The organism is Caulobacter sp. AP07, assembly GCF_000281955.1.
GTDB lineage: Bacteria > Pseudomonadota > Alphaproteobacteria > Caulobacterales > Caulobacteraceae > Caulobacter.
On the sequence record NZ_AKKF01000139.1, the window covers coordinates 1 to 41,584 of the forward strand.

At 68.1% G+C, this 41,584-nt stretch carries 38 protein-coding genes; 9 read left to right on the plus strand and 29 right to left on the minus strand.

What is annotated here, in order from left to right; all coding sequences use genetic code 11:
* The 4 genes from PMI01_RS10260 to dapF all read right to left on the minus strand — a co-directional run.
* Positions 1-744 (minus strand): radical SAM protein (locus PMI01_RS10260; protein ID WP_007667745.1); only part of this gene is annotated, 744 nt, incomplete at its 3' end.
* Complete coding sequence (gene lepB, locus PMI01_RS10265; protein WP_007667749.1) at positions 741-1,688, minus strand: signal peptidase I; 948 nt, start codon at positions 1,686-1,688, stop codon at positions 741-743. The genes lepB and PMI01_RS10260, both read right to left, overlap by 4 nt.
* Positions 1,685-2,599 (minus strand): SDR family NAD(P)-dependent oxidoreductase, encoded by a 915-nt coding sequence (locus tag PMI01_RS10270; RefSeq protein ID WP_162136388.1) that lies wholly within the window; start codon positions 2,597-2,599, stop codon positions 1,685-1,687. The genes lepB and PMI01_RS10270 overlap by 4 nt, the downstream gene beginning before the upstream one ends.
* Positions 2,512-3,366 (minus strand): diaminopimelate epimerase, encoded by an 855-nt coding sequence (gene dapF, locus PMI01_RS10275; RefSeq protein ID WP_007667755.1) that lies wholly within the window; start codon positions 3,364-3,366, stop codon positions 2,512-2,514. The genes PMI01_RS10270 and dapF overlap by 88 nt, the downstream gene beginning before the upstream one ends.
* A gap of 100 nt (positions 3,367-3,466) precedes the next feature.
* Here dapF and PMI01_RS10280 point away from each other — a divergent pair, with 100 nt between their 5' ends.
* The 3 genes from PMI01_RS10280 (at position 3,467) to PMI01_RS10290 (ending at position 7,675) form a co-directional block, all read left to right on the plus strand.
* Positions 3,467-4,261, plus strand: a complete 795-nt coding sequence (locus PMI01_RS10280; protein ID WP_007667759.1) for a potassium channel family protein — start codon at positions 3,467-3,469, stop codon at positions 4,259-4,261.
* Positions 4,262-4,367: 106 nt separating this feature from the next.
* Positions 4,368-6,533 (plus strand): prolyl oligopeptidase family serine peptidase, encoded by a 2,166-nt coding sequence (locus tag PMI01_RS10285; RefSeq protein ID WP_035035680.1) that lies wholly within the window; start codon positions 4,368-4,370, stop codon positions 6,531-6,533.
* Positions 6,534-6,889: 356 nt separating this feature from the next.
* Positions 6,890-7,675, plus strand: coding sequence for a Crp/Fnr family transcriptional regulator (locus PMI01_RS10290; protein WP_157223731.1), 786 nt, complete (start codon positions 6,890-6,892; stop codon positions 7,673-7,675).
* Positions 7,676-7,772: 97 nt separating this feature from the next.
* Here PMI01_RS10290 and PMI01_RS10295 read toward each other — a convergent pair whose 3' ends face one another.
* The 3 genes from PMI01_RS10295 to PMI01_RS10305 form a co-directional block, all read right to left on the minus strand.
* Entirely contained in the window at positions 7,773-8,330 is a 558-nt protein-coding gene (locus tag PMI01_RS10295; RefSeq protein ID WP_007667766.1) for a zf-HC2 domain-containing protein, read from the minus strand.
* A 203-nt stretch (positions 8,331-8,533) separates the two neighbouring features.
* Positions 8,534-9,514 carry a UDP-glucose 4-epimerase GalE gene (gene galE, locus PMI01_RS10300; RefSeq protein WP_007667769.1) on the minus strand — a complete coding sequence of 327 codons (981 nt, stop codon included), beginning with the start codon at positions 9,512-9,514 and terminating at the stop codon, positions 8,534-8,536.
* Positions 9,515-9,624: 110 nt separating this feature from the next.
* Positions 9,625-10,959 carry a putative O-glycosylation ligase, exosortase A system-associated gene (locus tag PMI01_RS10305; RefSeq protein ID WP_007667770.1) on the minus strand — a complete coding sequence of 445 codons (1,335 nt, stop codon included), beginning with the start codon at positions 10,957-10,959 and terminating at the stop codon, positions 9,625-9,627.
* A 192-nt stretch (positions 10,960-11,151) separates the two neighbouring features.
* Here PMI01_RS10305 and PMI01_RS10310 point away from each other — a divergent pair, with 192 nt between their 5' ends.
* A complete protein-coding gene (locus tag PMI01_RS10310) occupies positions 11,152-11,424 on the plus strand; it encodes a hypothetical protein (protein WP_007667772.1) in 273 nt (90 codons plus the stop codon).
* On the opposite strand, the gene PMI01_RS10315 is transcribed toward PMI01_RS10310, so the two are convergent.
* From PMI01_RS10315 to PMI01_RS10385, 15 genes are all read right to left on the minus strand, one after another.
* Positions 11,366-12,598 carry a glycosyltransferase gene (locus PMI01_RS10315; RefSeq protein WP_007667774.1) on the minus strand — a complete coding sequence of 411 codons (1,233 nt, stop codon included), beginning with the start codon at positions 12,596-12,598 and terminating at the stop codon, positions 11,366-11,368. The genes PMI01_RS10310 and PMI01_RS10315 overlap by 59 nt on opposite strands.
* A gap of 7 nt (positions 12,599-12,605) precedes the next feature.
* Entirely contained in the window at positions 12,606-14,618 is a 2,013-nt protein-coding gene (locus tag PMI01_RS10320; RefSeq protein WP_007667777.1) for a hypothetical protein, read from the minus strand.
* Positions 14,619-14,776: 158 nt separating this feature from the next.
* The gene (locus tag PMI01_RS26430; RefSeq protein WP_007667780.1) at positions 14,777-15,865 is read right to left on the minus strand and encodes a glycosyltransferase family 8 protein; all 1,089 of its coding nucleotides are present in this window, start codon (positions 15,863-15,865) and stop codon (positions 14,777-14,779) included.
* A complete protein-coding gene (locus tag PMI01_RS10330; RefSeq protein ID WP_007667782.1) occupies positions 15,820-16,815 on the minus strand; it encodes a glycosyltransferase family 2 protein in 996 nt (331 codons plus the stop codon). The genes PMI01_RS26430 and PMI01_RS10330 overlap by 46 nt, the downstream gene beginning before the upstream one ends.
* A complete protein-coding gene (locus tag PMI01_RS10335) occupies positions 16,812-18,101 on the minus strand; it encodes an ABC transporter ATP-binding protein (RefSeq protein WP_007667784.1) in 1,290 nt (429 codons plus the stop codon). Before PMI01_RS10335 ends, PMI01_RS10330 begins: the two co-directional genes overlap by 4 nt.
* Positions 18,085-18,933 carry an ABC transporter permease gene (locus PMI01_RS10340; RefSeq protein WP_007667785.1) on the minus strand — a complete coding sequence of 283 codons (849 nt, stop codon included), beginning with the start codon at positions 18,931-18,933 and terminating at the stop codon, positions 18,085-18,087. The genes PMI01_RS10335 and PMI01_RS10340 overlap by 17 nt, the downstream gene beginning before the upstream one ends.
* A gap of 36 nt (positions 18,934-18,969) precedes the next feature.
* Entirely contained in the window at positions 18,970-20,142 is a 1,173-nt protein-coding gene (locus PMI01_RS10345) for a DegT/DnrJ/EryC1/StrS family aminotransferase (protein ID WP_007667787.1), read from the minus strand.
* The gene (locus PMI01_RS10350; RefSeq protein WP_007667789.1) at positions 20,139-21,146 is read right to left on the minus strand and encodes an NAD-dependent epimerase/dehydratase family protein; all 1,008 of its coding nucleotides are present in this window, start codon (positions 21,144-21,146) and stop codon (positions 20,139-20,141) included. Before PMI01_RS10350 ends, PMI01_RS10345 begins: the two co-directional genes overlap by 4 nt.
* Complete coding sequence (locus tag PMI01_RS28190; protein WP_007667791.1) at positions 21,143-21,835, minus strand: acyltransferase; 693 nt, start codon at positions 21,833-21,835, stop codon at positions 21,143-21,145. The genes PMI01_RS10350 and PMI01_RS28190 overlap by 4 nt, the downstream gene beginning before the upstream one ends.
* Positions 21,835-22,959, minus strand: a complete 1,125-nt coding sequence (locus PMI01_RS10360; protein WP_007667793.1) for a DegT/DnrJ/EryC1/StrS family aminotransferase — start codon at positions 22,957-22,959, stop codon at positions 21,835-21,837. The genes PMI01_RS28190 and PMI01_RS10360 overlap by 1 nt, the downstream gene beginning before the upstream one ends.
* Positions 22,956-23,984, minus strand: a complete 1,029-nt coding sequence (locus tag PMI01_RS10365) for a Gfo/Idh/MocA family protein (protein ID WP_007667795.1) — start codon at positions 23,982-23,984, stop codon at positions 22,956-22,958. The genes PMI01_RS10360 and PMI01_RS10365 overlap by 4 nt, the downstream gene beginning before the upstream one ends.
* Positions 23,981-24,505 (minus strand): acyltransferase, encoded by a 525-nt coding sequence (locus tag PMI01_RS28130; protein WP_051989948.1) that lies wholly within the window; start codon positions 24,503-24,505, stop codon positions 23,981-23,983. Before PMI01_RS28130 ends, PMI01_RS10365 begins: the two co-directional genes overlap by 4 nt.
* Positions 24,506-24,574: 69 nt before the next feature.
* Positions 24,575-25,588 (minus strand): glycosyltransferase family 2 protein, encoded by a 1,014-nt coding sequence (locus tag PMI01_RS10375; protein ID WP_007667799.1) that lies wholly within the window; start codon positions 25,586-25,588, stop codon positions 24,575-24,577.
* Entirely contained in the window at positions 25,585-26,775 is a 1,191-nt protein-coding gene (locus PMI01_RS10380) for a glycosyltransferase family 4 protein (protein ID WP_007667801.1), read from the minus strand. The genes PMI01_RS10375 and PMI01_RS10380 overlap by 4 nt, the downstream gene beginning before the upstream one ends.
* Complete coding sequence (locus PMI01_RS10385; RefSeq protein ID WP_007667811.1) at positions 26,772-28,127, minus strand: TIGR03013 family XrtA/PEP-CTERM system glycosyltransferase; 1,356 nt, start codon at positions 28,125-28,127, stop codon at positions 26,772-26,774. Before PMI01_RS10385 ends, PMI01_RS10380 begins: the two co-directional genes overlap by 4 nt.
* Before the next feature lie 305 nt (positions 28,128-28,432).
* On the opposite strand from PMI01_RS10385, the gene PMI01_RS10390 reads away from it, so the two are divergent.
* Entirely contained in the window at positions 28,433-29,692 is a 1,260-nt protein-coding gene (locus tag PMI01_RS10390; protein ID WP_007667812.1) for a glycosyltransferase family 4 protein, read from the plus strand.
* Between the two features lie 25 nt (positions 29,693-29,717).
* Here the strand turns inward: PMI01_RS10390 and asnB are convergent, their stop codons facing one another.
* Entirely contained in the window at positions 29,718-31,700 is a 1,983-nt protein-coding gene (gene asnB / locus PMI01_RS10395) for an asparagine synthase (glutamine-hydrolyzing) (RefSeq protein ID WP_007667815.1), read from the minus strand.
* 87 nt (positions 31,701-31,787) lie between these two features.
* Here asnB and PMI01_RS10400 point away from each other — a divergent pair, with 87 nt between their 5' ends.
* On the plus strand, positions 31,788-33,005 hold the full coding sequence (locus PMI01_RS10400) for a TIGR03087 family PEP-CTERM/XrtA system glycosyltransferase (protein ID WP_007667816.1): 1,218 nt from the start codon (positions 31,788-31,790) through the stop codon (positions 33,003-33,005).
* On the opposite strand, the gene PMI01_RS10405 is transcribed toward PMI01_RS10400, so the two are convergent.
* The 6 genes from PMI01_RS10405 to PMI01_RS10430 all read right to left on the minus strand — a co-directional run bounded on the left by PMI01_RS10405 (position 32,985) and on the right by PMI01_RS10430 (position 39,364).
* On the minus strand, positions 32,985-33,998 hold the full coding sequence (locus tag PMI01_RS10405; protein ID WP_007667818.1) for a FemAB family XrtA/PEP-CTERM system-associated protein: 1,014 nt from the start codon (positions 33,996-33,998) through the stop codon (positions 32,985-32,987). The genes PMI01_RS10400 and PMI01_RS10405 overlap by 21 nt on opposite strands.
* The gene (locus tag PMI01_RS10410) at positions 33,998-34,876 is read right to left on the minus strand and encodes an XrtA system polysaccharide deacetylase (protein ID WP_007667827.1); all 879 of its coding nucleotides are present in this window, start codon (positions 34,874-34,876) and stop codon (positions 33,998-34,000) included. The genes PMI01_RS10405 and PMI01_RS10410 overlap by 1 nt, the downstream gene beginning before the upstream one ends.
* A complete protein-coding gene (locus tag PMI01_RS10415) occupies positions 34,873-36,363 on the minus strand; it encodes a TIGR03016 family PEP-CTERM system-associated outer membrane protein (protein WP_007667829.1) in 1,491 nt (496 codons plus the stop codon). The genes PMI01_RS10410 and PMI01_RS10415 overlap by 4 nt, the downstream gene beginning before the upstream one ends.
* A gap of 29 nt (positions 36,364-36,392) precedes the next feature.
* Complete coding sequence (locus tag PMI01_RS10420; protein ID WP_238537036.1) at positions 36,393-37,157, minus strand: chromosome partitioning protein; 765 nt, start codon at positions 37,155-37,157, stop codon at positions 36,393-36,395.
* Positions 37,158-37,207: 50 nt separating this feature from the next.
* Entirely contained in the window at positions 37,208-38,596 is a 1,389-nt protein-coding gene (locus tag PMI01_RS10425; protein WP_157223733.1) for a hypothetical protein, read from the minus strand.
* A 69-nt stretch (positions 38,597-38,665) separates the two neighbouring features.
* On the minus strand, positions 38,666-39,364 hold the full coding sequence (locus PMI01_RS10430) for an XrtA/PEP-CTERM system exopolysaccharide export protein (RefSeq protein ID WP_238537037.1): 699 nt from the start codon (positions 39,362-39,364) through the stop codon (positions 38,666-38,668).
* Positions 39,365-39,583: 219 nt separating this feature from the next.
* On the opposite strand from PMI01_RS10430, the gene PMI01_RS10435 reads away from it, so the two are divergent.
* From PMI01_RS10435 to PMI01_RS10445, 3 genes are all read left to right on the plus strand, one after another.
* A complete protein-coding gene (locus tag PMI01_RS10435) occupies positions 39,584-40,516 on the plus strand; it encodes a hypothetical protein (RefSeq protein ID WP_007667841.1) in 933 nt (310 codons plus the stop codon).
* 130 nt (positions 40,517-40,646) lie between these two features.
* On the plus strand, positions 40,647-40,844 hold the full coding sequence (locus PMI01_RS10440) for a hypothetical protein (protein WP_007667844.1): 198 nt from the start codon (positions 40,647-40,649) through the stop codon (positions 40,842-40,844).
* Positions 40,845-41,083: 239 nt separating this feature from the next.
* Positions 41,084-41,584: N,N-dimethylformamidase beta subunit family domain-containing protein (locus tag PMI01_RS10445; protein ID WP_007667846.1), on the plus strand; the 501-nt coding region annotated here is incomplete at its 3' end.

Below are 41,584 nucleotides of genomic sequence, written 5' to 3' on the forward strand. Positions count from 1 at the left end.
CGACCCCAGCCGCAGGCGCGGCAGGTCCGGGACCAGGCGCAGGATGCGGCCGACCAGCTGGCCCAGGGTCGGCTGGCCCGGCAGGTCGGCGCCCCACGAGGTCACGTCGACGCCGGTCAGCACCACCTCGCGATAGCCTTCGGCCGACAGGCGGCGGACCTGGTCGACCACCTCGCCGGCCGGGGCCGAGCGCGAGTTTCCCCGGCCATAGGGGATGATGCAGAAGGTGCAGCGGTGGTCGCAGCCGTTCTGGACCTCGACATAGGCCCGGGCGCGGTCCTTGAGGCCGGCGATCAGGTGACCGGCCGTCTCCTTGATCGACATGATGTCGTTGACCCGCACGCGGGTGGAGGTGTCGAGCAGGGCCCCCGGGGCGGCCTTCTCGGCGTTGCCCAGCACCAGGTCGACCTCGGGCATGGCGGCAAAGGCGGCCGGATCGATCTGGGCGGCGCAGCCGGTGACGATCAGCCGGGCGTCGGGCCGCTCGCGACGCGCCTTGCGGATCGCCTGGCGGGCCTGGCGCACGGCCTCGTTGGTCACCGCGCAGGTGTTGAACACCACCGCGTCGCTCAATCCGTCGGCGGCGGCCCGGGCCCGGATGGCCTCGGACTCATAGGCGTTCAGCCGGCAGCCGAAGGTGACGATGGCCACGTCGTCGGGACCGTTGGACACCGTCGCGGGTCCACCTTCCTCGCCGATCGCGGGGGCGGACCTGGGCTTCGAGGGAGCGACGACGAAGGTCATGGCTTCATCCCCACGCGGGCGGCGACGGTCGACTTGAGAACCTTGGTCACCACGCCACAGATATCTTTCTGGGCAACCGGGCCATTGGTGCGGGAGTCGAGACTGTTGTCGCGATTGTCGCCCAACGCGAACCAGGCGCCAGCGGGAACGCTAAACGGCCCGAAGTTATCAAGCTCGCCATTTGGCGCCAGATCGAGCGTTTCATAGCTGCGCCCGCCAGGCAGGGTTTCCCGATAGACCTGACCGCTGGAGGAATAGCCGTCGTCAGCGATCGGCAGGCTTCGACCTTCGGCGCGGCGGACGGCGACATGGCCGTCGACGGTCAACACACCGGCGCGCAGGACGACGACCTGACCAGCCCCCGCCACGATCCGCTTGACGTAACGCACGCGGCCAGTGCGATGGATGATCACGTCGCCCACGGCAGGCCTGATCGAACCGCAGAGTCCCCGCGCACCGTACACGCCCAGTACGTCGCCTTGAGTCAAGGACGGCTTCATCGACGCGGAGGGGATCGTGTAGGCGGAAAGCGGCAAGTACGCGCGCAATCCCAGTCCGATCAGCAGCGGCGTCATGGCGAAGAGCAGGTGAACCAGGAACTTCGGCCGCTTGACGGCCGCGCCAGTCGCGCGGGCGCGCCAGGCGATCCAGCCGGCATGGAATGCGGCCAGCACATTCAGTATCCAGATCGGACCGACGTTGGATGCGTCGTCCGCCCAGCGATAGATCCCGGGCGGCGATTCAAACGTCCAACCGATCGCCACCAACGCGGCGACGATCAACAGGACCAGAAACGCCAGCGCGAGGCGCACCCTGCCGACGAACACATAGCCCACGGGCGGGAGCAAGAGGTTCAGGACGAAGGCCCCGGCCACACCGCGACGCGATGGTCGCTTGGCCACGACTTCGGCCACGCCCGGAGACGAGAGGACGGCTTCCGTCACGGCGTGTCCACGAACGCCGCGAAGGCGTCCTTCCAGTCGGGATGCCAGCGCGACAGGGCCGGGCGGTTGTCGATGACGTCGCCCATGGCCCAGGCCATGCGCTTCTCGTCCAGCGCGCGCGGCACGTCGTTGTCGGGGCAGAGGATGTAGAAGTCGCCGCGTTCGATGCTTTCCAGCATGAAATCGACGGTCTGTTGCGGGGTCCAGGCCGCCGCCGGCTTGTCGCCGCCGCGCCGGGTCATGCCGGTGTGGACGAAGCCGGGGATCAGCAGGCGGGCGTCGACCTGGCAGCCGACGATCTCGCGCAGGGTGTGGGCCAGGCCCTCGGTCAGGGCCTTCACCGCCGACTTGCTGACGTTGTAGGCGGTGTTTCCCGGCGGCTGGGTGATCCCCTGCTTGGAGCCGGTGTTGATGATCAGGCCCGGACGGCCGCTGGCGGCCATCTCCTCGCCGATCAGCTGGACGCCGTTGATCACGCCCCACAGGTTGACGTCGAGGATCCGCTTCCAGGGGTCTTCGCCCGAGAAGGCGTCACCGCCGCCACCGACCCCGGCGTTGTTCATCAGGACGTCGATGGCGCCGAACTTCGCGACGGCCGCGTCGCGCAGGGCCTGGACCGCCGCGCGGTCGGCGACGTCGGTCGGCACGGCCAGGGCGCGGTCGCCGATGGCGTCGGCGGCCTTCTTCAGGGCCCGGCCCATGATGTCGGCCATCACCACGTTCATGCCGAGACCGGCGAAGGTCTGGGCGGCGGCCAGGCCGATGCCGTCGGCCGCGCCGGTGATCACGGCCGTCTTGCCGGGCCCGATGGCTGGGTGGACGCTCATGCGGCGACCTTCTCCGGCAGCTTGCCGGTGAATTCCAGGGTCACGGGACCGGTCATGATCACGTGGCCGTCGGCCTCGCGCCATTCGATGGTCAGGGCGCCGCTCTCGAACTCGACCTTGGCGACGCGGTCGGTCAACCCGCGACGCACGGCGGCGACCTGGGCCGCGCAGGCCCCGGTGCCGCAGGCGGCGGTCAGGCCGGCGCCGCGCTCCCAGACCTTCAGCTGGATGTGGTCGCGGGCGGCGATGTGGGCGAAGCCGACATTGACGCCTTCCGGGAACAGCGGGTGGTGCTCGATCAGCGAGCCCGTCCCGCGCGCCAGCTCATCGGTGGCCGGGGCGTCGACGAAGAACACCACGTGCGGATTGCCCATCGAGACGCAGCCGGGGGTGTGCAGGTCCGGGGCGTCGATCGGACCGACCTGCAGTTCGATCCCCTTGGTGTCCATCTCCTCGGACAGCGGGATCTGGTCCCAGCGCAGGCCCGGCTGGCCCATGTCGACCGTCACCAGCTTGTCGCCGGCCATCACGCCCGATAGCCGGCCGGCCACGGTGTCGAAGGCCACGGACGTCTTCCTGGCCGACTCCATCAGCAGCCAGGCCACGCAGCGGGTGCCGTTGCCGCAGGCCCCGGTCTCCTCGCCGTCGGAATTCCAGAACCGCACATAGGCGCTGGCGCCCTCCGCCCTGGGCGGATCAATGGCGATCACCTGGTCGCAGCCGATCCCGCCGTCACCGCGCTTGGCGATGGCGCGAATGTCCTCCGCCGTCGGATTGAAGGCCTGGGAGGCGGTCTCGAGCACGACGAAGTCGTTGCCCAGCCCGTTCATCTTGAGAAAGGTGCGGCTCATGGTCCGGGCTATATAGTGGAAAACCTCGGCCGAGTCAGAGGTCGACCCCAACTGCGGCGATTTGAGCGCGGCTTTTTGGCGCTCCAGGGAAGGACGACGGGTGCGAGACCACGACGGCCATGAGCACGATCTCCGTCTCCGCGCCCGGCTGCGGGCGCTCTATCATGGCGCCTCGCCCGCCTCGGTGCGGTTCCGCTATGGGATCATCGTCATCGACCTGGCGATCATCGCCTTCTTCATCGCCGCGCCGCTGATGCGCCGTCACGGCCTGACCTTCTATCTGATCGACTACGGGATCGCCGCGTTCCTGGCCCTGGACCTGACGGCCCGAGCCATCGCCCATGGCGACGTCAAGGCCTGGCTGAAGAGGCCGGTCGTCTGGGTCGACCTGTTCGTGCTGACCACCCTGCTGTTCCCCGCCTGGCTGTTCAATTTCGGCTTCCTGCGGGTGGTGCGGCTGTGGACCCTGATCCACAGCGAGTTCTTCTGGCGCACCATCGGCCGGCGCTATGACGACACCCGGGTCGAGCAGATCACCCGCGCCGCCGCCACCCTGGTGACCTTCGTCTTCGTGGTGACCGGCTTCGTCTATTCCAGCTTCGCCGGACGCCACCCGGGCATCGGCGGCTATGTCGACGCCCTCTATTTCACCGTCACCAGCCTGACCACCACCGGCTATGGCGACGTCACCCTGCCCGGGGTGTGGGGCAAGCTGCTGTCGATGGCGGTGATGCTGGGCGGGGTGTCGCTGTTCATCGGCCTGATCCAGTCGATCCTGCGGCCGCACAAGGTGAGCTTCGCCTGCCCGTGCTGCGGCCTGCGCCGCCACGACCCGGACGCCGTCCACTGCAAGGCCTGCGGCACGGTGCTGAACATCCCCAATGACGGGGACTGAACGCCGGCTCCCCTGGCGCCGGACGGGTTTTCCTCTACCGTCGCGATCAAGGCGCCGCTTCGCTCGCGAGACGGCCCATCTGTCACGACAGCCGATGGATCCCTAGATGCGTAGCCTGCTTCTCGCTCTCCTCGCCTCCACGAGTCTCATGACCCCCGTTTTCACCACCCCCGCCCAAGCCGCCGAACCCGCCGATCCGGTCGTCGCCGCCGACACCGAGGCGCGCACTCCGCTGGCCGAACTGGGCAAGGACGACCCCTACAGGTGGATGGAGGAGATCGAGGGGACGCGGGCCATGGACTGGGCCAGGGCCCAGAACGCCGCGACCCTGCCCAAGCTGCAGGGCGATCCGCGCTACGCCGCGCTGGAGGCCCAGGCCCTGGCCATCCTCAACGCCAAGGACCGCGTGCCGGGCGTGTCGTTCGCCGGCGACGGCGCCCTGCGCAACTTCTGGCAGGACGCCGACCACGTGCGCGGCCTGTGGCGCAGGACCACGCTGGAGAGCTACCGCACCGTCGCCCCGACCTGGGAGACGATCCTCGACATCGACGCCCTGTCCAAGGCCGAGAACGCCAACTGGGTGTTCAAGGGCGCCCAGTGCCTGCCGCCGCACGACACCCGCTGCCTGGTCACCCTGTCGAACGGCGGCAAGGACGCGGTGACGATCCGCGAGTTCGACACGGCGACCAAGGCCTTCGTCCCTGGCGGCTTCGACCTGCCCGAGGGCAAGCAGAATGTCACCTGGCTGGACCAGGACACCCTGCTGGTGGCCCGCGAGTGGGAGCCGGGCCAGGTGACCAAGTCGAGCTATCCCTATGTGGTCAAAAGCTGGAAGCGCGGAACGCCCCTGGCCTCGGCTAAGGAGCTCTATCGCGGCACGCCCGACGACGTCTCGGCCGGCCCCTATGTGGTCCGCGACAGCGACGGCGCCGTCCAGGCGGTGATGGCCTATCGCGGCGTCAGCTTCTTCGAGAGCGAGACCTACCTGCTGACCGACCAGGGCGCCGCGAAACTGCCCTTCCCGCTGAAGAGCTCGATCCAGGGTTATGTCAGCGGCCAGCTGGTGCTGTCGCTGGAGCAGGACTGGGCCGAGAAGGGCTTCAAGACCGGCGACCTGATCAGCTTCGACCTCAAGGCGCTGAAGGCCGACCCGGCCAAGGCCCAGGCTGCCCTGGTGCTGCGCCCGACGGCGAAACAGTCGGTCGAGCAGGTGACCACCACCCACGGCAAGCTGATCGTCGGCCTGCTGGACAATGTCACCGGCGTCGCCCACGCCTACACCCACGGCGCCCAGGGCTGGACGCACCAGAAGTTCGACCTGCCGGCCAATTCCACGATCAGCCTGGGCTCGACCTCCGAGAAGGACGAGCGGTTGTTCGTCAGCGTCACCGGCTATCTGGCGCCCACCACCTATTGGCTGGCCGACGCCGGCTCGCTGAAGCTGGAACAGGTCAAGGCCTCGCCGGCCCGTTTCGACGCCTCGACCCACGTGGTCGAGCAATTCGAGGCCACCAGCACCGACGGGACGAAGATCCCCTACTTCGTCGTGCGGCCCAAGGCCGTGAAGTACGACGGCCAGGCCCCGACCCTGCTCTACGCCTATGGCGGCTTCCAGGTGTCGATGACCCCGGCCTATTCGGGGGTGATGGGCAAGCTGTGGCTGGAGCGCGGCGGGACCTATGTGGTGGCCAACATCCGCGGCGGCGGCGAGTTTGGTCCCGCCTGGCACGACGCGGCGCTGAAGGCCAACCGCCAGAAGGCCTATGACGACTTCTACGCCGTCTCCCAGGACCTGATCGATCGCAAGATCACCTCGCCCCGCCACCTGGGGATCATGGGCGGCAGCAACGGCGGCCTGCTGATGGGCGTGGCCCTGACCCAGCGGCCCGAGCTCTACAACGCCGTCGTCGTGCAGGTGCCGCTGTTCGACATGATCCGCTACAGCCAGATCGGGGCCGGGGCCTCGTGGGTGGGCGAGTATGGCGACCCGGCCATACCGAGCGAGCGGGCCGTCATCGCCAAGTATGACCCCTATTCCAACCTCAAGGCCGGCCAGCGCTACCCCGAGGTGTTCATCGAGACCTCGACCAAGGACGACCGCGTCCACCCGGCCCACGCCCGCAAGGCCGCGGCCCGGCTGGAGGAACTGGGCTATCCGGTGCTCTATTACGAGAACATCGACGGCGGCCACGCGGCCAGCGCCAACCTGGCCGAGACCGCCCGCCGCCAGGCCCTGGAATATGTCTACCTGTCGAAGAAGCTGATGGACTGACGCCCAGGGCCCTTGAGTTCGACTCCTCGGCCCTCCCTCACCGTCATCCCGGGCCCTGCCTTTACCCGCACTGACAAGGCGCGCCCCGCCGCCCAAGGAAACAGGCCAGCAGCTTCGCGCGCTGGTCTCCCTGGCCTGCGCCCAAGCGCCGCCCTCCCCGGCAACTATCGAATGAAGTATTGACAAATTCTTCACCGAGTTCACTGTTAAGGTTACCAGATATACCCATAATATAGATTCATTAAATTCACCAATCTCTATGTAACAATTATTATACATAAGACTATGTAGTAGTAAAGAACTATAATATACGAAAGAGGTGAGGGCTTTCGATGGAAGGTGATATACGTTCTACTGTGAAATCATCGTTCCAGATCTCCACCCTGAGTGAATCTGGATCCGGATATGTCTCTGACGTTGAGCGTGTCCGCGCCTTCTGGCGTCACGTCGAACATTACGACGCCGGGTCGCAGGTTCGGCAGGGCGAGCGCAGCGGCCTTGAAAAACGGCTGATCATCGTCTCCGGCTGGGCTTGCGAGTTGCGCATCCTCCCCGACGGCCGGCGGCAGATTTTCTCGTTTCTTCTCCCCGGCGACGCCATCGAGGCGCGCGGAGCGGGAAGCGTCGGCGCCTGCGGCGTCGTCGCGCTCACGCGGCTTGAGGTCGTGAACCACGGACCACAGCTGACGGCCGACCCCGCTTACCGGGACGCGGCGCGCCAGGCCCTCTACGAGGCCGCGCTTCAAAGGGAGCGTCGCCTCTACGACCACCTCGTGCGCATGGGGCGGCTTTCGGCGAAGGAAAGGGTGATCCACCTTCTGCTCGAGCTCCATGAGCGGCTCGAACGCGTCGGCCTGGTCCATGGCGAAACGTTCAAGATCCCCCTGACCCAGGAAGTCTTCGCGGACGCCTTGGGGCTCAGCGTCGTGCACATCAACCGCACCCTGAAAGGGCTGCGCAAGGAGGGCTGGGTCTGCATCAAGGCGGGATCCGTGACGCTCAGGAACCGGCCAAGGTTGGCGGCGGCCTCATGCTATCGATCGGAAGCCGACGATCTTGAGTTCGACGCGTTGATGCAGCGTGCGGGTGAGGACCGCATGAGTTGCGCCGCCCCGCCCCCGAGGCGGAACCTGTCGGCCTAGGTGTCGGGCGTCCAGGGCGGTGCGCGTTCGACGCTCGAGTCCGACCTCCGCACTGACCTTGGACTGAAGCGGGAGGCGTGCGGACGCGTCAGTCCGTTCAGGCGTGAGAACGGTACAGTTCGTCGCCCCCCACCACGAGGCAGAGGCAACCTGTCCGGGCGTCGGCCGCGGCGTGCCGCACGCGCGTCGCGGCCAGATCCAGGAAATCGCCGCCGCCATAGCGGGTCAGGCCGACCTGGACAGCGCCCGTCGCCACCAGGAGGAGTTCCGCCGCGTCCGGCAGGGCGAACGGCGTTCCCGGCGCGGCCTTCAGCAGATGGACGGACTCGCCAAGGCCGCTGACGCCCTGGAGCGGCGCGCTCGCGACGCCCCGGCCGGCCGGCCGCCACCGCCCGACCGCTATGCGCCTCAGGGCCCGAGGAAGCGGTCCACCCGCCGAAGGCGCCTCATGGCGGCCACGGGCGTCCGCCAGCCCGCCGTCGGGAACGTTCCGCGAGGTCGCCTTTGTCCAACGCCGATTTTCCATCCGCCCCAGAGCAAGCCTGCACTGCCGGCAGAGGTCCAGATGCGCGACCACCGCCAACGCGGCGCCCGGCGCCAAGCCCCCGCGGTCGTAGTCCGATAGCAGTGCGGCCGAGGGGTGTTCAAAAGCCATCGACGATCCTTCCTCCCCAGCAGGCCCTCCAAGCACGGTCATGCCTCACCTATGTACAGAGGGCCTCGACGGCGATATCGACGCCTTCGCGGCCCGGCCGGCCTCGCCCCGGCGCCACCCCATGACCCGGCCTCTCGTCAGGGCAAACCGTCGGGGCCCGGCGCGTCGTGCCGGGCCCCGCCAATGACGCAGTGGACCAGCCTTCAGGCGGCGTTCAAACGACGTTCCCAGGCCAGCGCGTCCCCGACGATCTTCTCCAGCGCCTCATGCAGCGGAATCCACCCAAGCTGGGTCTTGAGCCGCGTCGGATCGGCCACGACGATCGGCGGATCTCCCGCGCGCCGCGGAAACTCCCGCACGTTCAGCCGGTGGCCGGCGGCGTTCTCGACGGCCCCGATCACCTCCCGGACGGAGAAGCCGCGCCCGTAGCCGCAATTGAAGGCGCCGGACACCCCGCCCGAACGCAGGTGGTCGAGCGCCAGGGCGTGCGCGGCGACAAGGTCGCTGACATGGATGTAGTCCCGCACGCCGGTGCCGTCCGGCGTTTCGTAGTCGACGCCGAAAATGCCGATGTAGGGCAGAAGTCCAAGCGCGGCCTGGCAGGCGCGTTTGACCAGGTGCGACGCCCTGGGCGTCGATTGCCCCGTCCTTCCCAACGGGTCGGCGCCGGCGACGTTGAAATAGCGCAGGGCCATATAGCGCAGGCCCGTCGCACGGGCTGTGTCCTGCAGCATCCATTCGGTCATGAGCTTGGAGCGACCGTAGGGGTTGGCCGGCGACTTGGCGGCGTCCTCCCCGATCACCGCCTCCTGGGAAGCGCCGTAGACGGCGGCCGTCGACGAGAAGATGAAGTTCTTCACGCCGGCCCAGACGCAGGCCTCCAGCAGGCGACGCGCCTTGGAGGTGTTGTTCTCGTAGTACAGCAGCGGATTTTCGACGGACTCGGGGACAACGGTCGAGCCCGCGAAGTGCAGGACGGTGTCTATATCGTGGTCGGTGAGGATCCACTGGACCAGCGCCTGGTCGGCGATATCGCCCTGGAAGAAATGCGCGGCTTCAGGGACCAAAGACCTGATGCCGGTCGAGATATTGTCGAGCACACAGACGGATTCACCTTGCTCCAGAAGCGCCAGAGTCATATGGCTGCCAATATATCCAGCACCTCCCGTAATCAGAACCGTCATAGTTCCACCTTCTGAAATCAGAAGTGAGTGCGATATGTTGTTCACACCCTTAGATTTGTAGTGGAAATTCTAGACGTAATTACTGCAATCCCACGCTCAAAGGATACTTTCTAAGGCTTTATTTCCGCGCTATGCGAGGCGCCGGCGGCGAGAGTCGCCGTGGATCGCTTCCACGGGGCGATGACGGTCGCCGCGACCTGGGGCGCGGAGCCGCGCACGACCTGACGCAGCGAGGCGGTGACGGCCAGCAGAACCAGGAAGCCGTCGTAATAGGCCATCGAGAGGGCCGCGCCGCCGACCAGCATGGCCACGAGGCTGACCTGAAGCATCCGGGCCAGCAGGTTGGCCCAGTCGAGCTCCGGGCGGCCCCGCGTCGCCGCCAGCACCAGGAAGGTGTTGAGACCGGCCGCCGCGACCATCAGCAGGTAGAGCGCCAGACCCACGAACCCCGTGTCGCCCAGCACCTGAAAATAGATGCTGTGAGCCGCCCGGCCGGCACTGAGGCTGCCCGGCGACTGGAACTGCCGCGCGACCGGATCGCGTTCGACGGCGGAGAACCCGCCGCCGGTGAGCGGACGCGCGGTGGCGATGTTGAGGCTGGTGGTCCAGGCCGCGACCCGGCCGCTGAACGAGACGTCTTCGTCATACGCCTGGATCGTGGACATCCGCTCGGACCAACTCGCCGGCAGGAAGCTCGACAATGCGACCGCCATCACCAGACCCGCCGCCAGGAACTTCAGCGCCGCCCGGGTCCTCAAGGCATAGGTCGCGCCCGCCGCGACCAGCGCCACCAAGGCGCCCCGGGAATAGGTGCCGATGATCGTCAGGACGGCGAAGCCCACGGTCGCCAGGCACGCCAGCCGGGCCAGTGGAACCCGGCTTGTCGCCTGCAGGTAGTTCAGCAGCGGCAGCATGACGATCAGGGCCAGGGCGAGCGAATTGTTGTCCGCGATCATCGAGTTTTCGGGACCGTAGACGCGTTGCCCTCCACCGGTCAGCAGGACATGGCCGCCGTCCTTGACGGCGTAGTAGCCAAGCGAAGCCACGTAGATCCAGATCACCGCCTGGATGCGCGCCTTGGAGTTCGCCAGCATCACGATCGCCAGGACCAGGGCGATCGTCTTGATCGTGCGGTCCCAGATGGGCATCGAGAAGGCTCGATCCAGGGCGAGGTAGGTGGCCAGGCTGGCCCACAGCATGAAGAGGACGACGAACACCGTGAACGGGTTCAACGGAACCAGTTTGCGCTCCTTGGAGATCATCCACGCCAGGCCCGTCAGCGCGGCGACCTGGAAGTTGAGCGGGAAGCCCATGAGGAAGCCGTAGACTTCGCGCTGGGGGTTCATCAGCGCAATCCAGAGCCAGGCCAGGAGGCCCACGACCGGGGCGCGCAGGATCATCGGTATGATGCCGATCAGGGCGGCCAGCAGGATCAGATCGCGCATGGAGGGCCTCGCATACGTGGCAGGGTGCGCCAGGCCGCCCAGCCGATCTGCGGCAAATGATGGTCCTGAAACCGCTTTCCTGGCGCCGACCGCCCGGATGCGGACGCCGCCGCCCCGATTGCTGGGGCGGGAGTGTCATTTGCGCGTGCGGGCGCGGGCGCGTTGTTGGGCAATGAGTCCAGGAGGTCCCACATGCTCAGCATTCTGTTCGGCTTCGAGATCATCGCCTTCCTGGTGGTGGCGTGGTGGGTCTACCTGCGGGCGGATGCGGGCGAGGACGCCGCCGAAACGGGGCTGCTCGGCATGAGATCGAGCACGAGGGTCCGGGCGGGCGCCGCTCCGAAGTGGAAGGCCGCGCCCCGTGGCGACGCGCGCGCCGTTCCGTCGGCGTCGAAGGCGCTTGCCGTCAGCCGGGCCGGGCCAAGATGGAGGGGTGTCGAGCATCGGCCGGGAGGGCGGCCCTAGACGCCTGGACGGCTCGGGCCAGAGCCGTGATGCGGCCGGCGTTGTGGGCCCAGGTGTAGGGCGCCTGCTCGACCGTACGCAGCGCCTCGGCGCCGAGCTCGCGGCGGAGTTCCAGGTCCGCGCACAACCGCTGCAGGGCGGCGGTGAAGGACGCCTGGCTGCCCACCGTGAACAGCAGGGCGTTGCGGCCATCGGCCAGAACCTCGCGGATGTTGGGCTGGTCCGGCGCGATGATGGCGCGACCCAGGGCCATGTATTCGAAAAGCTTCAGCGGCGACGCGTATGGAGTCGAAGCGGTCTGCAACGCGATGTCGAAGGCCTGCATGTAGGCGGCCACCCGCGGGTGCGGCACGCGGCCCACGCAATGCAGCCGCGCGCCCACGCCGAGCGCCTCGGCCCGAGCCCGCAGGTGCGGCAAGCCCGGGCCATCGCCGACGATCAGCAGGTGAGCCTCCGGCGGAAGGTGCGGCAACGCCTCCACGGCCCAGCCCACGCCATGCCAGTCGCGGACGAAGCCGACAAAGCCCAGCACCACGGCGGCGGCCGGCAAGTCGAGACTCCGACGCAGGCGCGCGCCGGAGCCGGCCGCCGGAAACCGCCGCGGGTCCGCGCCGTTGGCGATCACGTGCACGCCCTCCGCCCCGACGCGGGCTCGCCGCACCTCGGCGGCCAGCACTTCGGTCACGGGCAGGACGGCGTCCGCCCCCCGCCAGAGCGCCGTCTCGCAGGCGCGCGCCACGGACGTCAGCTGCAGCTTGCCGAAGGAACCGCGCTCCGCCGCCAGGGGAGAGTTCACCTCCAGCAGCATCGGCAGGCGATGACGCCTCCGCAGCAGCAGGCCGGCCAGCAGGAAGAGGTTGTAGCGTTCGTAGAGCACGTCCGGCCTGAACGCGCGCGCATGGCTTCGCAGCCGCAGGTAGGCCGGGATGTTGTAGGCCAGTTCGAGAAGCTCGAACGCCGCGGGCGGAAGCAGCCGGCGCAACAGGTCCGCGGCGCGTTCGAGCCGGCTGCTGGCGCCGGCCGTCTGGGCCTCGTCGGCCGAGGTGGGCCCCACGACGCACACCAGGTGTCCCTGATTTCTGAGCGCGGTGACGACCTCGGTGATGTGGACCCGCATGCCGTCCGACGCGGCGATCCGGTGATGGTAGAGGATACGGAGCGGGCGCTGATCCATGCTTCGTCTAGTCCTGAACCGGGGTGGCGAGAGCGATCGCGAAGGCGGGCTCACTGGGATAGCTGGCGTCCATCCGCGGGGTCTGGGCCTTCACGAAGCCGTAGGCTTCCCGGGCCTGGGCGGATCCGGTCGCATTGATGATCGAGGCCAGCGAGGCCCGCGCCAGCGCGGCGTAGCCTCCCCCCCAATCTGGATTGTCCAGCGTGGTCACGGGCTGGCGCACCGGATCGAAGGTGGCCGCGAAGGCCTCGGGCCAGGTCGTGAACGGGCGCTTCGACTTCGGGTCGGCCACGACCAGAAAATACGGGGTGCCGTAGATCGGGTCGTAGCCGCGCTTGTCGTTGGTGAAGCGGCCGGCCACGAAATTGGTCATCCAGGCCATGATCGGGCGCGCCTGCGGGTAGCCCATGCTGTCGATCCAGCCCAGCACGATGACCAGGTAGTCGTTCTGCCACGGCGGCGCGGCGCCTTCCTGGGCGTAGGCGCCGGGCAGGTAGCCCCTCAGGTCGCCGGCCCCGGCGAGCTCGTCGCCCTCCACGTACCGGCGCACGATCTCGCGCAGGTTGCCGTTGAGCTTGGCTTCGAAATAGGGCTGCAGGGGGCTGTCGCTGGGCAGGATGTAGGCCGCGTTGGCCAGCGTTCGAAGCGACCAGGCGACGGCGCGGACCTGGGACCCCAGCAGGATGCCCGCTGTCTGACCGCGATACTCCGGATTCATCGACAGCAGATCGAAGCCCGCCTGCATCGCAAGTTCGTCGCGGTAGTACTGCGAGCCCGTGAGCAGATAGGGCAGATAGGTCAGCGACGGCTGATGGGCGTCGTCGGGCTGCCAGACCGTGTCCGATATCTCGTATCGCCGGCCCAGGACGCCCGGCGCCGCGGCGCCGCGCCCGTCCAGCCAGACCTGGGGGTGCTGGTCGATGTCGATCGGGCCGCCGGTGCGCATGTCGCGGACGTGCCAGGGGATGGATCCCGCCGCGTCGGCGTTGGCCAGGAGCGTCTCCTGGTTCTCCCGCGACGGGTCGAGGAGGTAGAACACCGCCCAGGCGGGCAGCGGCCCGATGTCCGGACGTCCTCCGGTGGTGGGCATGTAGGGCACGACGCCCGCCGACCCCAGCGGCCGGTCGCTGCCGGTCGCCAGCTTGTGGGCCTCGCCGGCCGAGCCCCGGTCCGGCTGGAAGAGGGCGTAGCGCGGCGCGGCGCCGACGGCGACCAGCAGTCCCAGGTCCGGCACGACCCGCGGCGGCGGCGCCCTGTCGACGCAGATCACCTTGTGCCAGGTCGCATAGGGGTAGTGCGCCACGCGCTGCACCCGGTAGGCCGGCGCCCCGTTGATACTCAGGCTCGCGTCGTAGAGCTGGGTCGAGATGTCCGGGTTCTGCGCGGTGTCGTTGTGGAAGATCACGTCCACGCGGGACGCGCCCGCCGCCGGCGTCCATACGTCGAACACCACCTGGACGCCGTGCATGAGGCCGGACGCATAGCGCCGTTCCCGCACCAGCGGGCCGTCGAGCCAAGGCCGCTCGTCGCGGGCGGCGGCCTTTGCGAGGCCCCGCAGGTTGACGTTGACGGTCTCGACCCGATCGGGGCCGGTATGGAAGGTCAAGGCCAGCCGGACGTCCGGCGGCGGCCGCGAGGGAGCGGCGGCCGGCGACGGACCGGCGCCGGTCGTCGTGATGACGCCGTCGAGCGAGCCTCCTGGGGTCATGACCGGCGTCTGGACCGTGATGATCGCATGGCGCACGGAACCGTCGGGGTACAGGGCCTTGGCGTCCATCTGCGACCGCGCGGCCGCCCCTCCCAGCTTGACCGCCAGGCGTGAGTTCGGCGTCACCTGGCCGCGCCGGAAGACCTGGCCGAAGGAGACGATCCGCTTCGAGGTGGCGGCGTCGCCGTCGTTCACGATGCGAAACGTCGCGGCCTCGCCCTTGAACGGCTCGGCCCTGGCCACCGGCCGCGGCGCGATCGGAGAGCAGGGCGCAAACCCCAACAGAAGAATGACGAGCAGAACCCAGCGCATGTCTGATCCGACACTCCCGGTTACGCCGGCGCGACAACGGGTCCGGCGGCGCCGCGCCCGGGCGAGGGGGGCGCAGACCAGCGTGGCGCCCGGCGCCGACGCCGGCCGGGTCATTTGACAGGTCGGGGGTTCTCCCGCCGCGCGGGAGGCCGCCCCCTCTAGTGAGCCCGGCCCATCGAGAGCAGGCGGGCGGACCTGTCGATGACGCGACCGACGGTGGTGCTGCGCAAAACCCGGTCCCACGTGTAGTCGGACCCCAGAAGGTCCAGGACGTGATTGGCCAGGTATTCCGGCAGGCGCGACCAGCTCTTGCCGATCGGCGGGGCCGCGCGCCACGCGGTCAGCCGAAGATAGTCGCGATAGAGCCGCTTCCCCGGCGTCGCCGCCACGAACAGCCATGGCTTTCGGGCGGACGTGTAGTGGATGATCGCCGGCGACCTTGCGGCCCGCGCGATCGCGGCGTGATCGGCCAGCGACGTCAGCCGCCAGGGCCGAAGCATCCTGGCCTGGAGGTTCCAGCGGTACGGCAGGATCTTGGTCGCGGCGTGAAGGACCGCATTGATCGCGTCCTGATCATGGAAGGCGAGATTGTCGCCTTCTCGCGCGATGAAATCGGCGAGCCGCCTTGTCAGGTCGTCAGAGCGCCACCTGGCCAGGTTCAGCAGGAGGACACCGGCGTTCACGTAGGGCCCCTCGCGGGGCATGCCGAGCGCCTCGCGGCGCCACAGGCCGAAGGGATCCGGAACGGCGGCCAGGACGTGATCCCGAACGTCGGTTCGCCACAGGTTCATCAGGTCGTCCACGACGATCAGATCCGAGTCCAGATAAAGGATCTTGTCGATGGAATCGTCCAGGACGGTTGCCGCGAACAACCTCGTATAGGTTTCCACCGCTATATGATGCGACGTGTATAGGTGTTGACTGCTACGCCAATAGTATATCTGAAGTCGAAAATTGTCATAGCCACCTAATGATCCGACTAGCTTCGACTCCATGGCGGAGTCTTGGCGGCTCGATATCAGGTGTACATCCAGGAAGTTGCTCGCGTTGTTCAGGAGCAATGAGACCAGGGCGACAGCCAGGTGCTGGTAGTAACCGGGGTCGCAGCAGAACAGGACCGTGATCGTCCTGTCCGCCGCCCTCGCCTGCTCGCCGGGCGGGCGTCCCGCAAACGGCGGGGACGTCTCGTTCGGAGCGGCTTTCACCGCGTTGGCCCCATATCCGCGGGCTTCGGCGAACCCCTCCACGGCCCGCGCGCCAGGACGGGCGCGACGATCCTCTTGAGGGCCAGCCTCCAATAGGATCTCGTCCAACGAACCCCAGGCCAGATCTTCCGCGCCAGCTCGATCATCCACGCGCAGCGCCGCCCATTGTCGAGGGCGTTCGAAGCGTCGTGGATCAGTTGATGGGCAAGCGCCCTCAGGGCTTGGCGTTTCAGTTGCCCGGCGTTGGCGAGCATCGCCGAGTTGCGATCGAAGAAATCAACGAAGGCCTCGTATCGCTGTTGGTAGTCCGCCGGGCCCTTGTACTTGTCGCGCATGTTGTTGGCGTGCAGGCGGACGTAGCCCTGGACCGCGCCGATCACGCCAACATTTCCGTGGACGGCGCAGCGCAGCCACATCTCCAGATCGCCCGCATGCAGCAATTGGGGGCGGTAGCCGCCGATCCGCTTCTGGATGCTGCTGCGCACGACCACGGTGGCGGTCTCGACCGGATTGACCGGGCGCGCGCAGAGGTCGCCGATGAAGTCGGCGCCCCGGAAGATCGCCGCGCCGTCGGCGTCGACGCTTTCGCAGAGAGCGTCGAGTTCGTCCTCGTGCGAGAACCGGACGGCGCGGCCATGCACGAAGGCGACATCCGGATGGTTTTCCATCAGCCCGACCGCGCGCGCCAGGGCCCCGGGCGCCACCAGGTCATCGGCCGAGAGAAGCAGCATATAGTCCGCCCGCACCCAGCCGATGCCTTCGTTGAAGGTGGCTATGTGGCCCCGGTTCACGCGATGGACGATGACCTCGACCCGCTCGTCCTTCGCGGCGATCCTGCGGGCCTCCGCCGCCGAACCGTCTTCCGAGGCGTCGTCGATGATCAGAACGCGGATCGGGATCCGCCTTTCCCGCAGGACGCTCGCCACGCACTGCCGAAGGTAGTGGCCATAGTTGTAGCAGGGGACGATGACATCGACGCCCGCGGGTTTCACGGCCCGGCTCCCATGGCGATGGTCCGGAGCGTCGCCGGACGCCGCGCCTCCCCCAATTCCCACTCGCCGGGCTCGTGGAACACGCCAAAGTGCATGTCCAGCATGGGGTGCCGCACATGGAAGGACCCGCCGGCCTGGGCGCAGATCAGCTTCTGAAAGCCCTTTTCACGCACCAGGATCTCGATCCTGTAGAACTCGGAGATCAGGGCGAGCGGCGGCGTGAGCAACTCGATCGTCCCATGACCCGACGAGGGATCGACGACAATCCCGTCCAGTTCGGTGCTGAAGCAGCAGCAGGCGACGCCATCCGACCGCACGATCGCGACCACGAAATTGGGGGCCTCCACGGACCGGGTCGCGGTGTAATCGATCCGCACCCGCATTCTCTCACCGTGGTCGAATATGGCCCTTGGCGCGTCGGCCTCGTCCATCACCGTGACGTCGGTGATGGCGATCGGCCAGTCGGCGGCCTCGTGGCTCGCCCAGGGCACCGCGCTGAGTCTGCAATCAGCCTCGTAGAGTTCGACGCCTTTTTCCGTCGGGCCATCGAATTGAACGCGCCCGCCACGAAGGTAGATGACCCGATCGCACATGCTCTTGATACTGAACATGTTGTGGGAGACCAGAATGATCGTCGCGCGCCGCTTCTGCAGGTTCCGCGCGAAGTCCATGCACTTTCGCTGGAAGGGCAGGTCTCCGACCGACAGGACCTCGTCCAGAAGCAGGATGTCCGGCTCCAGATGAGCCGCGACGGCGAACGCCAGGCGGACGTACATGCCGCTCGAATATCGTTTCACCGGCATGTCGATGAACGCTTCGAGTTCGGCGAAAGCGACGATCTCCTCGAACTTCCGCTCGGTCTCGGACTTCTTCATGCCGAGGATCGCGCCGTAGAGGAAGATGTTCTCGCGTCCGGTCAACTCGCCGTGAAAGCCGGTGCCGACCTCGAGCAGGGACCCCAGGCGGCCATGGATCCGAGCCTGCCCCGCCGTCGGGCTGGTCACTCTCGAAAGGACCTTCAGCAAGGTGCTCTTGCCCGCCCCGTTGAGGCCGAGAACGCCGACGTTCTCGCCGTGCCGGATCTGGAACGAGACGTCCTTCAGGGCCCAGAAGCTCTCGGCGGGGCGGCGGGGCTGGCCAACGCCCTTGAGCGCGGCGCCGAAGGCGGAGGCCACGATGTCGCGAACCGTGTCGTGCCGCCGGCCGCGACCCTGGAGCCGATATTTCTTGCCGAGCCCCCGCGCCTCGATGGCGATGGAATCCGCCGGATCAGATGACGTCCGCAAAGGAGCGCTCCATCTTCTTGAAGTAGACCAGTCCGCCCGCCAGGCAGGCCGAGATGATCACGCAGCTGATGGCGATCGCTCTGAAGTCCGGGTGACCGTCGCGGAGAAGCACCCAGCGGAAGCCCTCGATCACGCCCACCATGGGGTTGAGGCTGTATAGAAGCCGCCAGCGCTCAGGAACGATGGCCATCGGATAGGCAACGGGCGAAGCATACATCCAGACCTGGATGACGAACGGCAGCGCATGCACGACATCACGAAATCGAACACTCAGAGGCGCAAGCCACAGCGCCACGGAAAGCGAGAGGCTGAGGGCCACCAGCAGAAATAGTGGCAGGAGAAAGATGTATGGGGTGATCTCGACCTGGTACCAGACAAGCATAGCCAGGAGCACGACAAAGCCGGCGGCGAAATCGATGAGCGGGGCGGCCACCATGGCGAGCGGAACAAGCAACCGCGGAAAGTAGATTTTGCGGATCAAATCGGAATCGCTGACCAGGCCGGTCGAGCCTCGGCGGACGGCCTCGGCGAAGTACATCCAGGGCAGGACGGCGGTGAAGGCGAAGATCGGATAGGGCACGCCGCCCGACGGCATCTTCGCGAAGTGGCCGAACACCACGCTGAAGATCGCCACGGCCAGGATGGGCTGGATCAAGGCCCACGCGGCGCCGATCGCCGCTTGCCGGTACCGGATCTTGAGTTCCCTCAGGACCAGGAAATAGAGCAGCTCGCGGTACTGCCAGAGCTCCTCCAGCTCCAGCTTCCCCAGGGACCTGCCCGGCCGGATGTCGATCGTCCGGCGATCGGGCTTGGGCAAGGCCGCGGCGGTCATCGGAAGGCCCGATCGATGGGAGGCGCGCGGGTCATCTCAGGCCACTTCGCGCGGCTCGCCGGACGCCCAGCGTTCCGCGGCCAGGGCGAGGCGCAGCGCGTCGATGACCTCGCGCTGGTCGTCGTGGGTCATCTGCGGATAGAGCGGCAGCAGGATGCAGCGGCGATGCGCCTGTTCGGAATGGGGGAGCGATCCGGCGCCCGTCCCCGCATAGGACGCCTCCAGGTGCGAGCACATGACGCCGCGCCGGGTCGCCACCCCGCCGTCCAGCATCGACTGCATGATCCGCCGCTGGTCCACGCCGTCGGGCAGGCGGACGCAGTAGCTCTGCCAGTTGCCGCGCGCCCACGCCGGCTCGCACGGCGCCCTCACGCCCGGGACTTCGGCGAGCATCCGCCCGTAGGCGGCGGCGAGCGCCCTGCGGCGCGTGACGATTTCCGGCAGACGCTCAAGCTGCCGGCGGCCGATCGCCGCTTGCATGTCGGTCAGCCGATAGTTGAACCCGCTGACCGGGTATTCTTCGAACATGACCTCGCTGGCGTGATGGCGCGCCGTATCGGGCACGCTCATCCCGTGCTGGCGCAACAGCCGGAACTGGCGATCCCAGTCGGCGTGCCGGGTCGTCAGCATGCCGCCTTCGCCGGTCGTGATCACCTTGCGGGGATGGAAGGAAAAGCAGGCGACGTCGCCGTGCGGCGCGCCGATCGGCGCCCAGGCCCCGTCGAGGCGGATTTCCGAGCCGATGGCGCAGGCCGCGTCCTCGATGACCACTAGGTCATGCGTCCCCGCGATCGACAGGATGCGCCCGAGGTCGCAGGGCAGGCCGACCTGATGCACGCAGAGGATCGCCTTGCTCCGCGCGGTGATGGCGGCGGCGAGTCGTTCAGGGTCCAGATTGTAGGTGGCGGGATCGATATCGACGAAGACCGGCGTCGCGCCGCATTGGCGCACCACGTTGGCCGTGGCGATGAAGCTGTGGCTGACCGTGATCACCTCGTCCCCGGGGCCAACGCCGGCGACCAGCAGCGCGAGATGCAGCGCCGTCGTGCAGTTCGAGACCGCGCAGGCGTAGGGCGCCCGCACCTGCCGCGCGAACTCGGCCTCGAAGGCGGCGACCTGCGCGCCCTGGCTGAGCCAGCCGGACAGGACGACCTCGGCCGCGGCCCGGGCCTCGGATTCGTCCAGCATCGGTTTCGTGATGGGGATCATGCCGACTGTCCTTTCGCCCCCGCGGTTCCGTGCTTTTCCTCGCGCCACCAGGCGACCAGGTCGCGCAGGCCGTCCTCGAGGGAGACCCGCGGCGCGTAGCCGATCCGCTCGGCGGCCAGGGAAATGTCCGCGAGGCGTCTGGGCACCGGGTTCACGGCGCGTTCGGGCTCATGCACCAGCAGCAGGCTCTTGCCGCCCATCGCCTGGACGATCAGCTCCGCCAGACGGGCCAGACTGGTTTCCGAGCCGCTGCCGATATTGAGCGCGACGTCGCTGGCCGGCGCGCACGCCGCCAGCACATTGGCGCGGGCGATGTCGTCCACATGCACCATGTCCAAGGTCTGATCGCCGGCGCCGAACACGATCGGCGGCAGTCCCGCGTCGACGCGCTCCATCCAGCGGATCAGCACCTCGGTGTAGCGGCCATGGACGTCCATGCGCGGGCCATAGGCGTTGAAGTAGCGCATCGCGACATAGTCCAGCCCATGCATGTCGTTGAAGGTCCGCAGCAGGCCTTCGCCGAAAGCCTTCGCCGCGCCGTAGAGCGTGCGGTTGGCGTAAGGATTGTGGTCCTCGCGAGTGGGGAACGACGAGGCCATGCCGTAGATCGACGCCGACGAGGCCATGACGACCTTCCGCACGTTCGCCTCGACGCACGTTTCCAGGAGATCGTAGGTGGCGTTGACCATCACCTCGACGGCGCGGCGCGGCTCCGCCGCGCATTGGGTGATGCGCAGCGCGGCCAGATGGAAAACGGTGTCCGACCCGTTCACCAGATCGCTCATCAGCACGCGGTCGCAGATGTCGCCCCGCACCAGGCGAACCCGGCCGCTCGCGAGCGAGACGGCGAGATTCTCGCGCCGGCCGCGCACCATGTCGTCGACCACGACGATCTCGCCGGCGCCGGCCATGAGAAGATGATCGACCGTACGGCTGCCGATGAAGCCGGCGCCGCCCGTGACCAGCACCTTGCGGCCCGACAGGTCGTAGAGAGGAAGGGTCATGGCGAGACCTCCGCCAGGACGTCGCGGTCATCGCGGTAGCCGATGATCTGGGCCGGACAGCCGGCGACCTTCGAAAAGGCGGGCACGTCCTTGGTGACGATGGCGCCGGCCCCGACGATCGCCCCGCGGCCGATCGTGACGCCGGGCAGCAGGACGGCGTTCACGCCGATATCCGCGTCATCCTCGACCGCGGTCCGCGGGATGAGCAGGTCCGTCGCGATGATCGGCACGTCGATCGGCAGGCCGGAGTGTTTCGAACCGAGCACCTTCGCGCCCGGCGCCCAGCCGACATTGTCGCCGATCACCAGGTCCCGCGCGTCGAGGAAGGCCTGGGCGCCGATCCAGACCTTGTTGCCGATCACGCACGTCCCGTCGAACCGGCCATGGATCATGACCTGTTCGCCGATCACCACGCCGTCGCCGATCTCGAACGTCTCCACGTGACGCAGACCGACGCTGGGCCCGATCCGAAGGCCGGACCCGCACCGCCTCGCCAGGGCGCGAACACAGGTTCGCCGCATCAGGAAATCGATAGGGTCTTCGCCCTGGTTGAAGCGGCGGAACAGGGCCATGATCTCGGACGGCGCGCAGCGGCGCGCCAGGTCCTGGGCGAACTCGATCTCGAAGGCCGGATCGGGTTGGACCGGCTCCCGGCCGTGAACGGCCCTGGCGATGCGTGCGGGGTTCATCAGGCGGCCCTTCCGTGGAGCGACGAAGGCGTCCCGCACACGTCGCGCAGGGCGTCGCAGACCGCGTCGACCTGCTCGTCCGTGATGCCGGGAAACATCGGCAGCGACAGGGTTTCGTCCGCCAGCCGCTCGCTGGCCGGGAAGTCGCCACGCCCGTAGCCGAGGTCCGCATAGGCCGGCTGCAGATGCACCGGAATCGGATAGTGGATGTTGGTTCCGACCTCGGAGGAGAGGCTGGCGCGCACGGTGTCTCGGTCGGGAACCCGAACCGCGTACACATGGTAGACATGGTCGCCGCCCCGCGGCGGCGCGGGATGCCGGATGCCCGCGCCGGCCAGGTTCCGGTCGTAGCGCGACGCGGCGCGCCGGCGCATCTCGGTCCAGCTTTCCAGATGCGGCAACTTGACGTTCAGCAGGGCGGCCTGGAGTTCATCCAGCCGATAGTTGAAGCCCTTTTCGACGTGCAGGTATTTCCGCTCCTGCCCCCAGTCCCGCAGCAGCCGGACGCGGGCGGCCAGGTCGGCGCGGTGCGTGGTGACGGCGCCGCCTTCGCCGCAGGCCCCGAGGTTCTTGCCCGGATAGAAGCTGAAACAGCCGATGTCGCCAATGGCGCCGGCGCGGCGGCCGTCCGCCTCGGCGCCGTGCGCCTGGGCCGCGTCCTCGATCACCGTCAGGTCATGGGCGCGGGCGATCGCCATGATCGGACCCATGTCCGCGAGGCGCCCATGCAGGTGCACCGGAACGATCGCCTTGGTCCGCGGCGTGATGGCGGCTTCGAGCAGCGCCGGGTCCATCGTCCAGGTTTCAGGATCGATGTCGACCAGCCGGGCGGTGGCCCCGGCATACTGGATCGCGGCCACGGTGGCGACGAAGGTCGACGGCGTGGTGATCACCTCGTCGCCTGGCCGGACGCCGGCCGCGAGCAGGGCCAGGTGCAGCGCCGAGGTTCCGGTGTTGACCGTGACGGCGTGGGGACAGCCGCAGAACGCCGCGAAGGCCGCCTCGAACACCGCGTTGTGTTCGCCCAGCACGAACTGCCCGCTGGCGATCACGCGGCGCGCGGCCTCCGCGAGCTCGGGTTCCAGCGCGTGATGCTGAAGCTTCAGGTCGAGGAACGGGATCATGAGGCTCTCCGCTGGGGACTCACCTCGACGGGATGGCCGCGCATGCTCATCGAACGGGTCGCCGCCTCCAGCATCTCCACGACCTGGAGACCCAGGCGGCCATCCGTGATCGGGGTCAGGCCGTCGTTGATGCAGGTGATGAAGTGCGTCGTTTCGGTCAGGACGGGCTCGGCGACGGACAGCCGCGGCGCCCACATGTCGCCGATCCGATAGCTGACCAGCATCTGGTAGATTTCTTCAGGGTCGTTGGTCAGGCTGACGCCGCGATCGTAGACCTTGATCTTGTCGCTGGGCTCGAGATCGTCCCAGACGATCATCTTGCGGGTCCCGGCGATCAGCACCCGCCGAACCTTCACCGGCGCCAGCCAATTGACGTTCAGGTGCGCGACCGCGCCGCTTTCCAGATAGAGCGTGATCTGCGCCATGTTCTCGGGCGCCCCGCGCACATGACTGATCCCGTTGGCGGAAATGGCGGTGGGCGGGCTGTCCAGAACATGTTGCAGGATCGCCAGGTCATGCACCGCCAGATCCCAGATGACGTTCACGTCGCGCTGGAACAGACCCAGGTTGATCCGCGTCGAGTCGTAGTAATAGATCTGTCCCAGATCATCGGCGGCGATGAGCTCCTTCATCTTCCCCACCGCGCTGGAATAGATGAAGGTGTGGTCGACCAGGAGCGTCAGGCCGCGCTGCTCCGCCAGCTCGATCAGCTGGCGCGCCTGGTCGGAGTTCTCGGTCATCGGCTTTTCGACAAGCACGTGCCGGCCGGCCAGCAACGCCGCAGCGGCGATCTCGTAGTGCGTCCGCACGGGGGTCGCGATCGCCACGGCGGCGATCTCCGGATCGGCCAAGGCGTCGCGCCAATCGGTCAGCATCCGCGCATGGGGATAGCGCTTCGCGGCGCGGGCCAGGGCGGCGGGCGACGGATCGACGATGGCGACCACGCGACAGCCGTCCGTCTCGGCGAAGCAACGCGCCAGGTTCGGCCCCCAATAGCCGTAGCCGATCACCGCGACGCCGATCATGGGCGGACTTCCTGGGCTGGCGGCATGGCCGTCGGCCGGAGATGCTCGGGGCGACGCGCGTCCCGGAGCGGCCGGGCGGGATTGCCGGCGACAATGGCGTGGGCGGCCACGTCCCGGGTGACCACCGCCCCGGCGCCCACCAGCGCGCCCGCGCCGATGACGACGCCGGCCAGGATCGTGGCGTTGGAACCGATCGACGCCCCCTGACGCACGACGGTCGGAACGACCCGCCAGTCCGCTTCCGTCTGCAAACCGCCACCCGCCGCCGTCGCTCGCGGGTACAGGTCGTTGATGAACATCACACCATGGCCGATGAAAACGTCGTCCTCGATGACGACGCCTTCGCAAATAAAACTATGAGATGAAATCTTGCATCGTGCGCCGATCTTCGCCCGCTTCTGAACTTCTACGAACGCGCCAATGCGAGTGAAGTCGCCAATAGTACATCCATATAAATTCACGAGTGCTTCTTGAGGGATCTCCACATTCAATCCAAGCGATGTGTCGTTAGTAATGGGCATGTGCCACAGGACCCCGCACTGGATTTCAGCGAATGCTCTACTGTTTTAATCGATCGCCCGGGCCCCACCCTATCGTTTGATGGGCGACGGAGCGGTCGAGACTCCGAGGCTGGTGCGACCCGTCGCCTCGGGGAGCGGGCGGCGTGGGCCCGGCAGCCAAGGCCGGACCCGCAACAGGAAGGCGGCCAGCCGGGGCGCCCGTCGCATGACGCTCAGGGCGACGCGCCAGCGCAACGAGCGCCGCTCGGCGTCCGCCAGGAGCGGCAGGCCCGCGGCGACGTCGCCGCCGAGGATCAGGGCCTCGCCGTCCAGCCACCGCACCGCCTGTTCGCAAGAGGCGAGCATGCGGTCGGCCGTCGCCTGCTCGGCCCGCCCCTCCAAGGCCGCGGACGCCTTGCGGTAGACCGTGCAGGAACCGACCAGAATGCGCCGGGCGCTCGACGACAGCGAACCGCGACGGCGCCGGTAGCGGACGAGCGGCTCGACCAGGACGGCGCCGCCCCATCCCGCCGCCAGCAGGCGTATCCACAGGTCCAGGTCCTCGGACGCGGCCAACTCGTCGTCGAACCCGCCGATCGCGTCCAGGGCCTCCCGGCGGAGGATCGCGGCCACGAAGATGTTCATCTCGCGATTCAGGACCCGCTCCAGCGAAACGGGGCCGGCCATGGCGTAGGTCGCGGAATAGCGCCGCGGCGCGCGTTCGCCCGCGCCGAAACAGACCGCGTCGCAACTCACGAACGCCAGGGCGTCGTCGGCTTCAATCGCGGCCAGCATGCGTTCCAGATAGGTCGGATCGTAGAGGTCATCGCCGTCCAGGAAGGCGACGAAGGGCGCCGTCGATGCGGCGATGGCGCGATTGCGGGCGGTGGAGACCCCCCGGTTGTCGGTCCGCAACAGGCGAAAGCGCGGATCGCCCGCGAAGCGCGCGAACGCCGCGGCCACGTCGTCGGGCGCCCCGTCGTCGACCACGATCGCTTCCCAATCCTGCCAATGCTGCCCCTGGAGCGAGGCCAGGGCGTCGCCCAGCAGGTGCGCGACGCCGTAGGCCGGCACGATGACCGAAACGCGTGGCCCCGACCTCACCGGGACGACCTTGCGCGGGACCGGGCGCTGAGCCTGTCGAACAGCACGCCGTAGGCTTCGGCCATGGCGGACAGGGTGTAGAGCTCGCGCTGACGGGCGCGATTGGCCTGGCCGATGCTCGCCCGCAAGGCCGGGTCGACGATCAGGGCGCGCAACGCATCACCGAGGGCGGCCTCGGAGGGCGCCACCACGAAGGGCCGGTTTTCGACCGCCACCATCTCCCGAACGTCTCCGACGTCCGTCGAGGCGACCGGCAGTCCCGCGTCCATTGCTTCCAGGACGGCGAACGGCATCTGTTCGGTGTCGCTCGACAGGGCCAGGATCTGGGACTGCATGATGAGGTCCCGCGCATCGGTCCGGCGCCCCAGAAGACGCAGACGCCCTCCAAGCTGGAGCCGCGCGGCTTCCTGCAGGATGGCGTTCCGTTCGGACCCCTCGCCGATCATCAGAAGCACGGCGTGCGCCTTGAGCGGCGCGAAGGCGCGGAGCAGGCGAAGCGGATTTTTCTCGGGCCGGAGCGCGCCGACCCAGACGACCACCGGAAGTCCGCGCGGCAGGTTCGGCCGCAGGCTGTCCAGGCGCGTGACGTAGTCGGCCTGCGGGGCGACGCCATTGGGGATGTGCTGGACATTGCGCCTGTCCAGACGCCAGTTGTCGATCGCGATGGCCTGCAGCGTACGCGACGGCACGACCACGTGGCTGCGGGCCAGGGCGACCCGGCGCGCCCAGATCCGCCGCGTGAACTGCCGGACGGCCTCCTCCGGACCAAAGCCGTCTTCCATGTGGACGTGCGGGCCACCGCCGAACGCGTTGACGAGGGCCACCTCCATGGCGCCCCAGTTGTAGGTCACCAGCACGTCCGGCTTGAGCGCGGCGAGCTCGGCGCGATAGAGGCTCAGCCGAGCCGCCGCCGACGACGTCGGCGGCGGCGGCTCGGCGTAGCGCACCGGCGCGCAAGGCGGGACGAGCACGGCGGCGCCGTAGTCGCCGTCGAGCGACACCACCGTATGACGAAAGCGGGCGCGCAGGGCCGTCGCCAGCGCCGCGAAGCGCACCTGGGTGCCCCCGATACTGAAGCTGGGGAAGACGTGGACCAGGTGTGGGCGATCATCGCGCCCGTCGAACCACGGCGCGGGTTCGATCCTCGGCGATGGAATGAAGGCGGTCGACCGCAGGCCGTGGGTCACCGGGCGCCATCCGGGAACAGGACCACGCGGATCGTCTGCACCAGGATCGCGAAGTCGAGCAGGATGTCGTTCTTCTTGAGATAGTAGAGATCGTAGGAGAGCTTCTGCCTCGCGTCCTCGATGGACGCGCCGTAGCGATAGTTCACCTGCGCCCAGCCAGTGATGCCCGGCCTCATGCGATGCCTGAGGTCGTAGTTGGGGAGCAACTCGCGAAGCTGTTCGACGAAGAACGGGCGTTCCGGCCGCGGGCCGATGAAGCTCATCTCTCCCACCAGGACGTTGATGACCTGGGGAATTTCGTCGATCCGCACCTTGCGGATGAAACGGCCGACCCGGGTCACCCGGTCGTCGGCGGAGGCCGCCCAGCGGGCCACCCCGTCCTGCTCGGCGTCGGTCCTCATGCTGCGGAACTTCCACACCTTGAAGATCCGGCCGTTCAGGCCGACGCGCTCCTGCCGGTAGAAGATCGGCCCGCGGCTCTCCAACCGGATGGCCAGGGCCGTCAGCAGGCACACCGGCAGGGCGAAGACCAGGAAGACCACGCTGACGATGAGATCGAGCGCGCGCTTGAGCACACGGTGACGATGATTGAACACGAAGCCGCTGGAGAAGGTGAGCCACCCAGGTTCGACCTTGGAGGAATCGATCACGCCGGCCTCGCGCTCCCAGAAGATCAGCGCGTCGACCACTTCCATGCCGTGCAGCTTGCACTCCATGAGTTCGGTGACCGGCAGGCCTCCGTGGTCGTCCACCGCTACGATGATCTCGTCCGTGCGCAGCATTTCCGCGAGCATCGAAAGCGGCGCCCGTTCAGGGGCGGGGACGGCGAGCAGGAGGTTGCCGATCCGGGGAAGGGCGTATTCCGGCGCCCGCCAGTTGCGGATGGTCTGCAAGTGGTGGAAGTGGCCGCGGCCGGGCCCACTGAGGAACCTCGTCACCGCCTCCGCGCCCGGACCGTCACCCAGCACCAGGACCCGTCGTTTCATGAACGACAACCCCAGCCACCATCCCAGCACCATGTGCAGCACCAGCATGATGAGCATGCACAGGGTGATGGCGAGCGACAGGACGCCCACGTGTCCGCCGAACGGAAGTCCCGCGGCGATCTTGGTCAGGGCGATGGTCGCGACGGACGGCACCAGGATGATCATCCACGCCACCAGGAACCGCTTCAGGATGATCCTGAAATCCTGGGCCGCGTCATTGTCGTAGAGCCCCGCCCCCGTCGTGATGAGCAGCAGTCCGGCGGTCAGCAGAAGGGTCTCCGGCGGATCGAATTTCATCAGCGGTCCGGCGAAACACCCCGTGCATCGCGGAGAGATGTTCAGAAACTGCAGGACCAGCAGGAACATTCCGCCATCCAGGCCAGCGAGGATGGAGAATCGGCGAGGAACGTGATGTCCGAAAATGCTCACGGCCAAATCCCACAGCTCTGGAACGCCTTCACGGCGGCGCCTTGTCGGAACCGTCACGGTTGCTCCAGTTAACTTCGGCGAAATGGGCCGCCGCCCTGTCGAATGATCACCTTTCGGGTCTATCGACGGTGAAAGGGCCGCCCGGCCGGGGCGTCGATCAGGCGATGCATCATTCTGAAATGCAGGCGCCCGGGGATTCTCCGCACATCCTGGACAAGTGCGCTGCTCCGAGAGGCCCCCGCATGACCCGTGTCCTGGTGTTCTCGACCCTCTACCCAAACGCGGCTCAGCCGAACCATGGGGTGTTCGTCGAGAATCGGCTCCGGGCGACGATCGCGCAGGGCGGCATCGAGGCCACCGTCATCGCGCCGGTGCCGTACTTCCCGCTGTCCCACAAATTTTTCGGCCGCTACTCGGCGTTCGCCCGGGTTCCGCGGCGCGAGGTGCGGCACGGCGTCGAAGTCTGGCACCCGCGCTACGTGGCCATTCCGAAGTTCGGCTCCGGCTGGGCGCCCGAAGCGCTCTTTCGCCGCGGGCTCGCGCTGGCGCGCCGGCTGCAGGAGGCGGGGCGGCGGTTCGACGTCATCGACGCCCACTACTTCTACCCGGACGGCGTCGCCGCCGCGCATCTGGGACAGGCCCTTCGGCTGCCGGTGATCATCACCGGCCGGGGAACGGACCTCACCCTGATCCCCGAGGAAACGGGGCCCTGTCGGCGGATCCGCTGGGCGGCCGATCAGGCGAGCGCCATGGTCACCGTCTGCGACGACCTGAGGCGCCGGCTGATCGCGCTGGGCGCGCCCGCGGATCGCATCGTGGTCCTGCGCAACGGGGTCGATCTTTGGCTCTTTCGCCCGCAAGACAGAGCCGCCGCACGCGCGACCCTCGGGCTGGACGGGTTCACCCTGCTTTGCGTCGGCGGCCTCATTCCGCGAAAGGGGCTCGACCTGGTCCTCGACGCGCTCGCGAACCGCCCCGACTACACTCTCCTCATCGCGGGGGGCGGCCCCCTGCGCGCGGCGCTGGAAACTCACGCCAGGCGCCTGGGCGTCGCCGGCCGCGTCCGCTTCCTCGGCGAGGTGGCGCACGCCGACCTGCCGGGCGTCTATGCCGCGGCCGACGTCCTGGTGCTGGCCTCTTCGCGGGAGGGCTGGGCGAACGTGCTGCTCGAGGCGATGGCCTGCGGCACGCCGGTGGTCGCGACAAACGTCAACGGCGCCGGGGAGGTTATTCGCTCCGGCGCCGCGGGTGTGCTCATGAGCCGGCGCACGCCGGAATGTCTGGTGGAAGCGCTGGACCTCCTGCGCCAGAACATGCCGACCCGGTTGGAGACGAGGCGCTACGCGGAGGCGTTCGGCTGGACCAGGATCGGCGAGGCCAACAAGGCGTTGCTCGATGGGGCGGCCACGGCCGGGTTCGAAGGCAGACACGCGCAAGGCGTCCTGGACCTGGCTCGCTATCTCCTCGAGGAACCGGAGGGCGGTGACCAGGCGGCGCCATGACGGCGAACCGCCGGACGGTCCGCGCTCAGGCCAGGGTCGATGACGCCGCGGGCCACGTGGCGGTTCCCCCGTCGCCCGGCCATGGGCCCTCGTCGCGCTCGTCATTGGCGGCCCGAACACCGGACACGGCGTTGTGCGCCAGGAAGGCGTCGAACACCCAGGTCAGCCACAGCGCCTTGGAGTGATCCTGGAGGCCCTCGACGTGCTGGATGGCCATCTTCCTCACGCGCCCCGTGTCGATCATGCCGCAGTCGCGCAGGTGCGGACTGTCCGCCAGGCGAAGGAGCGCCTGGCGCAGGGGGCCCTGGAACCAGCGCGCGAGGGGCACGGAGAAACCCTGCTTGGGCCGGTAGAGCAGATCGCGCGGCAGGTAGGGCTCCATCGCCTGCTTGAGGATGGCCTTGCCGCCGCGCGCGCGCGACAGCTTCAGGGTCGGCGGCAGCCAGAAGCACAGGGCGACGAACCGCGGGTCGAGCATCGGCGACCGAACCTCCAGGGAATTGGCCATGCTCGCCCGGTCCACCTTGGTCAGGATGTCGCCGGGCAGATAGGTCATGATGTCGGCGTACTGGGCGCGTTGCAGCGGATCCAGCGGAGCGTCCGCATTGAACGCCGTACGAACGACGTCGCCGGCGTCGTAGCCCCCCAGCGCCCTCCGGAAATCGGTCGTCAGCAACGCCGCCCGCGCCTCCTTGGGGAGCGCGGAGGACATGCGGACGTAGGCGCTGGCGGAGTCCAGCGACAGTTCGCGCAGGGTGGCCTTCGCGCGGAGCGGCCGCGGCAGCCAGGCGCCGCGCGGATAGATGTCCGCCAGCGGGCCGAACAATCGAGCCCGGACGGCCGGTGCGATGTGCGAGCGCACACGCTCCCCCAGGCAATGGAAGGCGTGGCGCCGGTAGCCGGCCAGCACCTCGTCGCCGCCGTCGCCCGACAGGGCCACGGTCACCGATCGCCGGGCCTGGGCGCACACGGCGAAGGTGGGGATCGCCGAGACGTCGCCAAACGGCTCGTCATGGATTTCCGGCAGTCGCCCCATCAGCTCGAAGTCGTCGGCGCTGACCCGGCGGACGTCGTGGCGCGTCGCATAGCGTTCCGCCACGGCCCGGGCGTAGGACGTCTCGTCGAAATCCCAGTCGCCGAACGCGATCGAGAACGTGTCGACCGGGCGCCCGGCCTGCAACGCCATCAGGGCGACGACGGCGCTTGAATCGACGCCGCCCGACAGCAGCGCTCCCAGCGGCACGTCGGAGACGAGGCGGCGCTTGACCGCCGCGGCCAGGGTTTCGACCAGAAGCTCGGGCGTCGCGGTTCCGGACGCCGGCGCGGTCTCCAGCAGGGACCAGTATCGGCGGATCTCCGGAGGACGACCGCGCCGGGCCAACAGGTAGCACCCTGCCGGCAGCTTCCGGATGGAACGGTAGATCGTCTTCGGGTCGGGCACATATCCGTAGGCGAAGAAGTCCTCGACCGCCTGCGCGTCCAAAGCGCGATCGGCTTGAGGAAGGGTCAGCAGGGCCTTGATCTCGGAGGCGAACGCCAGGGCGCCGTCGGGACTGACCTGGTAGTGCAGCGGCTTCTTTCCGAAGTGGTCGCGCCCGAGGACCAGCATCTGCTCATCCCGGTCCCAAAGCGCGAACGCGAACTGCCCCTGTAGTTTCGAAAACAGCGCCTCCCGCCATGCGCGCCACCCATGCAGCAACACTTCCGTGTCGCTACGGGTCTCGAAGCGCGCGCCTTTCCCTTCGAGTTCGCCGCGCAGCTCATGGAAGTTGTAGATCTCGCCGTTGAACACGACCGAGAGGGCTCCATCGCGGGTCTCCATCGGCTGGGCGCCGCCCGTGATGTCGATGATGGCCAGCCGCCGATGGCCGAGCGCCACGCCCGGCTGAAGATAGACGCCCGCGCCGTCGGGACCGCGGTGGGCGATCGCGGCGGTCATGCGCCGGATCAGCGCCGGATCGTATGTCCGTGACCCTTTGATATCGAACAGGCCCGCGATCCCGCACATGCTGCCTCCAGGTCCGCCGCTACCGAGGACTGGAGCTTGGCTCCGCCGCGTCGTGCGGGGCCTGTCAAAAGGCGAGGACGACCCCCGATGGCGAAAATTCTGTTCCTCGCACACCGCGTGCCCTTCCCGCCCGACAAGGGCGACAAGATCCGGGCGTTCCATCTCCTGGAGCATCTCGCCGCCCGGCACGAGGTCTGGCTCGGGGCGGGGGCGGACGACCTGGCCGACCTGCGGTGCCTGCCGCTGGCCAAGGCCAGTTGTCGCGACGCCTGCTTCGCCCCTCTCGACCGCTTTCGCCGCGCCGGCAACATGGCCTGGGCGGCGGTGTCCGGGGCGCCCCTGAGCGTGGCGCGTTTCCGGCATCCGTTGCTTGAACGCTGGATCGAGGACGTGCTGCGGGAGGTCCGCCCGGACGTGGTCTTCGTCTTTTCATCCGCCATGGCCCAGTACGTCGTCGGCCGGATGGGACCCGGCGCGCGCCTGGTGGTGGATTTCGTGGACGCCGACGCCGAGAAGTGGCGCGCCTACGCCGAACGCGCCTCGGCCCCCGCGCGCTGGATCTACGCCGCCGAGGCGCGACGGCTGATCCGCTTCGAGCAGCGCGCGCTCGACGCGGCGGTCGCCGGGATCCTGGTCTCCGAAACCGAACGGCGGCTGCTGGCGAAGCTCCTTCCGGACGGCGCCGACAAGCTGCACGTCATCACCAACGGGGTCGCCGCCGATTGTTTCGGGGTCATTCCGGACCCGAATGTCGAACCGGCGATCGTCTTCTGCGGGCGGATGGACTACGAGCCGAACATCGACGGCGCCGAATGGTTCGTGCGCGAGATCCTGCCGAAAGTCCGTGAGCGCAGGCCCGACGCGATTTTTCGCATCGTCGGCGCGGCGCCCGCCGCGCGCGTGTTGGCCCTGCGCGCGACGCCGGGGGTCGAAGTGACCGGGACGGTGCCGGACGTCCGGCCCTACCTCGCGGGGGCGGCGGTCGTGGTCGCGCCGCTGCGTATCGCCCGCGGAATCCAGAACAAGGTGCTCGAAGGCCTTGCCGCCGGACGTCCCGTCGTGGCCACGCCAGACGCTCTCGACGGCATCGCCGCCCAGCCGGGGCGCGATGTTCTGGTGGGAGCGGACGCCCACGGCTTCGCGATGGCGGTCGCGGACGTGTTGCTGGGCGTCGCGCCCGCGAACCTGGGCTCCTGCGGCCGGCGGTTCGTGCAGCGCCACCATCGGTGGGACACCCAACTCGAGGCGATGGACCGGCTCATCGCCGACGCGGTCGGGCCGCCTTCAGCCCAGGTCGCGGCTTAGGATGGGGGAAATGGCGTTGGCGACCGGCAGGGGCAGCCGCCGCCAGGCCCTTATCAGCGCGGCATAGCGCGGGTTGGTCGGATTGACGTTCGGCAGGACCTTGGACTTCAGCAATCGGTATTGATGGGTGATCGGCCGTGGCTCGAAGCCCCAGTGGCGCTTGAAGTCGTAGGGACCCGTTCCGACCTTGCTGCGCCCGAAATCGAAGGTGGTGCAGCCGCGCTCCACGGCGTGACGCATGAGGGTCCAGTGCATGAGGTCGTTGGCCCCGAGGCCGCGCGCTTCCGGCAGGCAACCGGTATAGTAGGGCATGACCCGGCCACGGAAGTAGTAGCTGAGGATCGAGCTGACGGGACGGCCTCCAGAACTCACGGTCAGGATCTCGCAATCCGATCCGAACACCGAGAACAGCCGCTCGAAAAACCGCGGCGGCAAGGCGGGCGTGCCATGGTCCCTCATGGTCCGGGAATAGAGCTGGTAGAACACCCGAGGAGAGGTCTCGACGCGAGTGGTCAGGTCGCGCTCAAAGGCCTTGCGCAGGACGGCCCGCTGCCTTTTGGGAATCTGCCTGAAGTTCTCGTCCTCCGCCGCGGCGATCGGACCCGCGAAGCCGGCATAGAGATCCGCGCTCGCGCGCCAGCTTTCCGTGGCCACCGGGACATCGCGCAACTCGACATAGTCGACCCCCAGCTTCCGTCCCAGCGTTTCGGCCTGCTCCAGGATGGCGGCGAACGCATCCGCGTCCGCCGCGAGCGGGCCGCCGCCGACGCAGAAGGCGTTCGAGATCAGCGCATGACCGAAAAACCGGCTGCGGATCTCCACCATCGGCAGGATCGCCGCCAGGCTTCCGTCGTCGCGGCGTTCGGTCAGGTAGTGAGCCCGGTGGCCGAAGACCTGGCTGGCCACCTCGCGCCATGCCGACCGGTGGAAGAAGGTGGCGCCGGGGTGATCGAGGACGAACGCGTCCCATTGATGCGCGGCGGACGGCGTCATCAAGGGTTTCCGGCCAGATGGAAGGCGCGATCTATCCGGTCCCAGCGAAAGTCGCGGGCCAGCCGGACCAGGCGGTCGCGCGTCTTGGACAGGTTCGTGTAGTGGCGCAGGCGGGATTTGAGCGGCGCGCCCCTGGCGCGCGGCTGTCCGGGGTCCAGTTCCCAGGGATGGATGTAGAAGACGGCGGGCATGTCATCGACGCGGTTCACGCGGTCGATGGCGGCGCGGGAAAGCCAGTAGGGCAGCAGCCGGAAATAGCCGCCGCCGCCGCAGGGCCAGTTGCGGGCGCCGAACCGGACGGTGGAGATTGGAATCTCGACAAGCGTCGTGGCGCCGTCGGGCCGGTAGGCGGTGCGCGGCGCGTCCGGAACGCCATAGAAGTCCCGGGCGACCGGATAGACGCTCGAACTGTACGCATAGCCTTCCTCCTCCAGCGTCCGCCACGCCCAGGGCGTGTGCGGCCCAACGCTGAAGGTGGCGGCGCGATAGCCCCGCACCGGCACGCCGGCGATGTCTTCCAGCACCCGGCGCGACCTGCGAACGTCGTCGCGGAAGTCCTCGGGCGTCTGGCTGTCCACCCGGATGTGGCTGAAGCCGTGGCTGGCGACCTCGTGGCCGGCGTCGGCGATGCGGCGCACGAGGCCAGGGTGGCGGACGGCGATCCAGCCCAGGGTGAAGAACGTGGCCCTGACGCCCGCCTCGGAGAACACGTCGAGAATGAGCTGGGTGTTGCGCTCCACCCGGGACTCGCACCCTTCCCAATCCGCGCGGGGGTAGATGGAGGCCAGGGCCTGGACCTGGAAGTAGTCCTCCACATCGACGGAGAGGCCGTTGACGACCTGGGTCGGCGCGACCGCTCTCCGACCCAGGTGGCTCAAAAGGCCCTCCTGACGCTGAAGGAGACGACGCTTTCGGCGATCCGTTCGCCGCCCGGGAAGAGCTGCCGGCTTCGAGTCCGGTCGAAGCGGGCGTCGAAATCGGTCCTCGAATTGATCTTGTAGTCCAGGCGGCCAGAGAAGCCGTACGTCTTGCTCGCCCCATAGAGCGGGCTCTCATAGGTGTGGGCGTAGTTCGTTCCGAGGGTGAGCGCGAGGTCCGGTCGAAGGCGCCGGGTGTAGGCCAACTGGCCGATGAAGGTCCGGTCGCGGCCGCCCGCCCGCAGGAAGGTCCTGTTCGCCCAGCTTCCCGAGGCCGTCACGGAATCGGTGGCGCCGGTATAGACCGCGCGCAGCTCGCCGGACCTGTACAGCGATGTCTCGCCGTAGAGGTTGCCTTCGAACGTGAAGCCTGCCGGCGCGTCCGCCGATTGCAGCTGCGTGCTGCGTTCGACGAACTCGCGGAAGGACCTGGCCACGGCGACCTGGCCCGGCTGGATCGTTTTCGAATAGGCGCCGGTCAGCTCCACGGTCCGCGAAACCTGGAGATTGGCTTCGGCCGCCCAGGTGGCGCGGTGGTATCGGCTGCCGCCCTCCACGCTGATCTTCGAACGCGGGTTCGGGCTGAACTCCAGCCCGGCGCTGGCGATCGGCGCGCTGATGCGAGCAAGGCCCAGCGGCGAGACGCGCTCGTAACCGGCGCGCGTGATCAGGCGGACTTTCGGCCCGAGCCCGACGAACACCGACTGGACCGCGTTGGCGGTCTTGTAGCCATGGTCGTCCTTGACGAACTCGCCAGAGGTCAGAAATTCGTATCGCCGCAGTCGCGCGCCGGTGCCAACGGAGCCGACCAACTGGACGATGTTGTCGTCCGCCGGCAGCGGCCGGTTGGAACCGCGCCCCTCCGTTCTGTAGAAGACCTGCGAGAAACGCGCCGCCGCCGCGACGTCGACATGCTCGCCCCCCGTCATCGTCAGGCGCGGGCCCACGGCGTAGGTGGTCAGCCGGACGCGGCCGCCGACCCCGTGGCGCTGGGTGGCGGGAGCGCCGAAGGTGGAGACGTTGCCATTGGTGATCGCGCCGTCGGCCTCGATGGCCAGGGTGTTCCTGATCAGCTGCAGGTTCGCGCTGCCGTTGCCGACCACGGACCATCCATTGAGTTCCGACAGGCGCGAATAGGCGTCGTAGGACGCCTCGCCGACGACCCGGGCCGTCACGCGGCTGGTCGTGAGCTTGGCGTCCAGGCCGAGCAGACCGCGGAGGATGAAGTCCGACCTTCCGTCGGCGGCGGCGACGTTCGCATTGTCCGTGAACACGCCCTGAACGCCCAAGGTGGGGGTGATCGTGAGGGTGCGTTGACTGGCGGGTTCGGCGGCGCGCTCGGCGGCGCGCGCGGCGCCGCCGGTCAGGGCCAGGCAGGTCGCGCAAAAGAGCCCGGCCCAGGCGCCACCCGGATGTTCTGTCCGCCGCGACAGGTCTTCGAGAACCATGTTCTGCCTTTCCCCCCGGACAGGCCGGCTCAATGCCGCCTGGAATAGCGAACGGGCGACTGCGATCGGTCGGTCTTGTTGAACACCAGCGCGACGCGCGTCTCGTCAATCGGACCGGCCTGACGATGCAGGATGCCCAGCCCTTCATCGACCTCGGCCCGCTTCGACTGGCCCATGGCCGCGACGAAGAGGATCTGGCCGGCATGCTTGGCCAGCGAGACGGTCGCGCTGCAAGACAGCACCGAGCCGGAGTCCATGATCACGATCCGCTCCTCGGTTCCGTCGTGCAGCGTCTCGAGCAGGCGTCGCATGCGTTGGCTGGCCATCAGCTCCGGCGCCGTTATGCGGGGCCGCCCCAACGGGACAGCGTAAACGCCCCGGACGCTCGTGGGGTACAGGATGTCGCTGACCTCCAGAGCCTCGTCGTCCAGGTAGTCGAGGAGTCCCAGCTGGTCGCCGAGCTTCATGCGCGTGGAGAGCTCGGAACTGCCCGTGTCCGCGTCGATGAGGACGACGCGACGGTCATGTTCGAACATGAAGCTCAAGGCGAGCCCGAGGGCCATCGTGGTCTTGCCTTCCTGAGGCGAGGCGCTGGTGATCAGGATCGTCCGTGGATCATAGGGCCCGGCGTCCGCTTCCATCCGCGCCATCATATGTCGCTTCAGGACCCGGAACTCCTCGCGCGTGCGGGATTCGTCGAAGCGGGGGGTCCTGACCACGCCGACCCGCTTCAGCTCTCCGGCGCGTGTCCACAGTTTCTGGACCAGCGGCGTCGCGCGGTTGTTGGCCGTCACGGCCCTTGAGTCCGTCGCGGCGAGGCTCGGCAGGAGCTGAGGCATGTTACTCACGGCTGGCTGTCCCAGGTTGTACGATAGGATTTCAGGATGACGGGCGGGTTCGGCGTCCCACCGCCGATTCTTCCACGCACGCGCGCCAGCCGGGGCGGCCGGGGCGGCCGGGTGTTCCATGCGGGCTCCCAGGACAGTGTGCCGATTACCGGAAGCTGTACAGCCTGCTCCAGCTCGCGCGTCGATACGAATATGCTCTGCGTCGCGGCGCGCAGCCACCCAACCCCCAGGCCGCCGCCGACCGCGAGCAGCCCGGCCAGGGCCAGATAGAGGGCGCGGTTCGGCCCGATCGGGACCGTCGGGACCGTGGGCTCCCGGGTGACCTGATACTTGCCGGCGCCGTCGGCGCCGTAGACGGCCTGCGACATGTGGGTCGCGACGCGCTTGCCGAGCAGCTGCTGGTAGGTGCTGCGAAGCACCTCGTCGTTTCTCTGCAAATTGTTCCATTCCGAAGCGACCGCCGGCGGAAGCGGGGCGGGCATGGCCCGCCGCGGCGGATATCCCCCGAGCAGGACCGGCGGTCGATACGTGGCCGCGGCGGTCAGGGCCGCCTTCTCCTCCAGGTCGCGCGCAATGAGCGCCTGGGCGAGCTGCCGGCGGGTCGCGATCACGTCTGGATACTGTTCGGTGTAGGCGGAGCGCAGGACGGCGAGTTGCGACTCCAGCTCCGACACGCGTCTGGCGGCGGCGAATGACCTTGGCGCGGGAGCCGCCTGGGCGACGGTCGCGGGCGCCGACCTTGGGGCCGCAAGGCCATTGTCGACCGCCGTGGCCGACAGGGCCGCGACCGCGGGGTGGGTTCGCCGAAATTCGGCGATCTTGACCTGCGAGGCGGCGACCATCGCGTCGTAGGCGGCGACCTGCCCATCGAGGAACTGTCCGGCCCGCCCGAGGTCGGCTTGAGCGCGATCCACGTTCCGGGTGATGAACTGGTTCAACAGCAACCGCACCAGGTCGCGCGCGCGCGCCGGGTCCGTATCCGTGACATGAAGCTCGACGAAATCCTCTCCCGGGTCTCGTGCGAAGTGGATTTTGCGCCTTAGCCGGTTCATTTCCACCTCGAAGGCGGCTTTGCCCTTCGACGCCGCCGTCGGATCCATCCGCAGCACGACCTTCGCGAGGTTGTCGTCGTTGAGCAGCGTCTTCTGGACGACGTAGGGGCTGCCGTAGCCCCCCCCCACGAGGGACATGCCCTCGGCGGTGGCGGCGAGCGGCGTCTGGCCGTTCACGTAGATCTGCCCCCAGGCGTCGTACACGCTTGGAAGACTAAGGACGTAGGTCGCCGCGCCGCCCCACAGGACCAAGGTGGTCGCGGCCACCAGCCAGCGGTAGCACCAGATCCGGCGGCTTTCTTCCTTGATGAGCGCGAACAGGGGATCGAGCATGGAAGCCATCACTCTCTCGAAGCCGGCCTGGACACCGGCGCGGTCGGTGTTGAAGGCCGACGGACCACCTCAGAACATCCGTTCGGGGATGCGGATGATGTCGCCCGGCATCAGGTTCACGTTGGCCTTCAGGTCACCCGACCGGACAAGATCCTTGAGCCGCAGCGGGTAGGACTGGTACGCGCCGTTCTCGCGCCTCAACAGCTTGGCCCCGTTGCCATTGGCGAAGACGGTGAGGCCGCCGACGTCGATCAGCACGTCCAGCGCGGTCAGCCCGGCCCGGTACGGGACCGTCTTGGGCGTCACGGCCGCCCCGATGACGCGGACCGCGGCCGAATTACCCGGCGCCGCGAAGTTCTTCACCACGACGGTGACCACCGGTTCCTGGATGTAGTTGGAGAGCGCCTGCTGGAGGTTCGCGGCCAGTTCCGTCGGCCGGCGGCCCTGCGCCTGGATGTCCGGCACCAGGGGAGTGGTGATCCGACCGTCGGGCCGGACCGGCGCCTCCACCGAAAGGTCGGGGTTCTTCCAGACGAAGATCTGGAGGAGGTCGCCCGGCCCGATGAGGTAATCGGCCGCCGTCGACACGGCCGCTGGCCGGCCCACGTCCGCGACCGGCTGGGCGCCGGCGGCTAGCGGGATCATCACCGCGCAGAGCCAGCTCACAACGCCGAGCTTCTTCCAATGGCGTGCGACGCTGATCTTGCGGGTCCGTCGTCCGGACGGCCCGCCGGCGTCCGCGGAGATGCCCGACAGTCGACCTTCCAATGCCTGCCCCTTTCACCACTGCGACCCGGGCCAGCATTCGTGTGGCGCCGCCCCAGATCTCCGCTCGCCGCTGAATGGTCGAGCGCTTGCACCTCATGAGTAAGGACACTGGGACGATCAGGACCATGTCGAATGATGGATCGGCGGCCGGCAACAAGGCGCTATTCCGCCCCCCGGACGAGATGCCGCATCACACCACGAGGACACCACGAGGACACCATGATCCCCTATGCTCGGCTCACGCCTGGGCCCGGGTTCCAGGCGCGACGCGCGCTGCTCTATTACGGACAGCGAATGGCGACGGCGCCCATGGTCCGCCGCGCCTTGTCGTTTTTCATCGCCGCGACCGTGCGCGCGCGACAGGGCGGGCCGGTGATCTGGCCACGCGACAGGACGTCTGAAACGGCGCTGGCCGACCTCAGGAAGGAGGGGCTGGCCATGCTGCCGCCACTCGTTCCGCGGGTCGAGATCAAGCGGATCGCCGACTATTTCCACGGGAACATGGTCGCGACGCCAGACGGCGGGCGCCACCCGGTCGAACAGACGCCGGCCGGCGCCGCCGTGGCGGATTACAGCCTGGAGACCGTCCTTGCGTGTCCCGGTCTGCTGACGCTGGTGAACGCGCCGCGGGTTCTGCGGATCGCGGCGGACTACCTGGGCTGCAAGCCGACGATTTCCAGCCTCGGCGTGCGCTGGACCTTCCCGTTCAGCAGCGAGGTCACCCGGTTTCAGAGCTTTCACCGCGACGTCGACGACTGGCGCTTCCTGAAGCTTTTCATCTACCTATCGGACGTCGACGCCGGTTCGGGCCCGCACACCTTCGTCCGAAGATCCCACGACACCGCCTTCGGATTGACCATGAGGGCCTACACACGGCTCGAAATTGAAGCGCGCTTTGGGGCCCACAACATAGCGACCGTGACGGGTCCGATGGGCACCACCTTCATGGCCGACACCCTGGGGGTGCACTGTGGCGACCGTCCGACCATCAGCCCGCGCCTCATGCTCCAGGTGCAGTATTCGCTGCTGCCCGTATTCGCGTTCCGCTACGCCCCCGTCGAGATCGAGGCGCCGATGGTGGACGCCTACTGCAACCGCCTTCTGCTGCGCCGGCGACCCGATACGCGCCCGCGAAGGGCCCGACCGTTTTAACCCGGCCGCCGCGGTCGCCGAGTTCGCCGGGGTCCAGTCCCCATTTCCTCCTAAATGGTCTTCGAACCAACATAAGAGATGGATCGCTTCCAGGCGTGCGGGCCAATTCAGTCATCGGATGGAGACCGCCATGACGCTCGACGCGGAAGAGCCCAAAGCCAAGCGCGGCTTCGCCGCCATCAGCCCGGAACGCCGCCGGGAAATCGCCGCTCGTGGCGGCGCCAGCGTGCCGCCCGGGAAACGCAGCTTCTCCCAGAACCGGGAACTGGCCGCCCGCGCGGGCCGCATCGGCGGATCGTCCTCGTCGAGCCGCAAGGAACCCGACTGAGGCGCCAATCCCGTCCGCGGCCTGCCTTGCGCCTCGCCGCGAGGACGCGCGCCGGTTCGTCGGGCGACGACGTCGGGCCATCGACGGGAACCGCCGAGGCGACCCCGCCATCCCACTCGAAACCCATGAAATGATACGACGGCCCCCACCAAAGTAGGCGAGCGTTTCGGGTCGAGCCGCCTTCACACAGTGATGTCACGTGGACACGACCCCGGCCCGGCGCGCACAGGAGGCGAACGGTGGCGGATAACCCGATCGTTCTTGAAAACCAGAAGCCGGGGACGCCCAGAAGTGTCTGGGACGCGCCCAGCAGCAACCAGATCGAAGGCTTCGCCACCCAGTTCAGCGTCGACAACGGCAGCACGGTCTCGTTCAAGATCAACCTCAATGTCGGCCAGAGCGCGACGGCGCCCTACCGCATCGAGATTTATCGGCTCGGCTACTACGGTGGCGACGGCGCGACCCTGGTCACCACCCTGAACGGCCTCACCGGCATTCGGCAACCGGACCCGATCACCGACTCCCGCGGCCTCGTCGACGCCGGCAACTGGTCGGTCAGCGCCAGCTGGGCGACGCCGGCCGACGCCGTCTCGGGCGTCTATCTGGCCAAGCTGGTGCGCACCGACAACGGCGCCACCAACCAGATCCCCTTCATCGTGCGCGACGACGGCGGCACGAGCGACGTTCTGCTGCAGACCTCCGACACCACCTGGCAAGCCTATAACGGCTGGGGCGGGCGC

Excerpts from the sequence above, each read along its gene's own strand:
- PMI01_RS10270 (WP_162136388.1), bottom strand. The coding sequence starts at position 2,599 with ATGGCGCGAGGCCGACGGCCACGTGATCATGACCGGTCCCGTGACCCT.
- dapF (WP_007667755.1), bottom strand. The coding sequence starts at position 3,366 with ATGAGCCGCACCTTTCTCAAGATGAACGGGCTGGGCAACGACTTCGTC.
- PMI01_RS10285 (WP_035035680.1), top strand. The coding sequence starts at position 4,368 with ATGCGTAGCCTGCTTCTCGCTCTCCTCGCCTCCACGAGTCTCATGACC.
- PMI01_RS10295 (WP_007667766.1), bottom strand. The coding sequence starts at position 8,330 with ATGGCTTTTGAACACCCCTCGGCCGCACTGCTATCGGACTACGACCGC.
- galE (WP_007667769.1), bottom strand. The coding sequence starts at position 9,514 with ATGACGGTTCTGATTACGGGAGGTGCTGGATATATTGGCAGCCATATG.
- PMI01_RS10305 (WP_007667770.1), bottom strand. The coding sequence starts at position 10,959 with ATGCGCGATCTGATCCTGCTGGCCGCCCTGATCGGCATCATACCGATG.
- PMI01_RS10310 (WP_007667772.1), top strand. The coding sequence starts at position 11,152 with ATGCTCAGCATTCTGTTCGGCTTCGAGATCATCGCCTTCCTGGTGGTG.
- PMI01_RS10315 (WP_007667774.1), bottom strand. The coding sequence starts at position 12,598 with ATGGATCAGCGCCCGCTCCGTATCCTCTACCATCACCGGATCGCCGCG.
- PMI01_RS10320 (WP_007667777.1), bottom strand. The coding sequence starts at position 14,618 with ATGCGCTGGGTTCTGCTCGTCATTCTTCTGTTGGGGTTTGCGCCCTGC.
- PMI01_RS10340 (WP_007667785.1), bottom strand. The coding sequence starts at position 18,933 with ATGACCGCCGCGGCCTTGCCCAAGCCCGATCGCCGGACGATCGACATC.
- PMI01_RS10345 (WP_007667787.1), bottom strand. The coding sequence starts at position 20,142 with ATGATCCCCATCACGAAACCGATGCTGGACGAATCCGAGGCCCGGGCC.
- PMI01_RS10350 (WP_007667789.1), bottom strand. The coding sequence starts at position 21,146 with ATGACCCTTCCTCTCTACGACCTGTCGGGCCGCAAGGTGCTGGTCACG.
- PMI01_RS28190 (WP_007667791.1), bottom strand. The coding sequence starts at position 21,835 with ATGAACCCCGCACGCATCGCCAGGGCCGTTCACGGCCGGGAGCCGGTC.
- PMI01_RS10360 (WP_007667793.1), bottom strand. The coding sequence starts at position 22,959 with ATGATCCCGTTCCTCGACCTGAAGCTTCAGCATCACGCGCTGGAACCC.
- PMI01_RS10365 (WP_007667795.1), bottom strand. The coding sequence starts at position 23,984 with ATGATCGGCGTCGCGGTGATCGGCTACGGCTATTGGGGGCCGAACCTG.
- PMI01_RS28130 (WP_051989948.1), bottom strand. The coding sequence starts at position 24,505 with ATGCCCATTACTAACGACACATCGCTTGGATTGAATGTGGAGATCCCT.
- PMI01_RS10385 (WP_007667811.1), bottom strand. The coding sequence starts at position 28,127 with ATGTTCCTGCTGGTCCTGCAGTTTCTGAACATCTCTCCGCGATGCACG.
- PMI01_RS10390 (WP_007667812.1), top strand. The coding sequence starts at position 28,433 with ATGACCCGTGTCCTGGTGTTCTCGACCCTCTACCCAAACGCGGCTCAG.
- asnB (WP_007667815.1), bottom strand. The coding sequence starts at position 31,700 with ATGTGCGGGATCGCGGGCCTGTTCGATATCAAAGGGTCACGGACATAC.
- PMI01_RS10400 (WP_007667816.1), top strand. The coding sequence starts at position 31,788 with ATGGCGAAAATTCTGTTCCTCGCACACCGCGTGCCCTTCCCGCCCGAC.
- PMI01_RS10405 (WP_007667818.1), bottom strand. The coding sequence starts at position 33,998 with ATGACGCCGTCCGCCGCGCATCAATGGGACGCGTTCGTCCTCGATCAC.
- PMI01_RS10415 (WP_007667829.1), bottom strand. The coding sequence starts at position 36,363 with ATGGTTCTCGAAGACCTGTCGCGGCGGACAGAACATCCGGGTGGCGCC.
- PMI01_RS10425 (WP_157223733.1), bottom strand. The coding sequence starts at position 38,596 with ATGCTCGATCCCCTGTTCGCGCTCATCAAGGAAGAAAGCCGCCGGATC.
- PMI01_RS10435 (WP_007667841.1), top strand. The coding sequence starts at position 39,584 with ATGATCCCCTATGCTCGGCTCACGCCTGGGCCCGGGTTCCAGGCGCGA.
- PMI01_RS10440 (WP_007667844.1), top strand. The coding sequence starts at position 40,647 with ATGACGCTCGACGCGGAAGAGCCCAAAGCCAAGCGCGGCTTCGCCGCC.